Origin of the sequence: Streptomyces sp. NBC_00239 (assembly GCF_036194065.1) — a bacterium.
Classification (GTDB): Bacteria; Actinomycetota; Actinomycetes; order Streptomycetales; family Streptomycetaceae; genus Streptomyces.
This window is the reverse complement of the sequence record NZ_CP108095.1, coordinates 5,613,034-5,669,914: the sequence shown is the minus strand read 5'-3', so window position 1 is coordinate 5,669,914 and position 56,881 is coordinate 5,613,034. Positions and strand designations below refer to the sequence as shown.

Below are 56,881 nucleotides of genomic sequence, written 5' to 3'. Positions count from 1 at the left end.
AGCAGCACGAAGGTCGCGGGCGTGCCGAGGTCCGGCCCCGACCAGCCGGCCGAGGGCGCGGCGACGGGGGCGGCGGGCTGAGGTGCCGTTTCTGCTACGGCGGTACCGGGTGCGGTGGCCCCGGGTACGGCCGTCCCGCTCGCGGGTTCGTCGGCGAACAGGGTGTCCGCTGCGTGCGCTCCGCCCGCGGCGTGCGCCCCGCGGGGTGCGGTGGTGCCGCGGGCCGAGGCCAGGGCGGCGCGCGCGGCGGCCGCGCCCGCGGCGGCGTCGCCCACGGGTCCGGCCGGCGGCGGGGTCGCCAGGCTGCGGGCCGCGCCCGTGTCGAGGGCCGCGGTGGAGGCCGACGGCTCCCACTGCCGGCCGCGCTTGCCCGCGTCCATGGCCTCGTTGGCGAGCCGGTCCGCGTGCTTGTTGCGCTCGCGCGGGATCCACTCGTACGTCACCTGGGAGGCGGGCAGGATCCGTGCCGCCTCCGCCGCGAGCGGCTTCATGTCCGGGTGCTTGATCTTCCAGCGGCCCGACATCTGCTCGACGACGAGCTTGGAGTCCATCCGCACCAGGACGGCGGCCTCCGGCGCGAGCTCGGCGGCGGCCTTCAGGCCCGCGATCAGGCCTTTGTACTCGGCCACGTTGTTCGTCGCGACACCGATGTACTCGGCCCGCTCGGCGAGCGTCTCACCGGTGACGGGGTCGAGGACGACCGCCCCGTAGCCCGCGGGCCCCGGGTTGCCCCGGGACCCCCCGTCGGCCTCGACGACAAACCGCGGCATCAGATGCCCGAGTCGGCCGTACGGACCAGGATGCGGCCGCAGTTCTCGTGCCGGACGACCTTGTTCGCGGCGGCCGACTTGACCTCGTTGACCTCGGCGATGTCCAGCTCGATCTGGCAGCCCAGGCAGCGGCGCTGGTACAGCTTGGCGGCGCCGACGCCGCCCTGCTTGACGCGGATCTTCTCGTACAGGGCGACCAGGTCGGCCGGGATCGACCCGACGACCAGCTCGCGGTCCTTGGAGAGCTTGGCGACCTCGGTGTCGATCTCGGCGGTGGCGGCGTCGCGGCGGGCGGTCGCGTCGTCCGTCTTCCCCTGGATCGCGGAGACCCGGTCGGTGAGCTCCACGACCCGCTCCTGGGCGGACTCGCGGCGCTCCATGACCTCCAGGACCACGTCCTCCAGGTCGCCCTGGCGCTTGGCCAGCGAGGTGATCTCGCGCTGGAGGTTCTCCAGGTCGCGCGGCGAGCCGACCGCGCCGGAGTCCAGGCGCTGCTGGTCGCGGACGGCGCGCTGGCGCACCTGGTCGACGTCCTGCTCCGCCTTGGTCTGCTCGCGCTGGGTGTCGCTCTCCTCGGTCTGCGCGGCGACGAGCAGGTCGCGCTGCTGGCTGAGGTCCTTGGTCAGGGACTCCAGCTCGGCGAGCTCGGGCAGCGTGTTGCGCTTGTGTGCGAGCTGAGACAGCCGGACGTCCAGGGCCTGGACGTCGAGAAGTCGGATCTGGTCGGCGGGCTCGGCGTTCAGTTGGGGGCTCCTGTGGGGTGAGAAGAGGACATCGTGGGTGCTTCGGACGGCGCGTGCGCGGTCCAGGGGTCGGTGACCGTGCGCGAGACGTGGGTCCGCAGACCCCAGCCGTGGCGCTCGGAGACGGCGTCGAGCTGGGCCGCGGCCTGCTCGCACCAGGGCCATTCGGTGGCCCAGTGGGCGGCGTCGACGAGGGCGAGCGGGCTGGTCTCGCGGGCCTCGGACACCGGGTGGTGTCGCAGGTCGGCGGTGAGGAAGGCGTCCACGCCGGCGGCGCGGACCTGCCCGAAGAGGCTGTCGCCGCTGCCGCCGCTGACGGCGACGGTACGGATCAGCGCGTCCGGGTCTCCGGCGACGCGGATGCCCTGGGCGGTACGGGGCAGCCGGGCGGCGGCCCGGGCGGCGAACTCGCGCAGCGTCTCGGGGTGGTCGAGGGCGCAGATCCGGCCGAGGCCGCGGCGGCCCGACGGGTCGGTGGGGTCCGGCACGAGCGGGCCGGTGATCCGCAGGTCGAGGGCGCCGGCCAGGGCGTCGGAGACCCCGGGGTCGGCGGTGTCCGCGTTGGTGTGCGCGACGTGCAGGGCGACGTCGTTCTTGATCAGGGTGTGCACGACCTTGCCCTTGAAGGTCGAGGCCGCGACGGTCGTCGTCCCCCGCAGGTAGAGCGGGTGGTGGGTGACCAGCAGGCCGGCGCCCAGCTTGATCGCCTCGTCGGCGACCTCCTGGACCGGGTCCACGGCGAACAGGACCGTCGACACCTCGGCGTCGGGGTCTCCGCAGACCGTGCCGACGGCGTCCCACTCCTCGGCCCGGGCGGGCGGCCAGAGGGCGTCGAGCGCGGCGATGACTTCAGACAGACGGGGCACGGGGGCAAGGCTACCGTCCGTGGCGCCGTCGGCCCGTCCCGGCTTGATCGGCGGACCTGGAGCGGGGAATCACCGGCGCCCGCGGTTCCGCCCCCGGGCCCGCGCCGATCCGGCCGGTGTCGGCCCGAACGGCTGTGGCAGGAACTGCTGCCCGACCTCCGGTACTCGCCGGGGGCGCGGCTCGAGCTGACCCGGGAGACGCAGAAACGACTCGGCGGCACGGCGGACGGGGACGGGCCGCTCCGCGGCACGGCGGGCTGACCTGGGGCTCCGTACCTGCTGCCCGCCTGGAGCACAGTCGTCTCGCCTTTCACAGGCGAACCGCCGGGCGGCCACCCTTATGTGTGAAGTGGGCGTGCTCGCGTTGTTCGGCAGGAAGTGCGAAAACTAGCTTCCTCCCCGGAGGTGACGCACGATGACCGCCTGTGCCATCGAACCCGCCGCGCCGGCCGCCCCGAATACCGCGCCGAGCACCGCTCCGACCGCCCCCACGGCGGCCGGAACCGCGTTCGCGATCGCGGCGGACGGCTCGTACGCGGCCCGGCTCGCCGGCGACGGGGAGGCCCGGTTCCCCGAGCGCTGGACGCTGGGCGGACCCGAACCGTACGCCGTACCGCTTCCGCTGGGGCAGCCGGAGGAAGCCGACAGCGGGCTCCTCGCGCTGGCCGACGGGCGGGTCCTGATCCACCGCCGGGTGGCCGGCCGGCACGCCTTCGCGCTGCTGTACCCGACGGGGGCGGCCGCCGGGCCGCGCACCGGGGAGCTGCCGCTCGGCGGGATCGAGGCGGCGGACTACACCGGCCTGACCCTGCTGCCGCCGGCGCCGGACGGCCGCGGGACGTTCGCCCTCGCGGCGCGCGCCGACGCCACGGAGGTGTGGCAGATCACCGGCGCCGGCACCGGGCCGCGGCAGGCCGCGGTGGTGCCCGGGCGGTGCTCGGGCGGGGTGTGGCTGGACCGCGCGGGCGGCCTGCTGGCCCTGGACCGGGAGCAGGACGGCCGCACCAAGGCCGTCGCCGTGGACCTCGGCCGGGGCGGCGAGGTGTCGCCGCTGCTCCAGATCGCCGAGGACAGCGACGACCGGCTGCTGCTCGCGGACCCGGACAGCGGGCTGCTGCTGATCCGCTCGGACGCGCCGGGTGAACCGCGGCTGGGCTGGGGGGTGCTGGGCAGCGCCCGGCCGGTGCGCTTCCCGGAGTGCCTGCGGGAGGAGGGCGCGGCGGCGGTGCCGTTCGCGGTGCAGCCGGGGCAGATCCTGATGCCGGAGAACTGCGCGGTGGCGCTGTGCCTGGACGGCGGCCGGTTGGGGCTGTGGCGGCCGGCGGACCGGTACCTGTTCCGGCTGGGGGCGCCGGTGGGGTGGCTGGGCGGGACCGGCATGTGGACCCGGGAGGGCGTGCTGCGGCTGCCGTACGCGACGGCGGACGTGCCGTGCGGGGTGGTGAACCTGACGGTCCCCCAGGCCCCGCCGGAGGTACGGTTCGTCCCGCCGCCCGCCGCCCCGGCGGCCCCCCGGCCGATCCCCCTCCAGCAGGCCCCGCTGACCTGCGGCTGACCGTACGGCGGCGGTGGCTGTCAGTGGGCACCCCGATACTTCTGACGGCCCGTCGTGTGATGAGATTGCGGGCTGGGGGAACGGCCTGGGCATGGGGGTCCAGGCCGGAGTGAGAGAACGATTCGGAGTGACGTCCCACATGTCTGATGTACGAACCGAGACGACCGAGGCGCGGGTGGCGGGGGGTCGCCATCGGGGCGGTGCCGCCCCCACGGAGGACACCGCGCGCCCGTCCCAGGGCCGCCACCGCCGCCAGCCCGACCCGTCCGAGGAACCCCCGGGCTGACTCCACCCCACTGGGGCCAACGCCCGGCCTCGCCCGCGCCCGGCGGCGCAACACCCGGCCCCGCGGACGCGCTGGGGCACCATTCCCGGCCTCGCCGACCCGCTGGGGCTCAACACCCAGCCTCGCCGACCCGCTGGGGCGCCATTCCCAGCCTCGCCGGCGTTTGAGGCGCGGGGTTTGGGGCGGAGCCCCGAGACTGCAACCCGGCTCCGCCGGGTACCGGGCTCTGCCCGGACCCGCGCCTCAAACGCCGGCGAGGCTGGGAGTTGCCGCCGTGGCAGGGGGTTGCCCCTCGGGTACCGGGGAGGCTGGGAGTTGCCGCCGAGGCAGGGGTTGCCCCTCGGGTACCGGGGGGGCTGGGAATTGCCGCCGAGGCAGGGGTTGCCCCTCGGGCAGGATCGAGCCTGGAGGTTGCCGTCCAAGGCGTCGGCGAAGCCGAGGTGCGCCACGGTCAGCCGCAGGGGCAGCCGGCCGGGGCGTGGGGGTCAGGCGTGTTTGAGGGAGAGGACTTCGGAGGCGGCGAAGGTCTCACCCGCCGGCCGCGCCGCGTAGTGCGCGCCCAGCACCTCGTCCAGCTCCTCGAAGGAGAAGACCTCCTTCGCCGTGTCGAACTTGGCCGCGACCTTCGGTCGTTCCATGATCACCACGATCCCGCCGTGCACCACGAACAACTGCCCGTTGGCCCCCGCGGCAGCGGGCGACGCCAGGTAGCCGACCAGCGGCGCGACGTGCTCGGGCGCCAGCGCGTCCAGCTTGCCCTCCTCCGGCACCTCGAAGCCCGCGAAGACGTCCTCCGTCATCCGGGTCCGCGCCCGCGGACAGATCGCGTTGGCCGTCACCCCGTACTTCGCGAGCGCCAGCGCCGTCGACGTGGTGAGGCCGACGATGCCGCCCTTGGCCGCCGCGTAGTTCGGTTGTCCCGCGGACCCGCCGAGGAAGGCCTCCGAGGACGTGTTGACGATCCGCCCGTACACCGGGCCGCCCGCCGCCTTGGACCGCTCGCGCCAGTGCACGGACGCGAAGTGCGTGGTGTTGAAGTGGCCCTTGAGGTGGACCCGGATCACCGAGTCCCATTCCTCCTCCGACATGGAGAAGACCATCCGGTCGCGCAGGATCCCCGCGTTGTTGACGAGGATGTCCAGCTTGCCGAAGGTGGTCACCGCCAGCTCGACCAGCTCGCGCGCCTGCGCGAAGTCGGCCACGTCGCCCAGGTGCGCCACCGCCCGACCGCCGGCCGCCCGGATCTCGGCGGCCACCTCCTCCGCAGGCGCGGCCGACGCCTCGCCGGAGCCGTCGCGGCCGGGCTGGCCGAAGTCGTTGACGACCACGCTCGCGCCGAGCCGCGCCAGCTCGATCGCCTCGGCGCGCCCGAGCCCGCGGCCCGCGCCCGTCACGACGGCGGACAGTCCCTGAAGTGGCAGTGCCATGACGTGTGGTCCTCTCAGAGTTCGATGCAGGTGCGCAGGGCGACGCCGGTACGCATCTGGTCCAGCGCGTCGTTGATCTCGGCGAGCTGCACCCGGTGGGTGATCAGACCGGCGAGGTCGACCCGCCCGGCCCGCCACAGGGCGATGGTCCGCTCGTAGGAGCGCAGTACGTCGCCGCCGCCGTACATGGACGGCAGGATCCGCTTCTCGTCGAAGAACAGCGAGAACATGTCGATCTGGAAGTTGTCGTCGAGGGCGCCCGCGCCGACGATGCACACGGTGCCGCCGCGCCGGGTCATGTCGTAGGCGGTGCGCGCGGTCGCCGACTTGCCGACCACCTCGAAGACGTAGTCGAAGCCCTCGTTGGCGGTGATGCGGGCCTTGGCGTCGGCGAACTCCTCGGGGGAGACGGCCTCGGTGGCGCCGAACCGCAGGGCCGCCTCGCGCCGGGAGGCGACCGGGTCGACGGCGATGATCTGCGCCGCGCCCTGCACCTTGGCGCCCTGGATGGTGGAGATGCCCACGCCGCCGCAGCCGATCACGGCGACCGAGGCGCCGGCGGTGACCTGCGCGGTGTTGATGGCCGCGCCGAGGCCGGTGGTGACGCCGCAGCCGATCAGCGCGGCGATCTCGAAGGGCACGTCGTCGGGGATGGGTACGGCGCAGCCCGCAGCGACGACGACCTCCTCGGCGAAGGTGCCGGTGCCGGCGAAGCCGAAGACCTCGCCGCCGGGGCGCTTGAAGTTGGGCACGCCGGCGTTGACGAGGCCTGCCAGGCAGAGGTGGCCCTGGCCGCGCTTGCAGGAGGCGCACTGGCCGCACGGCGGCAGCCAGCAGACGAGCACCCGGTCGCCGGGCGCGAGTCCGGTGACGCCGTCGCCGACGTCGACGATCTCGCCCGCGCCTTCGTGGCCGGGGACGAAGGGGGCGGGCTGGGGCAGCACGCCGTTCATCGCGGAGAGGTCGGAGTGGCACAGTCCGGTGGCCCGGACGCGGATCTTCACCTTGCCCGGGCCGAAGCCCATCGCCTGGATGTCGTCGACGACTTCCAGCTTGTCCTGTCCGATCTCGCTCTGCAGTGCTGCGCGCACGGTGCGGCTCCTCTCGAACTCGCGAACTCGCGAACTGGTGCGGTGCGGTGCGGTGCGGTCGGTGTTGCTCAGGCGTACGTCACGACGGTGTCGGCGAGGACCGGCGCGTCGTCCCGTTCGGCGGCGGTCACCGCCACCCGGACGCTGCCCTCGGACTCCCACATCCGCATGCGGAGCGTCTCGCCGGGGAAGACGATCCCGGCGAACCGGGTGCTGTACGAGCGGACCCGGGAGACGTCGCCGCCGAGCACGGTGTCCACGACGGCCTTGAGGGTCATGCCGTACGAGCACAGTCCGTGCAGGATCGGCCGGTCGAAGCCGGCGAGCTTGGCGAACTCGGGGTCGGCGTGGAGCGGGTTCCAGTCCCCGGAGAGCCGGTAGAGCAGGGCCTGCTCCTCGCGGATGACGCGTTCCACGGTGCGGTCGGGGTCCCGGTCGGGCTCCTCGGCGCGTGCGGAGGGCCCGCGCTCCCCGCCGAAGCCGCCCTCGCCCCGTACGAAGATCTGGGCGTCGCTCGTCCACAGCGGGCCTTCGGCGTCGGCGACCTCGGAGCGCAGGACGATCACGGCGGCCTTGCCCTTGTCGTAGACGGCGGCGACCTTCGACTGCGAGACGGCTTCCCCCTTGACGGGAATGGGGCGGTGCAGCTCGATGGTGTGGCCGCCGTGCAGCACGGAGGCGAGGTTGACCTCGATGCCGGGCGCGCCGAGCCCGCCGAGCATGGCCATGCCGGCGCCCGCGACGGTGGCGAAGCTCGGCAGTACGTGGAGCTTGGACTCCAGGGTGTAGCGCAGCTCGTCGGGGTCGGTGGCGGGGGTGCCGGCGCCGAGACCGAGGTGGTAGAGCTGGATGTCCTTGTGGTCCCAGCGGATCTCGCTGCGGCGGGGATCGGCGGCGAGCGCCCTGGCGGCATCGATCGGCATGAGGATGCTGCTCCTTGGTCGTGGAAGACCTCGGCGCGACCGTCCGCACCGTCGGCCGCGCCGAGGTCGTATTCGGGCCGGTTCTAGAACGCGTTCTAGGGCCGGTGGGGAATGTATATCGTGCGGTCCGGCCGTTGGGAAGACTCCTGACGTGACGTCAGATCAGGTTTCTCGGGGGTGCGTGGCGCGCGCGGCGGGCGGGTGGGGCCTACGCTCGACGGGTGGACGAAATGCCGGTTTCCCAGCGCTCTGCCCGGTCCCTGCGGGTGCTTTTGGCTCCGCCGAATCCGCCGTTGGCGGTGCAGCTGGGGCTTCAGCCGGACATCGAGGTGGTGGCCTCCGTGATCGCCCGGCCGGCGGTGGCCCTGACGGATTCCGTGGACCGGGTCCCCGCGCTGCTCGGGGAGGACCCCGAGTGCCGGGTCCTGGTCCTCACGGGCTCCGCCCACGAGGGGCTGGCGGCCGCGGTGCTCGCCGTGGGCGGGGCGGGGCTGGTCCTGCGGGACGGTCCGCTGGACGATCTGGCGGACTCCATCCGCCGGGCCTCCCGCGGCGAAACCGTCATCGACCCGGCCCTCGCCCCCTGACCCCCTGGGGCTCCGCCCCAGACCCCGCGCCTCAAACGCCGGCGAGGCTGGAGGTCACGCCCCGGGCGCCGCCGACCCCAGCCCCGCCGGCGATTGAGGCGGACGCGGCCCGGCGCGGGGCCGCGCGCGGGGCAATCCAGCTCCAGCCCGCCGGCGCTTGAGGCGCGAGCGGGGGCGGCGGCCGGCTGCCAGGGGCTATCGGCGGAGCAGGGTCACCACGGCCGCGCCGCCGAGCCCGATGTTGTGGGCGAGGCCCACCCGCGCCCCGCCGACCTGCCGACCCCCCGCCTCACCCCGGAGCTGCCACACCAGCTCGGCCGCCTGCGCCAGCCCCGTCGCCCCCAGCGGATGCCCCTTGGAGATCAGCCCCCCGGACGGGTTCACCACCCACCGCCCGCCGAACGTCGTCGCGCCGCTCTCCACCAGCTTCCCGGAGGCCCCCTCCCCGCACATCCCCAGCGCCTCGTACGTCAGCAGTTCGTTCACCGAGAAGCAGTCGTGGAGTTCGATCACGTCGACGTCCTCGATGCCGAGCCCCGACCGTTCGTAGACCTGCCGCGCCGCCGCCGCGGTCATCGGTTTGCCGACCACGTCGATGCACGACCCGGACGCGAAGGACTCCCCCGTGTCGGTGGTCATCGCCTGCGCCGCGATCTCGACCGCCTTGTCGTGGAGCCCGTGCCGGACCACGAACCGCTCGGACACCACCACCGCCGCCGCCGCGCCGTCGGACGTCGGCGAGCACTGGAGTTTGGTCAGCGGCCGGTGGATCTCCTTCGCGGCGAGGATCTCCTCGACCGTCCACACGTCCTGGAACTGCGCGTTCGGGTTGGCCGCCGAGTGCCGGTGGTTCTTCTCGCCGACCATCGCGAGCTGCGCGGCCGTGGTCCCGTACCGCTCCATGTGCTCGCGGGCCGCGTTCCCGAAGATCTGCGCGGTCGGCGGGCTCATCTCGAAGCCGTGCCCGGCCGCCATGATCCCGTAGTGCCGGGCCACCGGCGACGTCTTGAAGTCGCCCCCGTCGGCCCCGCCCCCCAGCGCGCCCTTCTTCATCTTCTCGAAGCCGAGCGCGAGCACGCAGTCGCTCTGCCCGCCCTCGACGAACTGCCGGGCCATCATCAGCGCCGTGGACCCGGTCGCGCAGTTGTTGTTGACGTTGTAGACGGGCACCCCCGTCAGGCCCAGCTCGTACGCGGCCCGCTGCCCGGCCGTCGACGCCTGGAAGCAGTAGCCCACCGGCACCTGCTCGACCAGCCCGTAGTCGATCCCGGCGTCGGCGAGCGCCGCCGTCCCGGCCTCCTTTGCCATGTCCCAGTACTGCCAGTCCCGCGTCTCCGGCTTCTCGAACTTCGTCATGCCGACACCCACGATGTACGACTTCATCTGTGCTGCCCTTCAGTCCCGGGGGAGGCCGAGGATCCGCTCGGCCACGACGTTCAGCTGGACCTGGGTGGTGCCGCCGGCGATCGTCAGGCAGCGGGACATGAGCATCCCGTGCACCGCCCGCTCCCCCGGCCCTTCGCAGACCGCGCCCGCCGGGCCGAGCAGTTCGAGCGCCAGCTCGGCGGTGCGCTGCTGGTGCGGTGTCTGGACGAGCTTGCGCACGGACGCGCCCGCGCCGGGCTCCAGGCCGGACACCTGTTGCAGGGTGGTCCGCAGCCCGATGCAGGCGAGCGCGTGCGCCTCGGCGACGAGCGCCCCGATCCGGGCCCGGTAGGCGCCGTCGAGGTCGGCGGACCGGGCGATCAGCGCTTCGAGGCCGGTGGAGAAGGACATCTGGTCGGCCATGTGGACGCGCTCGTTGCCGAGGGTGTTGCGGGCGACCTTCCAGCCGCCGGTCTCCTCGCCGACGAGGGCGTCCGCGGGGAGTTCGGCCGCGTCGAAGTACACCTCGTTGAAGAGGGCCTCCCCGGTGATCTCCTTCAGCGGGCGGATGTCGATGCCGGGGGTGTTCTTCATGTCGACGACGAAGTAGCCCAGACCCTTGTGCTTGGGGGCGGCGGGGTCGGTGCGGGCGAGCAGGATGCCGTAGTCGGCGGTGTGCGCCGAACTCGTCCACACCTTCTGCCCGTTGATCACCCAGCGGCCGTCCGCCGTGCGTTCCGCCCTGGTCCGCAGCGAGGCCAGGTCCGAACCCGCCCCCGGCTCGGAGAAGAGCTGGCACCAGGTCGCCTCGCCGCGCAGGGTGGGCATCACGTACCGCTCGCGCTGCTCCTCGGTGCCGTACGCGATCAGCGAGGGCACCACCCAGGTGGCGATGCCGAGTTCGGCGACCCGCACCCCGGCCGCGGCGAACTCCTCCTGGACGGCGAGCTGTTGTACGGGCCCGGCGCCGAGGCCGTACGGGTGCGGCAGGTGGGGCGCCGCGTAGCCGGTGGGCGCGAGGACCCGGCGGGCGGTGGCCGGGTCGAGCCCGCGGGCGTCCTCGACGGCCTGTGCGGCCCGGGCCCGGTACGCGTCCGCCGCCGGGGGCAGGACGAGCCTCAGCTCCCGGCGGGCTCCGGCGGCGGCCAGCCGGACGGCCCGGGTGCGGTGCCCGTCGCCGGCGCCTAGCAGCTGCCGGGCCACGAGGGCGCGGCGCAGGAAGACGTGGGCGTCGTGCTCCCAGGTGAAGCCGATGCCGCCGAGGATCTGGATGGCGTCCTTGGCGCAGGAGTACGCGGCGTCGAGGGCGGTTCCCGCGGCGAGGGCCGCGACCAGCGCCCGCACCTCGGGCGTCACGCCCGGGCCCGCGCCCACGCCATCGGCGTCCGGGGCGGCGGCCCGTACGGCGTCCCAGGTCAGGGCGCGGGCCTGCTCGACGCGTACGAGCATGTCGGCGCACAGGTGCTTGACGCCCTGGAACTGGCCGATGGGCCGCCCGAACTGCTCGCGCACCTTGGCGTATTCGGCGGCGGTACGCAGCGCCCGGGCGGCCGTGCCGCAGGCGTCGGCGGCGAAGAGGGCGCAGGCCAGGTCCCGTACGAGAGCGGCGTCCGCGGCGAGCAGCCGGCCGGGCGGCACGGACACGCCGCGGGCCTGCACCTCGGCGGTGGGCCGCGTCGGGTCGGCGCTGTCGTGCGTACGGATGTCGAGCGCGGCGGCGTCCACCGCGAACCACAGGGTGCCGTGCGCCGCCTCCGCGGCGAGCAGCACGAGGTCGGCCTCGCCCGCGCCGAGGACCGGCGGCGCGGCCCCGTCGAGCAGGTGGCCACCGCCCTCGACGGCGACGGCGGTCATGCCGCCGGGCCCCATGGCCACGGCTCCGATCCGGCTGCCGTCGGCGAGCGCCGCCGCCAGTTCGCCGGCGCCGGCGTGCGCGAGGACGGCGGAGGCGAGCGCACTGGCCAGGTACGGCCCGGGGAGTGCGGCCTGCGCGGCCTCCTCGACGACCACGGCGAGGTCGAGGAGGGTGCCGCCCTCCAGGTGCGGGGCCAGCAGGCCCTGTGCGACGAGCGCGTCCCACCACGGGGGCCGGACGCCCGTCCGGGGCGGCGAGTCGAGCAGCTTGCGGACCTCTTCGGGCGGCACGGTCCGCGCCACCCAGCCGCGTACGGCCTCGGCCAGCTCCCGGTGTTCCGATGTGATTCCGATGCCCATGCGCGGCAGAGTAGAACACGTTCCAATCTGACGGAAGGTCAGAATAGAACGTGTTCCTCTGGCTCGCCGCTCCTCAGGCCGGGCCCGACGCCCCCGCCTCCCCTTGTGCCAAAATCTTCGGCGGAACGCGTGGGCACCCGCCCGTGGGGGATTCAGCGGGGTGGGGAGCACCTGTACGCATGAACAGCATCAAGAAGGCGGCGGCGACGGTCGCGACGGCTGCGGTGATCGCCGTGACGGCGGGATGCGGCGACGGATCCGGCACCGGAGCATCACCGTCGGCGCCGGCGGCGTCCACGAAAGCGCCGACGGCCGGGCAGGACCCGCTGGGCCGGGAGGCCGTGAACCGGGACGTGGACGAGGCCACCGCGGAGGCGGGGCTGATGGGCCTGTCTCCGGGCGTCGACCCCGACGAGACCGACCCGACCGAGATCCGCCTCGGCCGGTGCACGACCCTCTGGGCCGGGAGCCCGGGCGGGCCCCTCGACACGCAGACCGGCGAGCGGCCCTACTCCGACGCGCTGGCCGCGCTGGAGGAGCGCGGTTGGAAGCGCACGGGCCGCGAGCAGCACGGCGACACCGCGCTGACCACGTTCACGAAGAAGGACTGGAACATCCGGGCGACCCTCAAGGAGTCCGACCGGGTCGACCTGATCCAGTTCGCCGCCTTCCACGAGAGCTGCCGCGCCGAGGTCTTCGCCCTCGCGGAGAAGCGGCGTACGACCGGAACGGCGGGCTAGGACGTGCCGGCACTCGACCCGCATTGGCTCCGCACCTGGGCCGCGGACGTCACCGGCCGGCTGAACGCCGTCCTCGCCGCGTTCGAGACCTACTACCCGTACCCGCCGGACGTGAACGAGGTCGTCCTGACGAGCCCCGAACGAGGGCGGGACGGCGTCGACGCACTGCGCGCGGACCCGGCCGTCCACCCCGACCTGGTCACCTTCTACGAGACGGTCGAGGAGGTGACCATGGCCGACATCGGCAACGCGTACTTCATCCACACCGCCGCCCACGCGCACGGCGAGCTCACGGCCGAGCCCATGCCCGGCGGCGCCGGCCGCGGCACGGTCTTCGCGAGCGACGGCGGCGGGACGCTCTTCGCCGTGGGCCAGGACGGCACGGTCCACCGCTCGGTCGCCCCCGCCTCCACGGACGTCGACTTCCTGCCCGTCGCCACCGACCTGCGCGACTTCCTCACCCAGCTCCAGGGCTGCGTCACCCGTTTCGCCCTCACCAGGTCGCCGGGCTGGCTCTGACCTCCTCTCCGGCGGCCGCCGCGTCCGGGGGGTACCGAATCCGGTGGCACCTAATCGGGGGACCGCATCCGGTGCGGGCCCGCCCGGGTGACGGGGATCACGCGGCCTACCCGCCGTTCCGTCCTACCCGGCAGTAGGGCAGCATGAGGGCCCCATCACGCACGCACCGCCCGCCCCGGAGGCACCCATGGCACCCACCGCCGCCCCCAAGCCGGAGATCCTCGCCGCCTTCGAGGCCGCCAAGGGCTTCATGCCGGTACGGGAGGGGCTCGCGCTGTACGGGGCGGCCGTCGAGGCCGGCGCGCTCGGGCTGCCGCTGCTGGAGGTCGGCACGTACTGCGGGCGTTCCGCGATCCTGCTCGCCGATGCGGCGCGGGCGGCCGGGCAGGTCCTGGTCACCGTGGACCACCACCGGGGCAGCGAGGAGCAGCAGCCGGGGTGGGAGTACCACGACCCGACCGTCGTGGACCCCGAGGTCGGACTGATGGACACGCTGCCGACCTTCCGGCGGACGCTGTTCCGGGCCGGGCTGGAGGACCACGTCCTCGCCCTCGTCGGGCGGTCGCCGCAGGCCGCGGCGGTGTGGGGCGGCCCCCTCGGCCTGGTCTTCATCGACGGCGGCCACACGGACGAGCACGCCACGGCGGACTACGAGGGCTGGGTGCCGCACCTGGCGGTGGGCGGGACGCTGGTGATCCACGACGTCTTCCCCGACCCGGCCGATGGGGGTCAGGCGCCGTACCGGATCTACTGCCGGGCCCTCGCCTCCGGCGCCTTCACCGAAGTCTCGGTGACGGACTCCCTCCGCGTCCTCCGCCGCACCACCCCGGGCCTCTGACCCTGCCGGGTCCGAACCCCACGCCCGCCGGGACGCGAGCGCCCCCTCCGGCCCGCCGGCCAACCCTGCGCAACTTCAGCCCCGCCGGCCAACGCTGCGCAAGTTCAGCCAGCCCCGCCGGCGTTTGAGGCGCGGGGTTTGGGGCGGAGCCCCAAGACAACCCGGCTGACGCCGGGCACCGGGCTCCGCCCCGACCCGCTCCTCAAGCGCCGGAGGGGCTGAAGGGGTGCGCAGGGTCACCGGGCTCCGCCCCGACCCGCTCCTCAAACGCCGAAGGGGCTGGTAACGCCCCGGGCGTCGGCGAGGCCGGGGTCGCCGGCACGGCCGACTCGGCCTGGGGCCACGCCTCAAACTCCGGCGCAGGCGGGGGCGGCGGCGCTCCGGGCAGGGGATAACACCCGCAAGCAAAGCGCAGCGGACTAGCATCGCGGACGTGCCGTACGACGACAGCCCCCCGCCCCCGGAGTCCGCCGCCTCGATCGCGCCCGGCCCGCAGCCCTGGTTCCTGCGCCGGTCCACCCTGGCCGTGGCGCTCGCCGCGCTCGCGCCCGTCTGCCTGGCCGGCTGGGTGCTGACCCAGGCGCTCGCGGACGACGGCGAGCCCGCCGCCGGGCAGCCCGTACCGCCGCCCGCCGCGAGCCCCTCCCGGGCGGGTCACTCCGGCGACGCGAAGGCCCGGCCGGTCCCGCACGCGAGCGCGACCCCCACCGCCGCCCCCACCGCCGCCCCCGGCACGGGCCCCGGCGCCGGCACGCCCACCAAGGCCGCCCCGCCCGCCCCGGCGGGCCGCGGCCCGCTCGCCGGCCGCACGGTCGTCGTGGACCCCGGCCACAACCCGGCCAACTTCCAGCACGCCCGCGAGATCAACCAGCAGGTCGACATCGGCACCGGCCGCAAGGAGTGCGACACCACCGGCACCACCACCAACTCCGGCTACAAGGAGGCGGACTTCAGCCTCGACGTGGCCCGGCGGCTGCGCCAGGAGCTGGAACGCCAGGGTGCCCGCGTGGTGTTCACCCACGAGGCGGAGCGCCCGTTCGGCCCGTGCATCGACGAGCGGGCGAGGATCGGCAACGAGGCGGCCGCGGACGCCGTCGTCTCGGTCCACGCTGACGGCTCGTCCGCGGGCAACCGCGGCTTCCACGTGATCCTCCCGGCCAAGGTCAAGGGCGGCGCCTCGGACACTGCGGCGATCGTCGGCCCGTCCCGCGAACTCGGCGAGCGCATCGCCGGGAACTTCGTACGGACCACCGGACTCGCCCCTTCCAACTACGTGGGCGGCGGCACCGGTTTGGTGGTGCGCAGCGATCTGGGCGGACTCAACCTGTCGAAGCGGCCCAAGGTGTTCATCGAATGCGGCAACATGCGTGACGCCAAGGACGCGGCGCTGCTGACGAGTCCGCAGTGGCGGCAGAAAGCCGCCCAGGGCATCGCGGACGGCATCGTCGGGTTCCTGGGCGGGTAGTCCCTGAACGGGCAGGGTCCATGGACGCGGCGCGTCGTCCCTGGACAGGCGGTGCAAGAGCGGGGGCCCGCGCCCCGGCCCGCTCCGCCGCGGAGACCATCCGTACCATGGTCCCCGCCCCGCTCCGCCACTCACAGCGACCGCGGCACCACGACACGACCGAGACCGAGAAGGACACACAAGTGAACATCCGCTCCCTCACTCGAGGCGACGGCGTGGTGATCGGAGCAGCGGTGTTGCTGTTCATCGCCTCGTTCCTCGATTTCTACTCCGTCGACGGGCTCGACATGCCGAGCGCATGGGACACCGACACCTTCGGCCTCGTCCTCCCGTCGCTCTTCCTGCTGGGCTTCATCGGCACCGGGCTGCTGCTCGCCTCCCGTTTCCAGCCCGAGTCCCGCCGGCTGGCGGGCGTGCCGATGTCCGCGTGGGGCACGGTGCTGCTCGTCGCGGCGGCGTGGACCTCGCTGTGGACGCTGATCCTCAGCCCCGACCGTGCCGACCTGGGCGCGGGCGCCATCCTGGCCTTCCTCGCCACGATCGTGCTGGCCGGCTCGACCCTGTTCGGCGACAAGGTGCCCGCGCTCAAGGGCCCGCTGCTGCCCGCCCCCGGCCCGGCGCCGGTGGCCCCGTACGGCGGCCAGCCCGGCCAGCAGCAGCCCGGCGGTTACGGGTACCCCGGCCAGCAGCAGCCCTTCGGCGGGCAGCCGGCGGCCCCGTACGGCGGACAGCCGGACCCGGCGCAGCACCACGGGCAGCAGCACGGTCAGGCGCACGGGCAGCCCGAGCCGCTTGGCCCGCAGGACCAGCCGGCCGCGGCGCAGCCCGCGGCCCCGGCGTCGGACTTCGCGGCGTTCTGGTTCGCCGTCCCGGCCGCCCGGCCGCTGTTCGCGGAGGACGGCTCGGGTGCGCAGATCGCCGAGCTGGCGCCCGGCACCTGGTACCTCGCGGTGGACCAGCGCGGCCCGGCCGCCCTGGTCGCGCAGACCCAGGACGGCCGCCGCGGCGTCCTCCAGGACACCTCGGGCATCCAGCGCGGCTGAGCCGCCCCGGCGCCCATGTGACGGCCCCCCGCCCTTCCGGGCTGGGGGCCGTTGCCCTACAGTCCCCTGACCGGCAACCTGACTGACGGACCGTCAGATAGTGGCGGCCGTCGGACACCGGCCGCCGCACACGCCACGCCTGGCCGCGCCCGGCCACGCCACGGAGGGGACCTCATGCGCCTCGGACTCGCGCTCGGCTACTGGGGCCGCGGCCCCGCCACCGCCCACCTCGACCTCGCCACCGAGGCCGAGAACCTCGGCTACGACTCCGTGTGGACGGCCGAGGCCTGGGGTTCGGACGCCTTCACCACCCTGACCTGGATCGCCGCGCACACCTCGCGGATCCGGCTCGGCACCGCCATCGCGCAGATGGCCGCCCGCACCCCGACCGCCACCGCGATGCAGGCCCTGACCCTGGACCACCTGTCCGGGGGCCGCATGATGCTGGGCCTGGGCCTGTCCGGCCCGCAGGTGGTGGAGGGCTGGTACGGGCGGCCCTTCCCGGCCAGCCCGCTGACCGCGACCCGCGAGTACGTCGAGGTCATCCGCCAGGTGCTGCGCCGCGAGGGGCCGGTGGCGCTCGACGGCCGCTTCCACTCCCACCCGTACCGCGGCGCCGACGGCACCGGGCTCGGCAAACCGCTCAAGCCGATCACGCACCCGCTGCGGGCCGACCTGCCGGTGCTCCTGGGCGCCGAGGGTCCGAAGAACATCGCGCAGACCGTCCGGATCGCGGACGGCTGGCTGCCGCTGTACTGGTCGCCGGTCCGCCCCGACGTGTACGGGCCCGCCCTGGCCGACGTGCCCAAGGGGTTCATGATCGCGCCGATGGCCCGGGCGAAGGTGTGCGACGACGTCGCCGAGGGCCTGCTGCCGGTGAAGGCCATGCTCGGCTTCTACATCGGCGGGATGGGGCACGCGGCCCGGAACTTCCACGCCGACCTGATGGGACGGATGGGGTACGAGGCGGAGGCCCGGCGGATCCAGGAGCTGTTCCTCGCGGGGCGCAAGGAGGAGGCGGTGCTGGCCGTCCCGGACGCCTTCGCCGACGAGATCTCGCTGGTCGGGCCGCGCGAACGGATCGCCGAACGCCTGGACCTGTGGCGCGCCGGCCCGGTGACCGACCTCCTCGTCACCGCCCCCGACCCCCACACCCTCCGCGTCCTGGCCGACCTGAACTCCTGACCCCCGGCCCCCCGACCCCCGGGGGCCCCCCGCACCCTCCAGCCCCTCCGGCGCTCGAAGAGCGGGCCCGGGCAGAGCCCGCCAACCCCCCGCACCCTCCAGCCCCTCCGGCGCTTGAGGAGCGGGTCCGGGCGGAGCCCGGTGCCCGGCGGAGCCGGGTTGCTCTTGGGGCTCCGCCCCAAACCCCGCGCCTCGAACGCCGGCGAGGCTGGAAGTTGCCCGCCCGCAAAGGCAGGGGGGGCGGGGTCGGGGCGGAGCCCCAGGGGGTCAGCCGCCTGCGAGTTGGCCCGCGCTGGGGACTTGGTCGGTGACCTCCGCGCCGGCACTCTTGCCCGCGTCCTTCACACCGTTGATGACGTTCTCGAAGGACGAGATGTCCGCATCCCCCGCGTCACCCTTCCGCAGCTTCGACCCCAGCCCCTTCAGCGACTCGATGCCCGCGGTCAGCGGGGCCACCGCCTTGGACAGCAGCGGGTCTCCCTTGGCGTTGTTCACGGCCGCCTTCAGCCGGTTGTACGCGAAGGCACCCGCTAGACCCGCCTTGATGAGCGCGAAGGTCCGGCCCTTGGTGCCCTTCTTGAACTTGCCCGCCTTGTACGGCTTGATGATCCACTGATAGGTGGCACCGGCCGCGAGCCCGGCGTTGGCGACGAAGCGCGTCTTGGCGAACTTCTGCCGCTCGGCGGAGGTACTCGGCGAGGGCTCGGCCTCCACGGCGGCCACGACCTCGGCCTCGGCCGCGACCTCGGCCTGCCACTGGACCTGCGCGGCCTGCACCTGCAAGGCCTCGAACTGCTGCGCGTAGGCCGCCGCGGTGAGGGACAGGGGCTCGGCCCCGCCCAGTCCACTGGACCCGGCGCCGCCGGCGCCGGCGCCGCCGGAGCCCCCGCACCCGGTGGCCCCGACGACCAGCGCGGTGGACAGCGCCAGAGCCGTCAGGGCGCGGCGGATTCGGATGGTTCTGGGTATGGACACGGTTTCCTCCGGGGGAGTGAGGTGTCCTCCGCAGGTTCACCCGTATGCGCGGCCCCCGCCACTCGGGTGCACCCGTTCGGGTCGCCCGTCAGCCTCGCCGGCGTGGCTGGAGTGGCCCGCTACGGCTGACCTCGCTCCCGGCGCGCCGGACCCCGGTCAGGCCGGGCAGCAGTCGGGGGCCAGGCCCGACGGAAGGGCCGCGGCGCCGAAGACGGCGGTGGTGGGTTCGTCGCCGCCGAGGGCGGCCACCGCCAGGAGCAGCGAGCCCGCCGTCCACGTCGTCTGCTCGACCGGCCACACCGCCCGGTCCTCGTACACGTAACCGGTCCAGTACATGCCGCCGTCGGCCCGCAGGTGCCCGATCGACCGCAGGATCTCCAGCGCCCGGTCCGACTCCCCCATCGCCCACAGCGTGAGCGCGAGCTCGCAGCTCTCGCCGCCCGTCACCCACGGGTTCGGGAGCACGCACCGCACCCCCAGGCCGGGGACGACGAACTCGTCCCACCGCGCCTCGATGCGCGCCTTCGCCTCGGCGCCGGTCACGGCGCCGCCGAGGACGGGGTAGTACCAGTCCATGGAGTAGCGGTCCTTGTCGAGGAACCGCTCCGGGTGCCGTCGTATCGCGTGACCGAGCGCGCCGGCCGCGAGTTCCCAGTCGGGCTGCGGCTCCTCCCGGTGCTCGGCGATCGCCAGGGCGCAGCGCAGCGCCTGGTGCACGGACGAGGATCCGGTGAGCAGCGCGTCGGTGACGGCGGCGCCGTCCGCCTCGCGCTTCCAGCCGATCTGGCCGCCCGGCTGCTGGAGCCCGAGGACGAATTCGACGGCCGCGTAGACCACCGGCCACATCCGGTCGAGGAACGTGTCGTCGCCGGTCGCCAGGTAGTGGTGCCAGACGCCGACCGCGATGTAGGCGGTGAAGTTGCTTTCCTTGCCGGCGTCCTGCGGGGCGGTCGTGTCCACGCCCTCGGGCCGGTCGGCGTAGGCCGCGTACCAGGAGCCGTCGGCGTTCTGGTGCCGCGCCAGCCACTCGTACGCGCGTTCCGCGGCCGCGTGTTCCCCGGCGGCGTCCAGGGCCATGGCGGCCTCGGTGTGGTCCCACGGGTCGAGGTGGTGCCCGCGGAACCACGGTATGGCGCCGTCCGCGCGCTGCGCCGCGAGGATGCCCGCGACCGTCTCGGCCGCCTGCTCCGCGGTCAGCACCCCGGGCAGGACCAGGTGTTCGGTGCGTTCCGGCGAGCTCACTTGGCGGCGCCGGCGGCGTCGACGGGAAGGTGCGGCTTGGTCGCGTACGCCACGAAGCTCTTGCCGATGACCGGGTTGAGGGCCTGCTCGGCGAGGCGGGTCGCGAGGGGCTTCTTCATGATGTCCCAGACCAGGAGCTTGTGGTACGCCTTGACCGGCAGCGCCTTGTCGTTGTCCACGCCGAAGGCGCACTTGAGCCACCAGTACGGGGAGTGCAGTCCGTGCGCGTGGTGGGTGCCGTACGGCTTGAGGCCGGCCTGCTCCATCTTGGCGAGCAGTTCGTCCGCCTTGTAGATGCGGATGTGGCCGCCCTCGACCTCGTGGTAGGCGTCGGAGAGCGCCCAGCAGATCTTCTCGGGGCCGTAGCGGGGCACGGTGATGGCGATGCGGCCGCCCGGCTTGAGCACGCGCACCATCTCGGCGAGCACGCCCTTGTCGTCGGGGATGTGCTCCATGACCTCGGAGATGATCACGACGTCGAAGGACTCGTCGGGGAAGGGCAGCGCGAGCGCGTCGCCCTCCATGGCGGTGGCGGTGGCGCCGGCGGGGGCCTCGCCGGCCTCCTTCATCGCCGCGAACCACTTGGCGACCTCGCGGATCTCCTCGCCGTTGCGGTCGACGGCGACGACCTGGGCGCCGCGCCGGTAGCACTCGAAGGCGTGCCGGCCGGCGCCACAGCCCAGATCGAGTACGCGATCGCCTGCGGCGAGCGGGAACCGGGAGAAATCGACGGTCAGCACGAGGTCCTGCCTTCGCGGTCGAGGGGGTGAGAGTGGTGCGGGGGGTACGGCGGGTGCGTCGTCGCGCGGGGGAAGTGCGTCATCGCGTGGGGTGGGTCCGGTGGCCGCGGATCAGCGCGCGCCGTCGGCACTGCCGGTACGGGTGGTACGGGCGGTGCTGCCGGTGAGGGCGGCACTGCCGGTACGGGCCGGGCCGGCGGCGCGGGCGATGGCGGCGCGGTAGTGCGCGACGGTGCCCTCGGCGGCCTTGGCCCAGGTGAACCGTTCCAGGACGCGCTCGCGTCCGGCCGCGCCGAGGCGGGCACGCAGCTCGGCGTCGTCGAGCAGCCGGCCGAGGGCCGCGGCGAGCGCCCCGGCGTCGCCCGGCGGCACGGCGAGGCAGGTGACGCCGTCGGCTCCGGCGACCTCGGGGATCGCGCCGCCGGTGGTGGCGACGAGCGGGGTGCCGGTGGCCATGGCCTCGGCGGCGGGCAGCGAGAAGCCCTCGTAGAGGGAGGGCACGCAGGCGATCTGGGCGCTGCGCACGAGGTCGACGAGCTCGCTGTCGCTGATGCCCTTGACGAACCGGACGGCGTCCTGGAGCCCGTACGTCTCGATGGCGCGGGCGACCGGGCCCTGCTCGGCGCGCTTGCCGACGACGACGAGGTGGGCGCCGGGCTGCTCGGTGCGCAGCTTGGCGAGGGCCTCGACGAGGTGGACGAGGCCCTTGAGCGGTACGTCGGCGCTGGAGGTGGTGACGATCCGGCCCGGCACCTCGGCGACGGCCGGGTCCGGGGACCACAGCTCGGTGTCGGCGCCGATGTGCACGACGTGGATGCGGTCGCCGCGGACGCCGAGGTCGTCGGAGATCTCCTGCTGCGAGGAGCCGGAGACGGTCAGGACGGACGGCAGCCGGCGGGCGACGCGGCCCTGCATGCGCGTGAAGCCGTACCAGCGGCGGACGGAGGCCCGCTTCTTGCGGTCCTTCGCGGCGGCGAGGTCGAGCTTGCGGTCCACGGTGATCGGGTGGTGGATCGTGGTCACCAGGGGTGCGCCGAGGTCCGCGAGGAGGCCGTAGCCGAGGGTCTGGTTGTCGTGGATGACGTCGAACTCGCCGCGGCGGGCCGCGAGGTGGCGGCGGGCGCGCAGCGAGAAGGTCAGCGGCTCGGGGAAGCCGCCGGTCCACATGGTGGCGACCTCCAGCGCGTCGATCCAGTCCCGGTACTCGCCGCGCTTCGGCGTCCGGAACGGGTCGGGCTGGCGGTACAGGTCGAGGCTGGGGAGTTCGGTGAGCGAGAGCCCGCCGCCGGGGACGCCGTCGGTGACCTCGTCGAGGACCGCGTACGGCTGTGCGCCGATCACTTCGACGGTGTGGCCCAGGCGCGCGAGTTCGCGGGAGAGGTGCCGGACGTACACGCCCTGGCCGCCACAGAACGGGTTCCCTTTGTACGTGAGGAGTGCGATGCGCAACGGGCGGTCGCCGTCAGTGGCGGAACCCGTGAAAGGGCTCTCCACCATGGCCTCAGCGGTCACTCCCGGCCCCCTTCTCACTGCACTTTCGGCGGAGCGTAACCGCTCGGATAATCTAGAACAAGTTTCAGACTTGATCCGTCGAAGACCATTGAATCTACCGGCCGGAAACCACACCGTAAGAGGCGGAGCAGGTGATTCGCGCCACGACCGCAGCTCCTGCCATGCTGTGCCACCGGACCGGCCCCCGGACCCCTTCGGGGACGCCTCCGGACGGCCCGGGGAAGCCCACGGAACACGCGACGAGATGGGACACATGACAGCGGAAGCCAAGCCCGTCACCCCCGCCTCCGGGGCCCTGACCGAGCGCCAGGAGGCGCGTCGGCGGCGGATCCTGCACGCGAGTGCGCAGCTGGCGAGCCGGGGCGGCTTCGACGCCGTGCAGATGCGGGAGGTCGCGGAGGCGGCGGGCGTCGCCCTGGGCACCCTGTACCGCTACTTCCCGTCCAAGGTGCACCTGCTGGTGGCCACCATGCAGGACCAGCTCCAGCACATGCACACGACGCTGCGCAAGCGCCCGCCGGCCGGCGAGGACCCCTCGGAGCGGGTCGCGGAGACGCTGATGCGGGCCTTCCGCGCGCTCCAGCGGGAACCGCACCTCGCGGACGCCATGGTCCGCGCGCTGACCTTCGCGGACCGCAGCGTGAGCCCGGAGGTCGACACCGTCTCGCGGCTGACGACGGCGATCATCCTCGACGCGATGGGCCTGGACGCCCCGCCGACCGCCGAGCAGCTGTCGGCGGTCCGGGTCATCGAGCACACGTGGCACTCGGCGCTGATCACCTGGCTGTCGGGGCGGGCGTCGATCGCCCAGGTGAAGATCGACATCGAGACGGTCTGCCGCCTCATCGAACTGACGGCCCCGGAAAAGCCCTGACCGAAAAGGCCTGAACCCGCCGCCGGGGCCGCCCGCGGCGGCGGGGTCGCGCCGGGGCCGCCTGCCCGGCGCGGGGTCGACGGCAGGGAAGGAGTCGACGGCAGGGAAGCCCTACCGCGCCCCCGCCCCCTCCCCTTCCCCGGTGAGCAGATCCATCTCCTTCTGCGTGAACTTCCCCATGCAGGCGTTCTCGGTGGCGTTCAAGAACACCGCGGCCATCGGCTTCAGGGCGTGGTGGGTCGCGTACAGCGTCCAGCCCCGCTTGGTGAGCACGGTCCGCACCGAGCGGCCCTTTCCGCCCGCGCCGGGCTGCTCGCTGCGGGCCTCTTCCGCCCAGCCCGTCTTCGCCAGGGCGGTGACCACGGCCTGGTACTTCTTCCCGGGCTCGGATACGAACTCCCCGGCGCCGGTCCCCATCCACTGCCAGCCGGCCGTGCAGGCCGCGGCCCTGGCCTCCAGCTTCTGCTGCTGCGTGGCCCCGGGCGGGGCCGAGGCGGCGCCCGACGGCAGGGACTTGGGCATCCCCTTGCCGGGCAGCGCGGCCGTACGCGCCGCCGCGTCGATCTCGGCCTGGACGGCGTCGCGCCCCAACGCGCCGGTGCCGGCCGGGGCCGGCTCCTGTACGGCGCCCTTGGACGCGCCCGTGGCGCCGTCGGACCCGCCGTCGCCCTCCGCCGAACAACCCGCGAGAACCAGCACCGTCCCGGCTGCCGCAACCGCCCACTTCTTGCCGTACATCCGCCGTCCCACCCTTGCCGCGCCGCCGGACCCGTTCCGTCCACCGGTCGCCGCAGGAGTGTGCCACACCGCGGCACCCGTCCCCGCCGGCGTGCGAGGCGGGCACTGGGGCAACCTCCAGCCTCGCCGGCGTTTGAGGCGCGGGGTCTGGGGCGGAGCCCCAGGACTGCAACCCGGCTGGCGCCGGGCACCGGGCTCCCCCCGGACCCGCGCCTCAAACGCCGGCGAGGCTGAGGATCGCCGCCGAGGCAGCGGGTCCCCGGGCACCGGCAAAGCGGGTGTTGCAGCCCCGGGCACGGCAAGGCGGATGTCCCAGCGCCGGGCACCGGCAAAGCGGATGTGGCAGCCCCGGGCACCGGCAAGGCGGATGTTGCAGCCCCGGGCACCGGCAGGGCTGGAGGGCGGGCTACTCCTCCGGTGGGAACACCGGTTCGCCGGATTCGGCGAGGGTGATCATGATCGCCTCGACCGGACACCCCTCCGCCGCCATCAGCACCGGCTCATTCGCGTCCGTGTCCGCCACCACCGCATGCGCCTGCCTCGCAGAGTCGAGCGCGAAGCCGGCCGGCGCGTGGTTGACGCACATGCCCGAGCCGATGCACACGCCCCGGTCGACCTCGACGTGCCAGCGGTCCCCCATCAGGCGCCGGCCCCGGGCACGTAGCCGGCGGGCAGGTGGATCATCTTGTGCTCCAGGTACTCGCTCAGCCCCTCCGGCCCGAACTCCCGCCCCAGGCCGCTGTTCTTGTATCCGCCGAAGGGCCCCATCATGTCGAGGCTGAACGTGTTGACGTTGTACGTTCCGGTCCGCACGCGGCGCGCGAAGTCGATGCCGTGTTCCACGTCCGCCGTCCAGACGCTGCCGCTGAGCCCGAACTCCGAGTCGTTGGCGATCTTCGCCGCCTCGTCCTCGGTCCCGTACGGCAGCAGGCAGACGACCGGTCCGAAGATCTCCTCGCGGGCGATCCGCATGGAGTTGTCCACGTCGCCGAACAGGGTCGGCTCCACGTACCAGCCGCGCTCCTGCGCCGCCGGGGCCCCACCGCCGGTGAGGACCTTGGCGCCCTCCTCCTGGCCGAGCCTGATGTAGTCGAGGGAGCGCTGCTGCTGCCGCCGGGCGACCAGCGGGCCGATCTGGGTCGCCGGGTCCAGCGGGTCGCCGACCACCAGCGCGCCGGCGGCGGCCGCGAGGGCCTCGGCGAACTCGTCGTAGCGGCTGCGCGGGGCGAGGATGCGGGTCTGGGCCACGCAGGCCTGCCCGTTGTTCATCCACGCCGACTGGATCAGGCCGGGGACGGTGGTGGCGAGGTCCGCGTCCGGCAGGATCACGGCGGCCGACTTGCCGCCGAGCTCCAGGGTGACCCGGGTCAGGTTGCGGGCGGCGACCTCCATGACGCGCCGGCCGGCCGCGACGGACCCGGTGAAGGCCACCTTGTCGACGCCCGGGTGTCCGACCAGGTACTCGCTGACCTCGCGGTCGGCGGGCAGCACGGACAGCACCCCCTCGGGCACTCCGGCCTCGGCCGCGATCTCGGCCAGCAGGTACGAGTCGAGCGGGGACTCGGGCGACGGCTTGAGGATCACCGCGCAGCCGGCCAGCAGGGCGGGGCCGAGCTTGGCGGCGGCGACGAACTGCGGGACGTTCCAGGGCACGACGGCCGCGACCACGCCGACCGGCTCCCGGCGCACCAGGATCGGCCCGAGCGCGCCCTGCCGGTGCTCCTCGTACGCGAACTCCCGTGCCACGTTGATCGCCGCGTCGTAGACCATCATCGGTCCGAGCGCCTGCGCGAGCACGCTCCACGAGTACGGCGAACCGTTCTGCGAGCTGATCGAACGGGCGATCTCCTCGTGCCGTACGGCTATCGCGTCCTTGATCGCGGCGACCACGGCGATCCGCTCGTCGAGGCTCATCCGGGGCCACGGCCCGTGGTCGAAGGCCTGGCGCGCGGCGGCGACGGCCCGGTCCACGTCCTCCCGGGAGGCGTGCGGGACGCGGCCGATGACCTGCTCGGTATGGGGCGAGACGACATCGATGGTGGCGCTGCCCAGCGGGTCCACCCACTCCCCGCCGATGAACAGCTTTCCGTGTTCCACGAGCTCGGTCATGGCTGATGCCTCCTGCGGCCCCGGCGCTTCCTGACGCTGTTTCAGAACTGATACCAGTTCTAGTTCCAGGAGTCCACGGCCGGGACGGAAGACCCCCGGAAGACCCGTCGGAGGGTCGGCGGCGGGATCCGGCGGTCACTCAAGAACCGTGACAGGTAGTCGACTTGGGCTACCAATGGAACGAGTTCTCGTTAAAGTGAACGGAAGACAGGGGGCTGCCATGCCAGAGGTGCCGCAGGCGTCACAGGATGCGTACGGGTCGTCCGGGCCGCGGGGGTCGTCCGGGTCGCCGGGTCCGGACGGGTCGCCGGGCCCGGACGGGTCGCCGGGCCCGGACGGGTCGCCGGGCGCGGGCGGTTCGCCGACACCGGCGCCGGCGCACGGCTCCGCCCACGACTCCGTCGGCGTGACGGATCACGGTGGGGGTGTCTGGGGGATCCGGGTGCCGATTCCCGACAATCCGCTCGGGCACACGCTCGTCCACGTCCTCGACACCGACCGCGGCCCGGTGCTCGTCGACACCGGCTGGGACGATCCCGCCTCGTGGGACACCCTGGTCGCGGGACTCGCCGCACTCGGCATCGACGTCGCGGACGTCCACGGCGTGGTCATCACCCACCACCACCCCGACCACCACGGCCTGTCCGGCCGCGTCCGGGAGGCCTCCGGCGCGTGGATCGCCATGCACGCCGCCGACACCGAGGTCGTCCGGCGGACCCGCGAGGTCGACCCGGGCGTCTGGCTCGACTACCTCGGCGACAAGCTCGCCGCCGCCGGCGCCCCCGAGGAACACCTGGCCCCGCTGCGCGCCGCGCGGGACTCCGGCCGGACACGCACCCTGCCCGGACTGAACGCGGCCCTGCCCGACCGTGAGATCGAGCCCGGCGAGCTGCTGCCGCTGGCCGGGCGCCGGCTGCGGGCGATCTGGACCCCCGGGCACACGCCCGGGCACGTCTGCCTGCACCTGGACGAGGCGCACCCGGCGAACCTCCCCGGCAACGGCCGCCTCTTCTCCGGCGACCACCTGCTGCCCGGCATCTCTCCGCACATCGGCCTGTACGAGGCCCCCGACGAGCACGGCGTCACCCGGGCCACCGACCCGCTCGGCGACTACCTCGACTCCCTGGAACGGATCGGCCGCCTGCGACCCGCCGAGGTGCTCCCGGCCCACCAGTACGCGTTCACCGACGCGCCGGGCCGGGTGCGGGAGCTGCTCGCGCACCACGAGGAACGGCTGGCGGGGCTGCGGGAACTGCTGCGCGAGCCGTTGACTCCGTGGGAGTTGGCGGAGCGGATGGAGTGGAACCGGCCGTGGGAGCAGATCCCGTACGGCTCGCGGAACATCGCCGTCTCCGAAGCGGAAGCGCACCTGCGCCGTCTCGTCAAACAAGGCCGCGCAGAACCCGTCCCCACCACCACCCCCACCCGCTACCGAGCCCTCTGACCCCACCCCCAGCCCCTCTGGCGCACCCCCAGCCCCTCCGGCGCTTGAGGAGCGGGCCCGGGCAGAGCCCGACAACCCCGCGCACCCCCAGCCCCTCCGGCGCTTGAGGAGCGGGCCCGGGCAGAGCCCGGCAACCCCGCCCACCCCCAGCCCCTCCGGCGCTTGAGGAGCGGGCCCGGGCAGAGCCCGACAACCCCGCGCACCCCCAGCCCTCCGGCGCTTGAGGAGCGGGCCCGGGCAGAGCCCGGTGCCCGGCGGAGCCGGGTTGCCTTGGGGCTCCGCCCCAAACCCCGCGCCTCAAACGCCGGCGAGGCTGGAAGTTGCCCCCAGGGCACCCGCCAGGCCGGGGGTGGGAGCCCCAGGGCACCGGCGAGGCTGGGGATTGCCGCACGCAGCGCCGACAAGGGCTGGAAGTTGCCCCCAGGGCACCCGCCAGGCCGGGGGCGGGAGCCCCAGGGCACCGGCGAGGCCGGGGGTTAAGCCCCAGGGCACCGGCGAGGCGGGAGGTGGCACATCAGGGCATTGACCAGGCCGGGCGGGGCCGCCGGGCGCAGGCGGGTCGGCCCGGGCAGGTCGGGGCCGGGCGGGGTCATCGGGCCCGGGCGGCGGGGCGGGCGGGTCGGGGGAGGCGGCCGGTAGAGTGGGGCGGTCGTTATCACTCCGCTTGGGGGAAGACCGGTGAGAACCCGGCGCTGACCCGCAACCGTAAGCCGCCAAGCCGCGGCGAGCCGGACCACCCGACCGGACGTGCACGGCTCGCGCCACCGACCCCGGTGGCCGGCACCGTCGAGGTATACGGAGCCGGAGCCCGGTACCCCCGCGTGCCGTGTCTGCTCCGCTCCCCAGCAGGAGAGGCACCCGCCCGCCATGAACGTCCGCCGCAGCGCAGCCGCGCTCGCCGCCTCCGCCGTACTCTGCGTGGTCGCCGCCCCCGCCGCGTTCGCCGCGCCTTCGCCCTCTCCCGCCCCGGTGATCCCCTCGGGCCTCTACGGCAAGAACGACCCGACGTACGACGGCGTGTGGCGCCAGTCCCTGGCGTTCCTCGCCCAGCACACGGCCGGTCTCAGGCCCGCCGGCCAGGCCGTGGACTGGCTGGCCGGCCAGCAGTGCGCGGACGGCTCGTTCGCCGCCTTCCGCGCCGACGCGTCGAAGGCCTGCGACGCCAAGACGATGGCCGACTCCAACGCCACGGCCGCCGCCGTGCAGGCGCTGGCCGCGGTCGGCGGCCGCGAGGCCACCGTCAAGAAGGCCGTCGGCTGGCTGAAGTCCGTACAGAACGAGGACGGCGGCTGGGCGTACAGCCCCGGCCCCGGTGCGCCCAGCGACGCGAACTCGACGGCCATCGTCGCGGGCGCCCTGGCCGCCGCCGGCGAGAAGCCGGACGCGGTGAAGTCGAAGGGCGGCAAGACCTCCTACGACGCGCTGACCGTGCTGCAGCTGGCCTGCGAGCAGAAGGGCGTCTCCACCGCCGCCGACATGGGCGCGTTCGCCTACCAGCCGGACAAGGCGGGCAAGCTGCCCGCCAACGCGGACGCGACGGCCGCCGCCGCGCTCGGCGTGCTCGGCAAGGGTCTGGTCGTCGAGGCTCCGAAGGCCGACGTGCCGATCGCCTCGAAGCCGGTCGCCTGCAAGCGCGGCCCGCAGGACGCGGCGCAGTCCGCGATGGGCGCGGCCGACTACCTGGCGACGACGATGGCGAAGACCGGCGACCACCTGATGTCCGCCATGCCGGGCGCCACCGACCAGCCCGACTACGGCAACACCGCGGACGCGGTCGTCGCCCTCGCGGCCGGCGGCCACAAGGCGGCCGCCGCGAAGCCGCTGGCCTGGCTGGAGAAGAACCACGGGGCGTGGGCGAAGACGGCCGGCCCCGCCGGGTACGCGCAGCTGATCCTGGCCGCGCACGCGGCCGGCGCCGACCCGAAGGCGTTCGGCGGCACCGACCTGGTGGCACAGCTGAACGCGCAGGGCCCGGAGGCCTCCCCGGTGACCGGCACGTCCGGCGACGCGAACGACGCCCGGGAAGAGAAGAAGGACGACTCTTCCGGCAACCAGAACATCGTGTGGATCGTCGGCGCGGGCGCGGTGGCCGGCATCGGCATCGGCATCCTGCTGAGCGGCCGCCGGAAGAAGCAGCAGCCGTGATCCGCCGGCGCCTCGCGGTCCTGCCCCTGGCGGTGGGGATCCTCCTCACCCTGCTGGGGGCGGGCCCCGCGCTGGCCGCCGGCTACCGGTACTGGTCGTTCTGGGACGGCGTCGGCGGGCGGTGGACGTACGCGTCCCAGGGGCCGTCCCTGGTCCGGCCCGCCGACGGCGACACGGTCGGCTTCCGCTTCTCGGTGAGCGAGGACTCCGCCGATTCGTCGAAGCCGCGGTCGGCCCCCGACTTCGCGAAGATCTGCGCGGCCACCCCGGCCGAGGACGACCGCAAGCGGGTGGCCCTGGTCATCGACTTCGGCGAGGCGGCGGACGCCCCGCCCGGCGAGACCCCGCCGACGGCCGCCCCGCGCACCGCGTGCGCGTCGGTTCCGCCTGCCGCCTCGGCCGCCGAGGCCCTGGCCTCGGTCGCCAAGCCCCTCCGCTACAACAGCGCCGCCCTCCTCTGCGCCATCTCCGGCTACCCCCGCCAGGGCTGCGGCGACCAGGTGGCGGCCCGCGAACCGGCCTCGACCCCGGGGACGTCTCCGGGCACGGCCCCGGGAACGGCTCCGACCGCCGAGTCCGACGACGGCGGCGGCCCCTCCCTCGGCCTGCTCGCCGGCATCGCCGCCGTCCTGGCCCTCGCCGCAGCCGCCGTCCTCCAGTCCCGCCGCCGCAACCGATGACCCCCGAGGACCCGAAACCCGAGGACCGATCCCCGGCCACCACCCACGTCCCTGCACCGGCCGACCCCGGCCCCGCAGCCACCAGCCACGGCCCTGTACCCGCAGCCGACGAGCCCACGGCCGCCACCGGCAACGGCCCCGCAACCGCCGGTCACGAGCCTGTGGCCACCGACCACGGGTCCGCGGGAACCGACCACGGCCCCGCAGCCGCCGACGGTGGGCGGCCTGCCGCCGCGGGGGCCACCCGCACCCGTCCCGCCTCCCGCACGGGTGGTGCGGGTGGGTGCACCGGACCGGCCGGAGGCCGGGCGCGCCCCCGCCGGGCCGCACCCGGGCACGAGACCGCCGCCACCGGGCCCGCGCCGCACACCCCGCACACCCCGACCCGCCGGGCCACCCGTACCAGCCGGCACGCAGCGGCAACGGCAGCGGCAGCCGCGACCGGCTGGTCCGCGCCCGTCGCCGCCCGGGGCAACGCGCTGCACGCCGGCGCGTGGTGGCTGTGGGCGCTCGGCCTGGCCACGGCCGCCTCCCGCACCACCAACCCCCTCCTCCTCGGCCTGATCGTCGGCGTCGCCGGCTACGTCGTCGCGGCCCGCAAGACCGACGCCCCCTGGGCCCGCTCGTACGGCGCCTTCGTCCGGCTCGGCCTGTTCGTCATCGCCCTGCGCCTCGTCTTCTCCGTGGCGCTCGGCTCGCCGATCCCCGGCTCGCACACCCTCCTCGCCCTGCCGGAGGTCCCGCTGCCCGTCTGGGCCGAGGGCATCCGCCTGGGCGGGACGGTCACCGCCGAGCAGCTCGTGTTCGCGTTCTACGACGGCGCGAAGCTCGCCGCGCTGCTCATCTGCGTCGGCGCCGCGAACGCCCTCGCCAACCCGGCCCGGCTGCTGAAGTCCCTTCCGGCCGCCCTGTACGAGGCCGGGGTCGCGGTCGTCGTCGCGATGACCTTCGCGCCGAACATGGTCGCGGACATCGCCCGCCTCCGCACCGCCCGCCGGCTGCGCGGCCGCCCCACCGGCGGGATCAAGGCGATCCTCCAGATCGGCCTGCCCGTACTCGAAGGCGCGCTGGAACGGTCCGTCGCCATGGCCGCCTCCATGGACGCCCGCGGCTACGGCCGCACCGCCCACGTCCCGCCCGCGGTCCGGCACACCACCAACGTCCTCACCCTCGGCGGCCTGCTCGGCATGTGCGCCGGTACGTACGGCCTGCTCGCCGCCGAGGGCGCCCGCTACGGCCTGCCGGTGCTCCTGGGCGGGCTGGTGTGCGCGCTGGCCGGGCTCCGGCTCGGCGGGCGCCGCAGTGTCCGTACCCGCTACCGCCCCGACCGGTGGGGCGCGCGGTCCTGGCTGGTGGCCGGGTCGGGGGCGGCCGTCGCCGCACTGCTGATCCGGGCGGCGTCCGTCGACCCCGAGGCCCTGCACCCCGGCGTGGTCCCCCTGGTCGCCCCGGTGCTGCCGCTGTGGCCGGCCGCGGCCGTCCTGATCGGCCTGCTCCCCGCCTTCGTGGCCCCCGTACCGCCGTCCGCAACACCTCCGCAGGAGAGCAAGTGATCCGCTTCGAGCAGGTGTCGGTGACGTACGACGGCGCCGCCGCGCCCAGCCTGCGGGACGCGGACTTCACGCTCCCCGAGGGCGAACTGGTGCTGCTCGTCGGCCCGTCCGGGGTCGGCAAGTCGACCCTCCTGGGCGCGGTATCGGGGCTGGTCCCGCACTTCACGGGCGGCACGCTGACCGGCCGGGTCACGGTCGCGGGCCGGGACACCCGTACCCACATGCCGCGCGAGCTGTCCGACGTGGTCGGCACGGTGGGCCAGGACCCACTGGCCCACTTCGTGACCGACACCGTCGAGGACGAGCTCGCGTACGGCATGGAGTCGCTCGGGCTGGCCCCCGCGGTGATGCGCCGCCGGGTCGAGGAGACCCTCGACCTGCTGGGGCTCGGCGAACTCCGCGACCGGTCGATCGCGAGCCTGTCCGGGGGGCAGCAGCAGCGCGTCGCGATCGGTTCCGTCCTGACGCCGCACCCGCGGGTCCTGGTGCTGGACGAGCCCACCTCGGCGCTGGACCCGGCCGCCGCCGAGGAGGTCCTCGCGGTCCTCCAGCGCCTGGTCCACGACCTGGGCACGACCGTCCTCATGGCCGAACACCGTCTCGAACGCGTCGTCCAGTACGCGGACCAGGTCCTCCTGCTCCCCTCCCCCGGAACCGCCCCGATCCTCGGCACCCCCGCCGACATCATGGCCGTCTCCCCCGTCCACCCCCCGATCGTCTCCCTGGGCCGCCTCGCCGACTGGACCCCCCTCCCCCTCACCATCCGAGACGCCCGCCGCCAATCCCCGCCCCTACGAGCCCGCCTGGCCACAACCACCTCCAATCCAGCCCCGCCGGCCCTTGAGGCGATTCCAGCCCCGCCGGCGTTCGAGGCGATTCCAGCCTCGCCGGCGTTCGAGGCGCGGGGGTCCGGGGGCGGAGCCCCCGCAGCCCCGGCGCGCCGCCGCCTGCTCGCCCGCCTCCGCAAAACGCCCCCGCCCACACCCCACCCCGCACCCGCGCCGCCGGCCAAGGCCACAAACCTCGGCGTACGCCGAGCCCGCACAGAGGTACTCCGCGGCATAGACCTGGCGGTAGCGCCCGGCGAAACCATCGCCCTCATGGGGCGAAACGGCGCCGGCAAGTCCACCCTCCTCAACACCCTCGTCGGCACCCTGGAGCCCACCACCGGCTCGGTGCGGGTCACCGGCCTGACCCCCCACCGCACCCCGCCCGCGGACATGGTCCGCCGAGTCGGCCTCGTACCGCAGGAACCCCGCGACCTCCTCTACGCGGACACGGTCGCCGCCGAGTGCACGGCGGCGGACGCCGACGCCGGCGCCACCCCCGGCACCTGCCGGGACCTGGTCTCCGCCCTGCTCCCGGACGTCCCCGACGACACGCACCCCCGCGACCTCTCCGAGGGCCAGCGCCTCGCGCTCGCCCTGGCCCTGGTCCTCACCGGCCGCCCCGGCCTGCTGCTCCTGGACGAGCCGACCCGCGGTCTGGACTACGCGGCCAAGGCCCGGCTCGTCGAGATCCTGCGCGCCCTGGCCGCCGAGGGCCACGCCATCGTGCTGGCCACGCACGACGTGGAGCTCGCGGCCGAACTGGCGCACCGGGTCGTGATCCTCGCCGGCGGCGAGATCGTCGCGGACGGCCCCACGGCCGAGGTGGTGGTGTCCTCCCCGGCCTTCGCCCCGCAGGTCGCCAAGATCCTCGCGCCCGGCCACTGGCTCACGGTCGCGCAGGTCGCCGCAGCCCTCGGAGAGACCCCGTGACCACCCGAAGCCGATCCGGCACCCACGACCGGCCGGGCACCCGCACCCCTGCCAGCGCCCGCACCCCTGCCCGCACACGCACACGCACCCGCACTCGCACTCGCACTCGCCCCATCCGCATCGGCCCCCGCGCCGCCGCCGCCCTGGCCCTCGTCACCTTCATCGGCATCGCCGCCTTCGGCTGGCCGCTGCTCGCCGACGGCCAGTCCGGGCTCGCGCACTCGAAGGACGCCCCCTGGCTGTTCGCCGCGCTGCTCCCGCTACTGGTGGCCGTCGTGGTGGCGACCATCGCGGACAGCGGCATGGACGCGAAGGCCGTCGCCATGCTGGGGGTGCTGGCCGCCGTGGGGGCGGCGCTGCGCCCGCTGGGCGCGGGCACCGCCGGCCTGGAGCCCATGTTCTTCCTGATGGTGCTCAGCGGCCGGGTGCTGGGGCCCGGCTTCGGTTTCGTACTCGGCGCGGTCACGATGTTCGCGTCCGCGCTGCTCACGGGCGGGGTCGGACCGTGGATGCCGTTCCAGATGCTGTCGATGGGCTGGTTCGCGCTGGGCGCGGGCCTGCTGCCGGGGCCGGAGCGGATCCGGGGCCGGGCCGAGCTGGTGATGCTGTCGGCGTACGGCTTCGCGGCGGCGTTCGCGTACGGCACGGTCATGAACCTGCAAGGCTGGCCGCTGATCGCGGGGCTGGGCAGCGGGGTGTCCTTCCAGGCCAGCGATCCGCTCCACGAGAACCTGGTCCGCTTCCTCGCGTACTGCCTGGCGACCTCGATGGGCTGGGACCTGGGCCGGGCCGTGCTCACGGTCGTCCTGACGATGCTGTTGGGCGGGACGGTGCTGCGGGCACTGCGGCGGGCGACTAGGAAAGCGGCGTTCGATGCGCCGGTTTCCTTCGATTCTGGGGGCGGAAGTGGGCCGGGACACACCCCTGAAAGGGGTACGGGCGGTCACTCGGGGTGAGATCGGGGGCCTGTGGCGGTGAGGCGGCCCACAGGACCCACGTCACATACGAGCCGCGGTAGTAGCCCCCCGGCCCGCCGCCGGACCCCCCTTCACGCCGGTGCCGACCTGCGCGGATGCGGCCCCGGCCCGCGGGGGGCCGTTGGGCGGCGGCTGCGATCGGGGCTAGTACCGGGCGTCGTTGCCAGGCCGCCGGCGGCCTGGCTAACTGGTTGATGTCGCCAGCCGGCCCGGGTGCAACACCCGCCGCGGACGAACCCCTCTCCTTTGCGTGAGTGGCTCACGCATGTCTTCGGCATGCGGCGACCGCCCTTGTTCCCGATGGAAGGCTTTCCGTGTCCCACGCCGTCATCCGCCGTATCGCCGCTTCCAAGAAGGCCCTCGCGGGCACCGTCGTCGCTCTCGGCGCCGCCGGTTCCCTGCTTGCCGCCGTTCCGGCGCAGGCGGCCCCCATGGACGCCAAGGCGATCGCGCACCGGATGATCCCGGACGCGGCCCAGTTCCAGGCCTTCAGCAACATCGTGTCCCACGAGAGCGGCTGGAACCACACCGCCACCAACTCCGCCTCCGGCGCGTACGGCCTGGTCCAGGCCCTCCCGGCCTCCAAGATGGCCTCCGCCGGCTCGGACTGGAAGACCAACCCCGCCACCCAGATCAAGTGGGGCCTGGACTACATGAACGACCGCTACGGCAGCCCCGTCGGCGCCTGGAACTTCTGGCAGCAGAACCACTGGTACTAAACCACCGGCGGCAGCGGTCCCAGAGCCGGCAGGCACCGGACAGCAGACGCAGCAGACATACGAAGGCCCCGGTGGCCGGCCTCCCCTGGCCGGCCACCGGGGCCTTCCCCCATCCCCAGGGACCGCGGGGGCCTAGAGGCGCTGGATGATCGTGCCGGTGGCGAGCGCGCCACCCGCACACATCGTGATCAGCGCGAATTCCTTGTCCCGCCGCTCCAGCTCGTGGAGCGCGGTGGTGATCAGCCGGGCGCCGGTGGCGCCGACCGGGTGGCCCAGCGCGATGGCCCCGCCGTTGACGTTGACCTTCTCCAGGTCCTGGCCGAAGACCTGTGCCCAGCTGAGCACCACCGAGGCGAAGGCCTCGTTGATCTCGACCAGGTCGATGTCCTTGAGCGACATCCCGGCCTTGCCGAGGACCGCGCGGGTCGCGTCGACCGGCCCGTCCAGGTGGTAGTGCGGGTCGGCGCCGACCAGCGTCTGGGCGACGATCCGGGCGCGCGGCCGGAGCTTGAGGGCGCGGGCCATCTTGCGCGAGGCCCACATCACGGCGGCGGCGCCGTCGGAGATCTGCGAGGAGTTCCCGGCGGTGTGCACGGCGGTCGGCATGACCGGCTTGAGGCGGGCGAGCGCCTCCATGGACGTGTCGCGCAGGCCTTCGTCCCGGTCGACCAGCCGCCACATGCCCTGGCCGGCGGCCTGCTCCTCCTCGGTGGTCGGCACCTGGACGGCGAACGTCTCGCGCTTGAAGCGCTCCTCGGACCGGGCCACCGCCGCGCGCTCCTGCGAGAGCACGCCGAGCCGGTCCACGTCTTCCCTGGTCAGCCCGCGCTTGCGGGCGATCCGCTCGGCGGCCTCGAACTGGTTGGGGAGGTCCACGTTCCACTCGTCCGGGAAGGGCTTGCCCGGGCCGTGCTTGGATCCGGAGCCGAGCGGGACCCGGCTCATCGCCTCGACCCCGCAGGCGATGCCGATGTCCATGACCCCGCCGGAGATCATGTTGGCGACCATGTGGTTGGCCTGCTGCGAGGAGCCGCACTGGCAGTCCACGGTGGTCGCGGCGGTCTCGTACGGCAGGCCCATGGCGAGCCAGGCGTTGCGCGCGGGGTTCATCGACTGCTCGCCCGCGTGCGTGACGGTGCCGCCGACGATCTGTTCGACGCAGTCGGGCTGGATGCCCGTACGGGCCAGCAGTTCGCGGTAGGTCTCGCCCAGCAGGTAGGCGGGGTGCAGGTTGGCGAGCGAGCCTCCGCGCTTGCCGATGGGGGTGCGTACGGCTTCGACGATGACGGGTTCCGCGGCCATGAGCTCGTCCTCTCCTCCACAGCGGCGGTCCGTCCCGGCGGACCGCGGCAGGGTGTGTCCATGTCCGGGGACGCCCGGCCCCCCGAACTAGTACGCGTTCTAGTTCTCCCCGCAGTCTTATGACCGGAGCCCCCGCTACGCAAGGGTCGTGCACGGCACTTACACGATTCCCGCACGCAAGACGTGCCGCCGCGACCCTTGTCACTTCTAGAACTCGTTACTACCTTTCAGGACAGCTTCTGATGGGCCGTCAGACTTTGGAGTTGCCGATGCCCTGCCCAGCGCTTCCCGAGGGGTTCGACGCCACCGACCCCGATCTCCTCCAAGCCCGCGTCCCCTTCCCGGAGTTCGCACAGCTGAGGCAGACCGCACCGGTCTGGTGGTGCCCGCAGCCGCGCGGCATCACCGGCTTCGACGACGAGGGCTACTGGGCCGTGACCCGGCACGCGGACGTCAAGTACGTCTCCACGCACCCGGAGCTGTTCTCCTCCACCACCAACACCGCGATCATCCGCTTCAACGAGCACATCCAGCGCGATGCCATAGATGCCCAGCGCCTGATCATGCTGAACATGGATCCGCCGGAACACACGCGCGTCCGCCAGATCGTGCAGCGCGGCTTCACCCCGCGCGCCATCCGCGGCCTGGAGGAGGCCCTGCGCGACCGGGCCGGGCGGATCGTCGAGTCAGCGAAGTCCGGTGCGGGCAACGGGAGTTTCGACTTCGTCACCCAGGTCGCCTGCGAGCTGCCCCTCCAGGCCATAGCCGAACTCATCGGGGTGCCGCAGGAGGACCGGACCAGGATCTTCGACTGGTCGAACAAGATGATCGCGTACGACGATCCCGAGTACGCCATCACCGAAGAGGTCGGCGCCAACGCGGCGATGGAACTCATCGGGTACGCGATGAACCTGTCCGCCGCCCGCAAGGAATGCCCGGCCAAGGACATCGTGACGCAGCTCGTCGCCGCCGAGGGCCAGGGCAACCTGGGCTCCGACGAGTTCGGGTTCTTCGTCCTCCTCCTGGCGGTCGCGGGTAACGAGACCACCCGCAACGCGATCAGCCACGGCATGCACGCCTTCCTGACGCACCCCGAACAGTGGGAGCTGTACAAGGAGAAGCGCCCGGCCACGGCCGCCGAGGAGATCGTCCGCTGGGCCACCCCCGTGGTGTCCTTCCAGCGCACCGCCACCCAGGACACCGAACTGGGCGGCCAGAAGATCAAGGCGGGCGACCGGGTGGGGCTGTTCTACTCCTCCGCCAACCACGACCCCGAGGTCTTCACCGGCCCCGACCGCTTCGACATCACCCGCGACCCGAACCCGCACCTCGGTTTCGGCGGCGGCGGCCCGCACTTCTGCCTCGGCAAGTCCCTGGCGATCCTGGAGATCGACCTGATCTTCAACGCGCTCGCCGACGCGCTTCCCGACTTGCGGCTGACCGGGGCGGGGCCGCGGCGGCTCCGCGCGTCCTGGCTCAACGGCATCAAAGAACTCCAGGTGACCCACCCCTGACCCCCGAACCCGGCGGCAGGCGGCCCCCCACCCACGCCCCGCCCCCTGCCGCCGCCCAACCCCGCCGGGGCCGCAGCCCCCAGCCTCGCCGGCGTTTGAGGCGGACCCGAGCACAGCCCGCCCCAGCCTCACCGGATGCCCGAGGGGCAACATCCAGCCTCTCCGGATGCCCGAGGGGCAACATCCAGCCTCGCCGGATGGCCGAGGGGCAACATCCAGCCTCGCCGGCGTTTGAGGCGCGGGTCCGGGCGGAGCCCGGTGCCCGGCGGAGCCGGGTTGTTCTTGGGGCTCCGCCCCAAACCCCGCGCCTCAAACGCCGGCGAGGCTGGATATCGCCGCCCCGGGCGTCACGCCGGGCAGCCGGCAAGGCTGGAGGTCGCGCCCCAGGGGGCACGCCAGGCAGCCGGCAAGGCTGGAGGTTGCACCCCGGGGGTCACGCCGGGCAGCGGGCAAGGCTGGAGGTGACGCGGGGTATCGGGCTCCGCCCGGGCCCGCGCGTCAGCCGCCGGCACGGCTGAAGGTGGTGCGGGGTTGACGGGCTTCGCCCGGCTCCGCCGTCCGCGGCCCGGAAAGCACGCGCACCAGCCCGAACCCGGCCCCCACCACCACCGCACCACCCACCGCATCAAGCACCCAATGATTCGCGGTGGCGACGATGACACACCCCGTGACCACCGGATGCACCGCACCCACCACCTTCTGCCACAGCCGCGGAGCCAGCACCCCGACCACCACCCCGCACCACAGCGACCAGCCGAAATGCAGCGACGGCATCGCCGCGTACTGGTTGGAGATCGCGGTCATCGGCCCGTACTGCGGGTGCGCGAGGTCCTGCACCCCGTGCACCGTGTCGACGAAACCAAGCCCCGGCATCAGCCGTGGCGGCGCGAGCGGGAACAGCCAGAAGCCCGCCAGCGCCAGCACCGTCGCGAGCCCCAGCGCCGCCCGCGCCCAGCGGTAGTCCGCTGGCCGCCGCCAGTACAGGACCCCCAGCACCGCCAGCGGGACCACGAAGTGGAACGACGTGTAGTAGAAGTTGCAGAAGCCCTCCAGCCAACGCACCCCGGCCACCGCCCGGTTGACCGCGTACTCGATGTCGATCCCGAGCACCCGCTCGGCGGACAGGACGCTCCCGGCGTGCCGCTCCGCGTCGGCCCGGCCGGCCGGCGCCGCGGCCCGGATGTGCGCGTACAGCGAGTACCCGACCCGGATCAGCAGCAGTTCCAGCAGCAGGTTCGGACGGCTCGCCACCCGCCGCCAGAACGGCAGAAGCGGTATTCGCGACCACCGCGCCCGCCCGGGCAACGCCCCCGTCACCGACCCCGACCCCGACCCCGAGGCCGAAGCCGCGCGAGCGACCGGCACCGACACCGACACCGCCACCGCCACCGCCCCGACGCCCGTCACGCCCGACCCCCCGTCGCCCCCTGACCCCCGCGCGAGGAACGGCACGACGCACGCCGCCGCGAGCGCCGTCAGCAGCAGCACGTTGTCCCGTACGGGCGCCAGCGCGGCCAGGTTCGGCAGCAGCACATCGCTCGACAGGGTCGTCACGAGGAGGACGGTCACCGGCCACACGGGCCGGTCGGCGGCCCGCACCCCGGCCTTGCCGGCCAGCGCGAGCAGCACCCACAGCAGCTGGTGCCGCCATCCGGCGGGCGATACGGCGACCGCCGCGCAGCCCGTGACCGCGGCGGCGAGCAGCAGTTGCCCGTCCCGCGCGTACCGGACCGCCCGCCGCAGTGCGAGGCGGCCGACGGCGACGGCGAGCAGCAGGTAGAGGGCGATCTCGGCGGGGCCGGTCAGGCCGAGTCGGAGCAGCGCCCCGTGCAGGGACTGGTTGGCGGTCCCGTCGGGTGGCCCGCCGAGCCCGGCGCCGGCCAGGTGGTGGATCCAGTACGTCCAGGAGTCGCCCGGCATCGCCGCCCAGGCCAGCAGGGAGCAGCCGGCGAAGGCGGCACCGGTGGCGCGGGCGGCGGCGCGGCGGCCGGTCGCCCACAGCAGCACCGCGAAGAGCAGCAGCGCCGGCTGGAGCGCCGCACCGACCCCGACGAGCACCCCGGCCCCGGCACCGGCACCCGCACCCGCACCGGGCCCCGCCCCCGCTCCGGCCCGGCCTTCGGACATGGTTTCGGAGGTGGCCACGGGCGCGCACGTGACGACGCCGACGAGGACCAGCAGCACGGGGACGATGCCCGCCTCGCCGAGCGAGAAGGTGTCCCGCACCGGCAGCGACACCAGCATGAGGCTGATCGCGGCGGGCGTGGCGACCCCCGCGGCGCGCCCCGGCCGCTGCCCCGAGCCCGCCCCCGCCCCCGTCCCCATCCCCGGCAGGGCCCGTGCGGCGATGACGGCGACGCCCGCGACCAGCAGCAGCGTGCCCAGGGTCCACGCGACCGCGAGGGCCTGCTGGGCGGAGCCGGCGAGTGGGCCGAGGACGAGCCCGGCGAAGGGCGTACCGGTGAAGCGGGCGCCGGCCCCTTCGTAGAGGCCGCCGGTGACGTGCAGGACACCGTCCGGACCGGTCCACGACCCGAGCCCCGCGAACCGGTCGCCGGGCGGGAGCCGCAGCACGTCGGCGGCCTGCCGGACGGCCAGCACGCCGGCCACCAACCACAGGATCACGCGGGTCACGCGGGCCCCGCGGGTCGGGCGCGCGGCCGCCCGGGCCGATCCGGCGGCCGTCCGGGCCCGGCCGGCAGTCGCCCCGTCGGCCACCCCGCTCGCGCCGCGTATGCCGCCGCGGTCTGTCACTCCGGCATGTCCGTTCGCCCCGGTGTGCTCCGCCGCTTCCGCCACGCCCCGCCGGCCTCCCGCCGTGTTCGCCTCGTCTGCGCTGCGGCAGATCCGGTGTTGCCCGGACGACGATAGTGCGGCGGCCGATGCGCGATGCGCGGTCCCAACTCGCGCCGCACCGCGCCTTTGACAGGATGGCGCCATGAGCATCGTGAAGATCAACGCATTGACCGTGCCGGCCGAGCAGCGCGAGGAGCTGGAGAAGCGGTTCTCCGCGCGCGCGGGATCCGTCGAGAACTCCGACGGCTTCGAGTGGTTCGAGCTGCTGCGCCCGATCGAGGGCACCGACACCTACCTCGTGTACACCCGTTGGCGTGACGAGGCCGCGTTCCAGGCGTGGATGGAGGGCCCGATGAAGGCGGCGCACCAGGGCGGCGGCGCGGCCGGCGGCGAGCGGCCGAAGCCGGCGGCTTCCGGCTCGACGCTGTGGTCGTTCGAGGTCGTCCAGCAGGCGGCGCCGAAGCAGGCCTGACGGGGAACGGACGGCGCCCACCGGTTGTCCGGCGGGCGTCGGCCGTTGCGGCGGGCGTCAACTCCAGAACGCGTCTTCTTCGTCGATGTCCGCCGTGCACTCGTCGATGTCGCTGATCTTCCCGCCGACGATCGTGAAGAACAGGCCGCCCTGGATCTCGATGCCGCGGTTTCCGCGGTCGGCCCGGAAGGTGTGGACGGTCATGACGTGCCCGCGGCCGTCGACCAGCACCGTTCCCAGATCGGCCTTCATCGTGCCGTTCGTCTCCTCGCCGAGGCGACGGTAGAGGTCGAGGACGTTCTCACGCCCCTTGTGGTGGCCGGAGAACGGATTGTTGCCCGGCACGTGGTGGATGACGTCAGCAGTCATGAGGGAGGACATGGTGTCCATGTCCCCCTTGCCGAAGGCCTCGTAGCCACGGCGCACGAGAGCAGCGTCCGGATGCTCCGACATGGCGCTTCACACCCTTCAGTCGTGCGTTTTACACCTTTTCCCATCATCCGCCCGGCCCTGTGGATATTCCACGCGGGGCGGGGCGCCGGGCCCGCACAATGACGCCATGAACGTGATCGAAAGCAGTTGGGTGGTGGCCCCGGAGCACTTCGGCACCCCCGCGGCCACCGGCCTGCGCCGGGCGTACTACGCGGAGGTCGCCGGCCGGTACTGGGGGCGGACGGCCACCGAGGCCGAGGTGGACGAGGGGCTCGCGGACGACCCCGCGGACGGGCTGACGGCGCCGACCGGCGCGTTCGTCGTCGGGCGGTACGCGGGCGAGCCGGCGGCCTGCGCCGGCCTGCGACTGCTCGACCCCGACACGGCGGAGCTGACCCGCGTGTACGTACGGCCCGCCCTGCGCGGCACGGGCGGCGGCAGCGCGCTCCTGGCAGCCCTGGAAGACGCCGCCCGCGCCCTGGGTGCCCGCCGCATACGCCTGGACACCAGAACCGACCTGGTGGAAGCCCGCGCCCTCTACGCAAAACACGGCTACGAGGAAATCCCGGCCTACAACTCGGGCCCCTACGCCCAACACTGGTTCGAAAAACCCCTCCCCTGAGCCGACACGAAACCCCGCCCCGCCGGCGCTCGGGCGATTCCAGCCCCGCCGGCGTTTGAGGCGAATCCAGCCCCGCCGGCGCTTGAGGCGCGGGTGAGGGCAGCGCCCACTCCAGCCCCGCCGGCGTTTGAGGCGCGGGGTCTGGGGCGGAGCCCCAGGGGGTCTCAGCGCGCCGCGTGATCCCGACGCGGCAGCGCGTCGTACGGCTCCTCCGCGTCCGACCCGCACAGCTCCCGGTTGAGCTCCCCGACCAGCGCGACCAGATCGGTCGGCCGATCCGGCCCCCACCAGTCCCCCAACAGCTCCGCCAACGACTCCTGCCGCGCCGCGGCGAGCCGCCCCGCCGCCTCCCGCCCCCGGTCCGTAAGGACCAACGGCAACCCGTCCCGCACCGCGAGCCCCCGCTCCTCCACCTGCCGAGCCGCATCCGTGATCGCCCGCAGCGGCACCGCCGTGCGCTCGGCGAGCACCGCCGGCTCGGCGGACCCGTACTTGTTGATCCGCAGCAGCAGCCAGCTGGACGCGGGCAGCAGGTCGTAGCCCGCCTTGGCGGTGATCTTCTCGTAGATGTGCCGCCGCCCCTCGCGCGTGCCGAGGACCGACAGCGCCCGGGCGACCTCGTCGTGCGAGCTCCGCTGCACGGGGTTGGAGGCCAGCGTCTCGGTGACGTCGGGCGCGGTCACCGATGTCCGCAGCTTGTCCTCCTTGAGGAACCAGGCCACGACGAAGGCGATCAGCACCACGGGCACGGCGTAGAGGAACACGTCGGTGATGGACGTGGCGTAGGCGTCGAGGACGCGCGGCTGGAGTTCGGGCGGGAGGAGCCCGATGGCCCGCGGGTCGGCCTCCAGCTGCGCCACCGACGCGCCGGCCGGCAGCGTGGCCCCGGCGAGGCTCTCGGCGAGCTTGTCGTCGAGCCGGTTCGTGAAGACGGTGCCGAAGATGGCGACGCCGAAGGACGCGCCGATGGAGCGGAAGAAGGTGGCGCCGGAGGTGGCGACGCCGAGGTCGGCGTAGCTGACCGAGTTCTGCACGACCAGCACCAGCACCTGCATGACCAGGCCCAGCCCGAAGCCGAAGACGAAGAAGTAGGCGCTCATCTCCCAGGTGGAGCTGGTGCGGTGGAGCTGGTGCAGGAGCAGCAGTCCGACGGCGGTGACGGCGGTGCCGGCGATCGGGAAGACCTTCCAGCGTCCGGTGCGGCTGACGATCTGGCCGGAGGCGGTGGAGGAGATGAGCAGGCCGAGCACCATCGGCAGCATGTGGACGCCGGACATGGTGGGCGAGACGCCCTGGACGACCTGGAGGAAGGTGGGCAGGTAGACCATCGCGCCGAACATCGCGAAGCCGACGATGAAGCTGATCACCGAGCAGAGCGTGAACGTGCGGATCCGGAAGAGGCCCAGCGGCAGCACCGGCTCGGCGGCGCGCCTCTCGACGGCGATGAAGGCGGCCAGCAGGACCGCGCCCAGCACGGCCAGTCCGATGATCTGGGCCGAGCCCCAGGCCCAGGTGGAGCCGCCGAGGGAGGCGACGAGGACCAGGCAGGTGGCGACGGAGGCGATGAGGAAGGTGCCGAGGTAATCGATGGTGTGCTTCGAGGACTTGACCGGGATGTGCAGCACCGCGGCGATGACCAGGAGGGCGACGATGCCGATGGGGATGTTGATGTAGAAGACCCAGCGCCAGCTGAGGTGGTCGACGAACAGACCGCCGAGCAGCGGTCCCAGGACGCTGGTCGCGCCGAACACGGCGCCGAACAGCCCCTGGTACTTGCCGCGCTCGCGGGGCGGGACGATGTCGCCGACGATCGCCATCGACAGCACCATCAGGCCGCCGCCGCCCAGGCCTTGGAGGGCGCGGAAGCCGATGAGCTGCGGCATGTCCTGGGCGACGCCGCAGAGGGCCGAGCCGATGAGGAAGATGACGATGGCGGTCTGGAAGAGCTTCTTGCGGCCGTACTGGTCACCGAGCTTGCCCCACAGCGGGGTGGCCGCGGTGGAGGCCAGCATGTAGGCGGTCACGACCCAGGAGAGGTGCTCCATGCCGCCGAGGTCGCTGACGATGGTCGGCAGCGCGGTGGACACGATCGTCTGGTCGAGGGCGGCGATGAGCAGACCGAGCAGGAGCGCGCCGATGGCGACGAGCACACTGCGTTCGGTGTGTTCCGGGCCGGAGCCCGGAGCCGGGTCCACGGCCTCTGAGGCCACTTCCTGAGCCATGAACTCCTCCTCAGGACGATTCACGTTCCATCCTGAGCGGTGTGTCCGGATATGGCCTGTCGGGCGGGTTGGGCGGACCCCCTGGGGTCTGCATAATCGCAGGCACATGTCTGGGAGGGGATCCATCAGTGAGCGCTGAGCGCTGTCCGGAATGCGATGCTGCCGCGGGCCGGTGCGCCTGCGCCTCCCCCGCAGCGGGCTTCGACCACCTGCGCGTCCGCCCGTACATGAGCCGTCCCGACGCGGCGGGCGACGCGGGCCCGGAGGCCGCACCGCCGCGCCTCCTGGGCGTCGTCCAGAGCCCGGACACCCACCCGACCCCGGCCGAAATGTGGGGCCCGCCGAGCGCGTCCCCGCGCCCGTCCGACGGCGTCACCGAGGTCCTCCCTCCCGTCCCCCCGAACGGCCCGTACGCCCAGCCCGGCTCGTACGCCCAGCCCGGCCCGTACGCCCACCCGTCCGCCCCCGCGCAGCCCGCCGCGCCCGCGCCCACCGAGTCGTACGCACCTCCCAGCCCGTACGCCCGCCCCGCCGACCACCCGCAGCCCGGCGGGTACGGGCAGCCCGACGCGTACGCCGCGGGCGGCGGGTACCCGCAGGGGCAGGGGCAGGGGCAGGGGCAGGGGCAGCCGGACGCCTACGCCCCCGACGGCGGGTACGGGGACGGACGGGCCGATCCGTACGCCCCGGCCGGCGCGTACGCCGGTCCCGGTGGCGCGGCCGGCCCCGACGGTCAGGTGCCCGCCCCGGCCGACGGGTACGGGCCGGGGGCGCTGATCGTCGACGAGACCGTGCAGTTGCAGGCGACACCCGGGGCGCCGGCGGGTCGCGGCCCCCGCGGCCGCGACGGCTCGGGCCGGGGGCGGCGCAGGGCGCTGCCGCTCGCGATCGGCGCGGCCGTCGTGGTGCTCGGGGCCGGTGCGCTGGCCGCCGGGCTGTTCTCGGGCGATGGCGGTGAGAGCGACCGGGTCGCCCTGCCCGACCCCAAGCTCTCCGCGCCCGACCTGAGCCTCGCCCCCGACACGGCCCCGCCGACGGCCACCGAGGGCGCGGCCACGGAGAACGACGAGCCGACCGCTGCCGCCACGGCGACGGCCGACGCGTCCGCGGACGCCACGACCTCGGCCTCGGCCGACGCCTCCCCCACCGCCACCGCCACCGCGCCGCGCACGGGATCCGCCTCGCCCTCACCGTCCCGGAGCGCCACCCGCTCCCCCAGCCCGACGAACTCCCCGCCGCAGGGCCAGGTCCTCCGGCGCGGCGACACCGGCCCGGACGTCGAGGAGCTCCAGCTCCGGCTGAGCGAGATGGGCTGGTACTGGGGTCCGGCGAACGGCAAGTACGGCCGTTTCGTGGAGAGTGCCGTCGCCGACTACCAGCAGTGGGCGAACGTCATCGGCGACCCCGAGGGCGTCTACGGCCCGGCGACCCGCCGATCCCTGGAAGCCCAGTCCCACGAGCCGTAACCCGCCCCACAGCCGCCACACCCCCTCACCGGTGCCGGGGAGGCCCTCCGAGCCTCACCGACACCCCTGGGGCGCAACTTCCAGCCCGCCGACGCCCTGGGCGGGGCCGGGGCGCAGCCCGCCTCAGCCTCGCCGGTGCCCCGGGGCACAACATCCAGCCTCGCCGGCGTTTGAGGCGCGGGGTTTGGGGCGGAGCCCCAAGAACAACCCGGCTCCGCCGGGCACCGGGCTCCGCCCGGACCCGCTCCTCAAACGCCGGCGAGGCTGGGATTGCCCCACGAGCCCGTGATGTCCGCCACTCCGCGCAAGCCCCTACTCACCGGCGAAGCCGGAATCGGCGGGGCGCGGCCCACACTCCGCACCGATCCCGCATTCTCCGGCGACACGCCGGCACTGGCGTAGACCAGCCTGTATTTTGTATCGTGTAGAAACAAAGTGGCCCCGCCTTCACTCCCTGACCGGTGGGCGGGGCTGCTTGTTCTCTTTCCGCGCCCGTCTGGAGCCCCGCCGATGCCGGCCAGCACCACCGCCACCGCCCCTGTCGTCCTGACCGCCCGCGCCCTCCTCCTGGACATGGACGGCACCCTGGTCAACTCGGACGCGGTGGTAGAACGGTGCTGGCGCGCCTGGGCGCTGGAGCACGGACTGGACGCCGACGAGGCCCTGAAGGTCGTCCACGGCCGCCAGGGCTACGCGACCATGGCCGTCCTGCTCCCGGACCGCCCGATGGAACTCAATTACGCCGACAACGCCGTGATGCTCGCCCGCGAGACCGCGGACATGGACGGCGTGGTCCCGGTCGGCGGCGCGGCCGCCTTCATGGCCGCCATCGCCGACCTCCCGCACGCGCTCGTCACCTCGGCCGACCGGCCCCTGTCCACGGCCCGCATGGCGGCCGCCGCGCTCCCGATGCCCGACGTCCGGGTCACCGCCGAGTCGGTCTCCGCCAGCAAGCCGGACCCGGAGGGCTTCCTCAAGGGCGCCGCCGAACTGGGCTTCGCCCCCGCCGACTGCATCGTCTTCGAGGACTCCGGCGCGGGCATCGAGGCCGGTCTGGCGGCCGGTATGCGCGTGATCGGCATCGGCCCGCGCGCCGCCGAGCACGGTCCGACCGTGCACGTGAACGACCTGACGGCGGTCCGCGTGGAGCGCGCGGCGGACGGTTCGATCACCCTGACCGTGACGCCCGCGGCCGCCTGACCCCGCCGCACCTTCAGGCGCCCCACCCGCGGGCGACGACGACCGCCACGCAGACGATCCACGCGACCGCCCCCGCCGTGACGGCCACGGCATGCGGCGGCTGTACGTACGTTCCGGCCGCGGCGCCGGGTGTTCGTGACGGGTCACCGCGAGCCGTCCGCGCGTACGCAACGGGTGTGCCAGTACGCGACCACGGGCGGCCCGTCCGGCCGACAGTTCATCCCCCGCCGTACGAGCGTCCCGACCGGAATCGGCATGTCACACGCCGGGCACGTCTGGGGGTCCGGGCTGTACGTCGCGTACTCGAACGAATCCACGTCCGTGTCCGCGTTCTCCCGGCTCTCCTGGTACGCCTCCATGGGCGACCGCTCCTCTGTGTAGTCATTCCGCTACCGAGCGGTCCCAGCCTGACCTACAGTCGACGTGTCCTCAACTTGCGTTGTTTGCTCGGAGAGTTGGGCGGTGACTGTTGAACCGGAAGAAGTTGGATCCCACAGATTCACCAGGCGCGGCGTTCGGTCGGCGTTTGCGCATGCTGCGGGATGAACGCGGCTGGACTCAGGACGACCTGGCAGAGCGGATGGGGTACTCGGGGACGCACATTTCAGCTGTCGAAACTGGTCGACGCTCTCCAACTCCTCACTTTTCAGCAAGTGCTGACAAAGCGTTCGGGACAGGCGACCAATTCGAAGAGCAGGGCAGAGCAGTCCGCCAAACAGCCTTGCTGGAGGGGTTCCCGGAGTACGTAACGCACGAGGCGGTTGCGGCAGAGGTCCGACTCTTCGAAGTGGGCATCATCCCGGGACTTCTCCAGACCCCGGAGTACGCTGCCGCGATCGCATCAGGCGCCGTGCAGCGAGGAGCGATCACCACCCGGCAGGCAGACGAGCGGCTCACACTCCTGGCGCGACGCCAGGCATCCATGGAGCGAACTCCCCCACCGCAGATCTACGCGGTTCTGGACGAGAGCTGCATCCGAAGGCTCGTCGGAGGCACCAAAGGCATGGCCGCCCAGTTGGCGCACTTGATCGCCTTTGCCCAACTGCCGCACACCGTCGTCCAGATCGCACCCTACGACCTCGGCGAGCGCCGCTCGTTCGACCTGCCGGTAACGCTGCTGACCTTGGCGGACAACAGGTCTCACATCGCATACTCCGAATCTGCACACCAGGGGCGGCTGGAGCGCGATATGAGGTTCGTACACCCGATGTTGACGGCCTACCATCAACTACAGGTCGAAGCGATGTCGCAGGCGACATCCGCGGCCATGATCCACGAGGTACGAAAGGGCATCCTGTGACGACCGAGCCCCACTGGTACAAGTCCTCTTACAGCAGCAACGGCGGCCAGTGCGTCGAGGTCGCCGCCAACCTCGCCGGTTCGCACGGCATCGTCCCCGTCCGCGACTCCAAGAACACCAGCGGCCCCGTGCTGGACATCGCCACCGGCGCGTTCGCCGCGTTCGTGGCCGGCGTCAAGACCGGGCAGCTCTGACCCGCCACCCCGTACGAAAGGGCACCCCGTGACGTCCGAACTCCACTGGTACAAGTCCTCGTACAGCAACAACGGCGGCCAGTGCGTCGAGGTCGCCGCCAACCTCGCCGGTTCGCTCGGCGTGGTCCCCGTCCGCGACTCCAAGAACGCGCGCGGTCCGGTGCTGGACGTCACCGCCGCCGCGTTCGCCGCGTTCATCGCAGGCGTCAAGGGCGACCGGCTCGGCGGCGTCGGCGTCTGACCGGCACGGACAGGGCCCCGCCACTCCACCGAGGTGGGAAGTGGCGGGGCCCCTCCGTGACCGGTCCTGCCGGACGGGTCAGGCGATCGCCTCGTACAGGCTGAAGGCCGCCATCGCGACCATCGCGGCGGCGGCGATCTTCGTGATCAGGCGGAGCGGCACGTACTTCATCAGCGTGCGGCCGCCGACGATGCCCAGGCCAGCGACCGCCCACAGGGCCAGCACCGCGCCGAGGCCGACGGAGAGCGGGTCGTCGTAGCGGGCGGCCAGGTTCGCGGTCATGATCTGGGTCAGGTCGCCGAACTCGGCGACCAGGATCAGCATGAAGCCCGCCCCGGAGACCTTCCAGAAGGACTGGTCGGCGGGCGCCTTGACCTCCTCGTCCCCGTCGTCCTTCTTCAGCAGCAGCATCGCCGCGCCGGCCAGGAACAGGACACCGACGACCGCCTGCACCAGCCGGTGCGGCAGCAGCGTCAGCACGCTGCCGGCCGCGATGGCGAGCGCCACGTGCACGGCGAAGGCGGCGGCGACACCGGCGAAGACGTACGACGCGCGGTAGCGGGTGCCGAGCATGAGTCCGGCGAGGGCCGTCTTGTCGGGCAGCTCGGCGACGAAGACGAGGCCGAAGACGATCGCCATGATGGTGAAGCTGATCACGGAGGGGTTTCCTCAATCGGTCGGGCAGAACGCTGCCGTACCGAGAGACCTGGGGTTCTTCAGGGGTCGCTTCGGCTCGACAACGCCCTGTGGGTACACAAGGACATTGCGGCCGAAGGTCTCGCTGGCCCGCCGCCGGTCGGAACGACCACGGCCTGCCTCCGGGCGCCGGCTGGGATGACCCAGCAGTATGTCGACGGTCCGGCGAAGAGCTACTCCCCTTCTGCGCCTCCAGGATACGGGACGCCCCGCGCGGCCTGTAAGGGACCTTCGGCCCATATCCGACCGGAGCACCGCCCGCAATCGCCTGGAATCTCAACTTCCGCTTGAATCTCGCCGGTTGGGCACCTTGATCTGACGTGCCCATGTCGCCACGCTGTCACCTGGCGCCCGCCTGGGCGAAACCCGGCGCCGCCACGATGGCCGGGCCCCGCCGGGGTCCTTACGCCGCCAGCCCCCCGCACCGAGGAGTCCCTCATGTCCGGTATCTACGCGCGTCGATTTGGCATGCTCGCAGCAATCGGAACGCTCGCCACCGCCGCCCTCGTGAACGCTCCCGCCGCCCAGGCCGCGATGCCCGCCCCGATCAGCGCCGCCGCCGCGCGCGCCTACCTGGCCACGGTGACCCCGCAGCCGGCGGGTTCCACCAGCGGTTACAGCCGGACCCTGTTCCCGCACTGGAGCACCGTCTCGGGCACCTGTAACACCCGCGAGACCGTCCTCAAGCGCGACGGCGTGAACGTGGTCACCGACTCCGCCTGCGCCTCCGTGAGCGGCAGCTGGTACTCCGAGTACGACGGCGCCACCTGGACCGTCGCCTCCGACCTGGACATCGACCACATGGTGCCCCTCGCCGAGGCCTGGCGCTCGGGCGCGAACTCCTGGACCACCACCAAGCGCCAGCAGTTCGCCAACGACCTCACCCGGCCGCAGCTGATCGCCGTGACCGACAACGTCAACCAGGCCAAGAGCGACCAGGACCCGGGCACCTGGCTGCCGTCCCGCACCGCCTACCGCTGCACCTACGCCCGCGCCTGGGTCGACGTGAAGCAGTACTACGGCCTGAGCATGGACTCCGCCGAGAAGACCGCCCTCACGAACGTCCTCAACGGCTGCTGACCGGTCCCACCTGGCGGAATACCGGATCTCCCGGAGCGATCCGGAACCATCGTCCCCCTCCCCGTCGTACCTTGATTCAAGGGGCTACGGAGGAGGGGGAGTTGGATGGGCGGACTGCGCCTTGGACCACTGCTGCGGTACGTGGACTGGGAGAACGGCGACACGGCGACCGTGTGGGTCGAGGCCGACCGGCCGTGCACGGCCGAAGTCCGCTGCGCCGACGGAGCGGGCGGTTCCGTGCGTACGTTCCAGGTCGCGGGGCACCACTACGCCCTGATCCCCGTCACCGGCCTGACCCCCGGGACGACCACGGCGTACGAGGTGCTGATCGACGGGCGCACGGTCTGGCCGTTGCCCGACAGCCGCTTCCCGGCGAGCACCATCAGCACCCCCGTACCGCGCGCCCCGGGCCGGCCCGCACCCCCGCTCCGGCTCACCTTCGGCTCGTGCCGGCAGGCCGCACCGCCCGCCGAGGGCCGCGGACCGCACGGCCCGGACGCCCTCGACACGCTCGCCGCCCGGCTCGCGAGCGGGGCGGAAGGGGCGGCCGTACGGCCCGACGTGCTGCTCCTCCTGGGCGACCAGGTGTACGCCGACCAGCTGTCCCGCGCGACCCGCGACCGGCTGGCCGCCCGCCGGGGCCTGCGGGACGCGCCCGGCGCGCAGGTCGCGGACTACGAGGAGTTCACGTTCCTCTACGACGAGTCCTGGCTCGACCCGGAGATCCGCTGGCTGCTGTCCACCGTGCCCAGCTGCATGATCTTCGACGACCACGACCTGTCCGACGACTGGAACACCAGCGCCGCCTGGGTCGCCGAGCGGCGCGCGCTGCCCTGGTGGCGGGAACGGGTCCTCGGCGGCCTCATGACGTACTGGGTCTACCAGCACCTGGGCAACCTCTCGCCGGCCGAACTCGCCACCGATCCCGTCTACTCGGCCGTACGGGAGACCCCCGACGGGACGGACGTGCTGCGGCGGTTCGCGGCCGATGCGGACGCGGACCCGGCCTCCGTACGGTGGAGCTACCGCCGCGACTTCGGCGGGACCCGGCTGCTGGTCGTCGACACCCGGTGCGCGCGCGTCCTCGACGAGGAGCGGCGGGCCATGCTCGACCCCGTCGAAGAACAGTGGCTGCGCGACAACGCGCTCGACGGGCACGGCACGTACGACCACCTCCTGATCGGCGCCTCGCTGCCGTGGCTGCTGCCGCCGCTGATACACGACGCGGAGGCCTGGGACGCGGCACTGTGCCGCGGCGAGCGCGGCGAACGCTGGGCCCGCATCGGCGAGGACCTGCGCCGGCGCAGCGACCTGGAGCACTGGGCGGCCTTCCCGCCGTCCTTCGCCGCGCTCACCGACCTGATCGAACAGGTGGGCACGGGCCCCCGGGCCCCCGCGACGGTCTCGGTGCTCTCCGGAGACGTCCACCACGCGTACGTGGCCGAGCCGCGCACCGCCACCACCTCGAGGATCTTCCAGCTGACCTGCTCCCCGGTGCACAACTCGATCCACTGGGCGGTCCGCCTCGGCTTCCGCTTCGGCTGGAGCCGGGCCGGCCGCTGGGTCGGCCGCATGCTCAGCAGCCACGGCCGCACGGGCCGCCCGCCGCTGGCCTGGCGGCGCACGTCCGGCCCGTGGTTCGCCAACCAGCTCATGACCCTCACCCTGACCGCCCGCACCGCCCACCTCCGCCTCGACCAGGCCCACTCCCCCACCGGCCGAGGCCCCGACCGCCGCCCGGCCCACCTGCTCCCGGCCCTGGACCGGGACCTGACGGCGGCGGCGGACGAGGGGTGAGGGGGCGGGGGCGACGGGGCCTGAAGCGGGTCGACGTCGGGGCCGGGGCGGGGCCGGGGCCGGGCCGGGAGCGGGTCGAAGTCGGGGCGGACTCGGGCCGGAGTCGACTCCGGCCCCCACTCCGACTCGGGCCGGCGTGGGGGCCGGGTCGAGGACCTGACACATGGGCGGACCCGGCCGTACGGACAGCGAACACCAGGCGTACGCTGTATGGCTGTGTAGCCGCCCCTGCCGCTCCCCGCGACGTCGCGGCGCGTTTCGCCGACGTACGTCAACCGGACTGGGGAGTCCCGTTTTGCTTGAGACAGTGGGGCCGCTGACCACGAGCCCCTGGATCTACGCCGTGGTGGCGATCTCCGTCATCCTCGATGTCTTCCTGCCCGTGCTGCCCAGCGGGGTCCTGGTGATCACCGCCGCGGCCGCCGCGGCGGCCGCCGCCGGGGCTGCCGGACCGGTGCCCGAGCAGGTGCCCGACATCCTGGCCCTGCTGGTGTGCGCGACCACCGCCTCCGTACTGGGCGACCTCGCCGCGTACCGCCTCGCCTGGCGGGGCGGCGAACGCATCGACCGGGCCATCGCCAATTCGCGACGCCTCACCCGCGCCCAGGAACGGCTCGGGCTCGCCCTGAGCCGGGGCGGCGGGGCGCTGGTCGTCATCGCGCGCTTCGCCCCGGCGGGGCGTTCCATCGTGTCGCTGGGCGCGGGTGCGGCGCACCGCCGCATCAAGGAGTTCCTGCCGTGGTCGGCCCTGGCCGGCATGGCCTGGGCGGGCTACAGCGTCTCGCTCGGCTACTTCGGTGCGCAGTGGCTCGGCGCGACCTGGCTCGGCACGGCCGTATCCGTTCTGGCCCTCTTCGCCGCCGGCTCCCTGGCCGCCTACCTCATGCGCCCCCCACCCACCCCCGCCACGTAACAGCTCCCCGGGGCGCAACCCCCAGCCCCGCCGATGCCCTGGGGCGTAACTCCCGGGCTTGTCGGCGCTGCGTGCGGCAAATCCAGCCTCGCCGGCGTTTGAGGCGCGGGGTTTGGGGCGGAGCCCCAAGACTGCAACCCGGCTGACGCCGGGCACCGGGCTCCGCCCGGACCCGCGCCTCAAACGCCGGCGAGGCTGGGAATTGCCCTGCGGGCAGCCGCCAATGCTGGAGGTTGCCGCCCAGGCAGGAGGTTGCCGTCCAGACGGGAGGTTGCCCTCGGGCAAGAGGTTGCCCCTCGGGCAGCCGGCGAGGCAGAAGAGGGCGCCCCCACCCAGCAAGGCTGACGGTGGCGCAGGATAAGAGCCGGCCAGGCTGAAGGTGGCGCAGGATAAGAGCCGGCCAGGCTGAAGGTGGGGCGGGGTGCGGCGGCACAGCGTAGGGGCGCGGGGTAGCCCGGGCGGCCCAGCCGTCTCACCCGTTCACCCGGCCCCGATCGCCCCCACCGCCCCCAACTCCTAGCGTCCAAGACAACGCGCGCATCCGAACCCACGTCACATCCGTGCCCTGGCCGCGCCGTTTCCGAGGAGCCGAGGAGTCCCGTCCATGCACCTGACGACCGTCCGCCACCTCGCGGCCGCCGCCGTACTGACCGCAACCGCAGCCCTGCCCACGGCCCTCGCCACCACCACGGCAGCGGCAGCGCCAACCGCGGCCATCAACCCCAGCCCCCGCGCCAGCGTCTCGCCCAGCACGGTCGCCCCCGGCGGCCGCGTCTCCCTGAACATCGAGGGCTGCGGCACCCGCACCGGCCGCGCCTCCTCGGACGCCTTCGGCGACGTCCGCCTGACCTCGGGCAACCTGGAGTCGTCCAACCTCTTCGGCAGCGCCCAGGTCCTGCGCAACACCACACCCGGCCGCCACCGCGTCACGTTCGAATGCGGCGGCGCGGGCGGCACCCAGGTCACCGTCTTCCTCCAGGTCACCCCGGGCGCGGCCCGCGGCGGCCTCGGCGGCAGCGTCGACAGGACCGACCTGTCCGACATCGCCATCGGCGGCGCCCTGGTCGCCACCGCCCTGGCCACCGGCATCTGGGCCCTGCGCCGCCGCGCCGCCCACCGCCCCTGACCCCCCGTACGGCCTACGGCCTACGACCCGACCTACGAGCCGTGGGCCACCGCATCGGCATGGGCATGAACGCGCTCATGCCGATGCTCGTGCCCATGCCCGTCGACATGATCGGCACGGGAAGCACTCCGCCCTCCACTCCCCCGCACCTCGATCCCGTCGAGCAGCGCCCGAGTCGCCTCCGCCACCGCCTCCACGGCCGCGTCGAACACTTCCCGGTTGTGCGCAGCCGGTGCCCGGAACCCCGACACCTTCCGCACGTACTGCAAGGCCGCAGCCCGCATCTCCGCCTCGGAGGCCTTCTCGGGGATGGCCGGCGGCCGCAAAGTCTTGATACTCCGACACATACCCCGAGTATGCGCCGCACCCTCCGCCCCCGACCCGCGCTTCGTAGGTTTGTCCAGACCCGCCGCCCCGCCTGCGGGACGGAGCCTCCGACGGCTCGCGGCCTTCGGTCGGCGGTTGAGGAGTCAATTTCACCCCCTAGCCCATAAGTGGACATACCATCCCGGGATCGATACGGTCGAGTGGTAGTAGCCGCGGCCGCACGAGTCGTATCCGACAGGCCTCTTGACGTAAGTCGGAGGCGATACGCACCGGCCGAACCGGCACTCCGCGCCACCCCCGTGCACAGCACCACCGGCCCGAAGCAGACCAACCGATCGGCCGGGACGCAGCCGTGGCGGCGAGCGCATCGACCCAAGCGACGGCACACCGCATGCGGCGCATTCCCACGCCGCGGCCGGCCCGGGAACCAGGCAGTTCGAAGTCACTCTCAACGCGGGCCGGAGCAGATGAGTGGAGACGGAAATGCGGGTTTTCAGCAGCAAGGCGAGAAGGATCGGCTCCGCCCTGGCCGTGGCCTCGCTGGCAGCCACCGTTCCCGTGGCATTGACCAGCACGGCAGACGCCAATCCAGCCTCAGGCAGGGTCAAAGTCGAGGGGACGGCAAGCTGCGAGCGATTCGAGGACGCGTCCGTGACGGAGGTGTCGATCACACCCAGGGGCAGGGCGGCTAAGGCGGTCCAGCTCTCGGGCGAGGACGTGTCGGAGACGTACACGCTGACCTTCACCAACATTCCGAAGGGCAAGGGCCTGACGGCCAACGCCACGGTCAACTGCCAGGACAGTGAAGGAGAGCCGCTCACGTTCAGCAAGAGCTTCACCATCGTGAGGCCGCCGGGCACCACCGAATCCCAGACCCTCAACCTCAAGTAGGCGACACGCGACCCGCCGCCTTCCAGGAATGATCCACACGGGAGGCTCTGCCCGTGCACGCCAAAGGCCCCCGACCGTGACCGGTCGGGGGCCTTCATGCTGTGTGGGCGCGGACGGTTTCGAACCGCCGACATCTGCTTTGTAAGAGCAGCGCTCTACCCCTGAGCTACGCACCCGTGGATGAGTGAACAGCCTACATGCCGGGGCAGGGCCGGACGCAAACCCGTTCCCGTGAGGGAGAATGGACCGGGCATGGCGGACGCGACGCGGCACGGGAGAGGAATTGTGACGGCGACTTCCCGGCGGTGGTTCGGTGGGCGGGACGAGAGCCGGCGGGCCGACGCGCAGGCGGCGAAGGACTCCGCCGCCGAGGCCTTCTACGAGTTGGACACCGCGCAGCGCGACCTGCGGATCTCCATCGAGACCATCGCCGCGGCGGACGGTTCCCCGGCCGCGCGGCAGGCCGCGGAGGGGTTCGTGGCGCTCGGGCAGCGGATCGACCAGGTCAGTCATACGTACATCCAGGCCGTGGACGCGTACGACCTGGACCGCCCCGAGCTGGAGGCTTCGGTCGCCACGCGCGCGCGGACCGATCTGACGCGGGCCCGCGACGAGCTGCTCCAGGTCAAGGGCGAGCTGGACCGCTTCGCGCAGGGCCTGCAGCCGCTGCTGGACAAGGCGGAGACGCAGCTCGCGCGGGTGGCGCCGGCCCGGGAGCGGGCGAAGGCGGCACTGCTCGCGGCGAGCGACGCGCTGGATGCCGTACGGGCGTCCGGGATGCGGGCCGACGACCTGGCGGCGCGGCTGGCGGCGCTCGCCCCCGAGCTGACCAAGCTCAACCAGGGCGCCGGGCAGCACGGCGTACCGGAGACGATCCAGCGGGCGGACGGCATCCTGCGGGAGGCCGAGGCGGTACGGGCCGAGGCCGAGCGGCTGCCGGAACGGGCCGCCGAGATGGACCGACGCCTGGTGAGCCTGCGGACCCGGGCGCAGGCCCTGCAGACGCGGGCCGGGCAGGTGGATCCGGTCCTCAGCGAGCTGCGGCGCCGGTTCAGCGCGGCCTGCTGGCAGGACCTCCAGCGGGTCCCGGACCAGGCGGGCGGTTCGGTGCAGCAGGCCGAGGAGCGGCTGCGGGAGGCCGCCGCGGCCCGCCAGGAGCAGCGGTGGGCCGACGCGACCGCCCTGCTGGCGACCGTACGGGCGCT

52 protein-coding genes and 1 tRNA gene (2 of these 53 running past the window's edge) are annotated in these 56,881 nt (G+C 73.6%); 31 read left to right on the top strand and 22 right to left on the bottom strand.

The window, feature by feature from the left end:
* The 3 genes in view from OG764_RS24940 to OG764_RS24930 are tightly spaced (each overlapping or abutting the next) and all read right to left on the bottom strand, a layout consistent with a single transcriptional unit that may run on beyond the window.
* Positions 1–770, bottom strand: partial view of a bifunctional RNase H/acid phosphatase gene (locus OG764_RS24940; RefSeq protein ID WP_328970653.1) — the 5' portion only. Its footprint begins 598 nt before the window's first position; 770 of the gene's 1,368 nt are visible here — the first part of the coding sequence; its start codon is at positions 768–770; its stop codon lies off the left edge, out of view.
* Positions 770–1,513, bottom strand: a complete 744-nt coding sequence (locus OG764_RS24935) for a zinc ribbon domain-containing protein (RefSeq protein ID WP_328973154.1) — start codon at positions 1,511–1,513, stop codon at positions 770–772. Before OG764_RS24935 ends, OG764_RS24940 begins: the two co-directional genes overlap by 1 nt.
* Positions 1,510–2,379 (bottom strand): Nif3-like dinuclear metal center hexameric protein, encoded by an 870-nt coding sequence (locus tag OG764_RS24930; protein ID WP_328970652.1) that lies wholly within the window; start codon positions 2,377–2,379, stop codon positions 1,510–1,512. The genes OG764_RS24935 and OG764_RS24930 overlap by 4 nt, the downstream gene beginning before the upstream one ends.
* A gap of 415 nt (positions 2,380–2,794) precedes the next feature.
* Here OG764_RS24930 and OG764_RS24925 point away from each other — a divergent pair, with 415 nt between their 5' ends.
* Positions 2,795–3,934, top strand: coding sequence for a hypothetical protein (locus tag OG764_RS24925; RefSeq protein ID WP_328970651.1), 1,140 nt, complete (start codon positions 2,795–2,797; stop codon positions 3,932–3,934).
* 771 nt (positions 3,935–4,705) lie between these two features.
* On the opposite strand, the gene OG764_RS24920 is transcribed toward OG764_RS24925, so the two are convergent.
* From OG764_RS24920 to OG764_RS24910, 3 genes are all read right to left on the bottom strand, one after another.
* Entirely contained in the window at positions 4,706–5,647 is a 942-nt protein-coding gene (locus OG764_RS24920) for a 3-oxoacyl-ACP reductase (RefSeq protein WP_328970650.1), read from the bottom strand.
* Positions 5,648–5,661: 14 nt separating this feature from the next.
* Positions 5,662–6,738, bottom strand: coding sequence for a Zn-dependent alcohol dehydrogenase (locus OG764_RS24915; RefSeq protein WP_328970649.1), 1,077 nt, complete (start codon positions 6,736–6,738; stop codon positions 5,662–5,664).
* A 68-nt stretch (positions 6,739–6,806) separates the two neighbouring features.
* Positions 6,807–7,661 carry a MaoC/PaaZ C-terminal domain-containing protein gene (locus tag OG764_RS24910; protein ID WP_328970648.1) on the bottom strand — a complete coding sequence of 285 codons (855 nt, stop codon included), beginning with the start codon at positions 7,659–7,661 and terminating at the stop codon, positions 6,807–6,809.
* Between the two features lie 293 nt (positions 7,662–7,954).
* On the opposite strand from OG764_RS24910, the gene OG764_RS24905 reads away from it, so the two are divergent.
* Complete coding sequence (locus OG764_RS24905; RefSeq protein ID WP_328970647.1) at positions 7,955–8,248, top strand: hypothetical protein; 294 nt, start codon at positions 7,955–7,957, stop codon at positions 8,246–8,248.
* A gap of 195 nt (positions 8,249–8,443) precedes the next feature.
* On the opposite strand, the gene OG764_RS24900 is transcribed toward OG764_RS24905, so the two are convergent.
* Positions 8,444–9,631 (bottom strand): lipid-transfer protein, encoded by a 1,188-nt coding sequence (locus OG764_RS24900; protein WP_328970646.1) that lies wholly within the window; start codon positions 9,629–9,631, stop codon positions 8,444–8,446.
* Positions 9,632–9,643: 12 nt separating this feature from the next.
* A complete protein-coding gene (locus OG764_RS24895; RefSeq protein ID WP_328970645.1) occupies positions 9,644–11,827 on the bottom strand; it encodes an acyl-CoA dehydrogenase in 2,184 nt (727 codons plus the stop codon).
* Positions 11,828–12,006: 179 nt separating this feature from the next.
* Between OG764_RS24895 and OG764_RS24890 the strand changes: the two genes are divergently transcribed.
* The 6 genes from OG764_RS24890 to OG764_RS24865 all read left to right on the top strand — a co-directional run bounded on the left by OG764_RS24890 (position 12,007) and on the right by OG764_RS24865 (position 17,617).
* Positions 12,007–12,567, top strand: a complete 561-nt coding sequence (locus tag OG764_RS24890) for a hypothetical protein (protein ID WP_328970644.1) — start codon at positions 12,007–12,009, stop codon at positions 12,565–12,567.
* Positions 12,568–12,570: 3 nt separating this feature from the next.
* Positions 12,571–13,086, top strand: coding sequence for a hypothetical protein (locus OG764_RS24885; RefSeq protein WP_328970643.1), 516 nt, complete (start codon positions 12,571–12,573; stop codon positions 13,084–13,086).
* Between the two features lie 187 nt (positions 13,087–13,273).
* On the top strand, positions 13,274–13,924 hold the full coding sequence (locus tag OG764_RS24880) for a class I SAM-dependent methyltransferase (RefSeq protein WP_328970642.1): 651 nt from the start codon (positions 13,274–13,276) through the stop codon (positions 13,922–13,924).
* Positions 13,925–14,357: 433 nt separating this feature from the next.
* Positions 14,358–15,389: an N-acetylmuramoyl-L-alanine amidase gene (locus OG764_RS24875; RefSeq protein ID WP_328970641.1), complete on the top strand. Its 1,032-nt coding sequence runs from the start codon at positions 14,358–14,360 to the stop codon at positions 15,387–15,389.
* A gap of 182 nt (positions 15,390–15,571) precedes the next feature.
* Positions 15,572–16,432 carry a hypothetical protein gene (locus tag OG764_RS24870; RefSeq protein ID WP_328970640.1) on the top strand — a complete coding sequence of 287 codons (861 nt, stop codon included), beginning with the start codon at positions 15,572–15,574 and terminating at the stop codon, positions 16,430–16,432.
* Between the two features lie 174 nt (positions 16,433–16,606).
* A complete protein-coding gene (locus OG764_RS24865; RefSeq protein WP_328970639.1) occupies positions 16,607–17,617 on the top strand; it encodes an LLM class F420-dependent oxidoreductase in 1,011 nt (336 codons plus the stop codon).
* A gap of 267 nt (positions 17,618–17,884) precedes the next feature.
* Here the strand turns inward: OG764_RS24865 and OG764_RS24860 are convergent, their stop codons facing one another.
* From OG764_RS24860 to OG764_RS24845, 4 genes are all read right to left on the bottom strand, one after another.
* Positions 17,885–18,586 (bottom strand): hypothetical protein, encoded by a 702-nt coding sequence (locus OG764_RS24860; RefSeq protein ID WP_443056240.1) that lies wholly within the window; start codon positions 18,584–18,586, stop codon positions 17,885–17,887.
* Positions 18,587–18,748: 162 nt separating this feature from the next.
* Positions 18,749–19,834: a prenyltransferase gene (locus tag OG764_RS24855; RefSeq protein ID WP_328970638.1), complete on the bottom strand. Its 1,086-nt coding sequence runs from the start codon at positions 19,832–19,834 to the stop codon at positions 18,749–18,751.
* The gene (locus tag OG764_RS24850; RefSeq protein WP_328970637.1) at positions 19,831–20,574 is read right to left on the bottom strand and encodes a class I SAM-dependent methyltransferase; all 744 of its coding nucleotides are present in this window, start codon (positions 20,572–20,574) and stop codon (positions 19,831–19,833) included. The genes OG764_RS24855 and OG764_RS24850 overlap by 4 nt, the downstream gene beginning before the upstream one ends.
* Before the next feature lie 111 nt (positions 20,575–20,685).
* A complete protein-coding gene (locus OG764_RS24845) occupies positions 20,686–22,086 on the bottom strand; it encodes a glycosyltransferase family 4 protein (RefSeq protein ID WP_443056036.1) in 1,401 nt (466 codons plus the stop codon).
* A 253-nt stretch (positions 22,087–22,339) separates the two neighbouring features.
* Between OG764_RS24845 and OG764_RS24840 the strand changes: the two genes are divergently transcribed.
* Positions 22,340–22,960: a TetR family transcriptional regulator gene (locus OG764_RS24840; RefSeq protein ID WP_328970636.1), complete on the top strand. Its 621-nt coding sequence runs from the start codon at positions 22,340–22,342 to the stop codon at positions 22,958–22,960.
* A gap of 111 nt (positions 22,961–23,071) precedes the next feature.
* On the opposite strand, the gene OG764_RS24835 is transcribed toward OG764_RS24840, so the two are convergent.
* The 3 genes from OG764_RS24835 to OG764_RS24825 all read right to left on the bottom strand — a co-directional run bounded on the left by OG764_RS24835 (position 23,072) and on the right by OG764_RS24825 (position 25,807).
* Positions 23,072–23,698: a hypothetical protein gene (locus OG764_RS24835; protein ID WP_328970635.1), complete on the bottom strand. Its 627-nt coding sequence runs from the start codon at positions 23,696–23,698 to the stop codon at positions 23,072–23,074.
* 406 nt (positions 23,699–24,104) lie between these two features.
* Positions 24,105–24,338: a ferredoxin gene (locus tag OG764_RS24830; RefSeq protein ID WP_328970634.1), complete on the bottom strand. Its 234-nt coding sequence runs from the start codon at positions 24,336–24,338 to the stop codon at positions 24,105–24,107.
* Positions 24,338–25,807: an aldehyde dehydrogenase gene (locus tag OG764_RS24825; protein ID WP_328970633.1), complete on the bottom strand. Its 1,470-nt coding sequence runs from the start codon at positions 25,805–25,807 to the stop codon at positions 24,338–24,340. The genes OG764_RS24830 and OG764_RS24825 overlap by 1 nt, the downstream gene beginning before the upstream one ends.
* Positions 25,808–26,249: 442 nt before the next feature.
* Here OG764_RS24825 and OG764_RS24820 point away from each other — a divergent pair, with 442 nt between their 5' ends.
* From OG764_RS24820 to OG764_RS24790, 7 genes are all read left to right on the top strand, one after another.
* Positions 26,250–27,251, top strand: coding sequence for an MBL fold metallo-hydrolase (locus OG764_RS24820; protein WP_443056033.1), 1,002 nt, complete (start codon positions 26,250–26,252; stop codon positions 27,249–27,251).
* An 867-nt stretch (positions 27,252–28,118) separates the two neighbouring features.
* The gene (locus OG764_RS24815) at positions 28,119–29,396 is read left to right on the top strand and encodes a prenyltransferase/squalene oxidase repeat-containing protein (RefSeq protein ID WP_328970631.1); all 1,278 of its coding nucleotides are present in this window, start codon (positions 28,119–28,121) and stop codon (positions 29,394–29,396) included.
* The gene (locus OG764_RS24810) at positions 29,393–30,076 is read left to right on the top strand and encodes an SCO2322 family protein (protein ID WP_328970630.1); all 684 of its coding nucleotides are present in this window, start codon (positions 29,393–29,395) and stop codon (positions 30,074–30,076) included. The genes OG764_RS24815 and OG764_RS24810 overlap by 4 nt, the downstream gene beginning before the upstream one ends.
* A gap of 161 nt (positions 30,077–30,237) precedes the next feature.
* Positions 30,238–31,629, top strand: coding sequence for an energy-coupling factor transporter transmembrane protein EcfT (locus OG764_RS24805; RefSeq protein ID WP_443056239.1), 1,392 nt, complete (start codon positions 30,238–30,240; stop codon positions 31,627–31,629).
* Positions 31,626–33,389: an ABC transporter ATP-binding protein gene (locus tag OG764_RS24800; protein ID WP_328970628.1), complete on the top strand. Its 1,764-nt coding sequence runs from the start codon at positions 31,626–31,628 to the stop codon at positions 33,387–33,389. The genes OG764_RS24805 and OG764_RS24800 overlap by 4 nt, the downstream gene beginning before the upstream one ends.
* Before the next feature lie 113 nt (positions 33,390–33,502).
* On the top strand, positions 33,503–34,345 hold the full coding sequence (locus tag OG764_RS24795) for an ECF transporter S component (RefSeq protein WP_328973151.1): 843 nt from the start codon (positions 33,503–33,505) through the stop codon (positions 34,343–34,345).
* A gap of 335 nt (positions 34,346–34,680) precedes the next feature.
* Positions 34,681–35,085, top strand: a complete 405-nt coding sequence (locus OG764_RS24790) for a transglycosylase SLT domain-containing protein (protein WP_328966664.1) — start codon at positions 34,681–34,683, stop codon at positions 35,083–35,085.
* Positions 35,086–35,217: 132 nt separating this feature from the next.
* On the opposite strand, the gene OG764_RS24785 is transcribed toward OG764_RS24790, so the two are convergent.
* Positions 35,218–36,387, bottom strand: a complete 1,170-nt coding sequence (locus OG764_RS24785; RefSeq protein ID WP_328970627.1) for a steroid 3-ketoacyl-CoA thiolase — start codon at positions 36,385–36,387, stop codon at positions 35,218–35,220.
* 269 nt (positions 36,388–36,656) lie between these two features.
* Between OG764_RS24785 and OG764_RS24780 the strand changes: the two genes are divergently transcribed.
* On the top strand, positions 36,657–37,901 hold the full coding sequence (locus OG764_RS24780) for a cytochrome P450 (RefSeq protein WP_328970626.1): 1,245 nt from the start codon (positions 36,657–36,659) through the stop codon (positions 37,899–37,901).
* A 498-nt stretch (positions 37,902–38,399) separates the two neighbouring features.
* Here the strand turns inward: OG764_RS24780 and OG764_RS24775 are convergent, their stop codons facing one another.
* Entirely contained in the window at positions 38,400–40,535 is a 2,136-nt protein-coding gene (locus tag OG764_RS24775) for a bifunctional glycosyltransferase 87/phosphatase PAP2 family protein (protein WP_328970625.1), read from the bottom strand.
* A gap of 304 nt (positions 40,536–40,839) precedes the next feature.
* On the opposite strand from OG764_RS24775, the gene OG764_RS24770 reads away from it, so the two are divergent.
* Positions 40,840–41,169, top strand: coding sequence for an antibiotic biosynthesis monooxygenase family protein (locus tag OG764_RS24770; protein ID WP_328970624.1), 330 nt, complete (start codon positions 40,840–40,842; stop codon positions 41,167–41,169).
* Between the two features lie 57 nt (positions 41,170–41,226).
* On the opposite strand, the gene OG764_RS24765 is transcribed toward OG764_RS24770, so the two are convergent.
* Positions 41,227–41,622 (bottom strand): nuclear transport factor 2 family protein, encoded by a 396-nt coding sequence (locus OG764_RS24765; protein ID WP_328970623.1) that lies wholly within the window; start codon positions 41,620–41,622, stop codon positions 41,227–41,229.
* A gap of 106 nt (positions 41,623–41,728) precedes the next feature.
* On the opposite strand from OG764_RS24765, the gene OG764_RS24760 reads away from it, so the two are divergent.
* Positions 41,729–42,223, top strand: coding sequence for a GNAT family N-acetyltransferase (locus OG764_RS24760; protein ID WP_328970622.1), 495 nt, complete (start codon positions 41,729–41,731; stop codon positions 42,221–42,223).
* A gap of 164 nt (positions 42,224–42,387) precedes the next feature.
* Here the strand turns inward: OG764_RS24760 and OG764_RS24755 are convergent, their stop codons facing one another.
* Positions 42,388–44,553: an MDR family MFS transporter gene (locus OG764_RS24755; RefSeq protein WP_328970621.1), complete on the bottom strand. Its 2,166-nt coding sequence runs from the start codon at positions 44,551–44,553 to the stop codon at positions 42,388–42,390.
* Positions 44,554–44,573: 20 nt separating this feature from the next.
* Between OG764_RS24755 and OG764_RS24750 the strand changes: the two genes are divergently transcribed.
* The 6 genes from OG764_RS24750 (at position 44,574) to OG764_RS24725 (ending at position 48,846) form a co-directional block, all read left to right on the top strand.
* Entirely contained in the window at positions 44,574–45,911 is a 1,338-nt protein-coding gene (locus OG764_RS24750; protein WP_328970620.1) for a peptidoglycan-binding protein, read from the top strand.
* Positions 45,912–46,421: 510 nt separating this feature from the next.
* Positions 46,422–47,111, top strand: a complete 690-nt coding sequence (locus OG764_RS24745; protein WP_328970619.1) for an HAD-IA family hydrolase — start codon at positions 46,422–46,424, stop codon at positions 47,109–47,111.
* A 255-nt stretch (positions 47,112–47,366) separates the two neighbouring features.
* Complete coding sequence (locus tag OG764_RS24740; protein WP_328970618.1) at positions 47,367–47,492, top strand: hypothetical protein; 126 nt, start codon at positions 47,367–47,369, stop codon at positions 47,490–47,492.
* A gap of 85 nt (positions 47,493–47,577) precedes the next feature.
* Positions 47,578–48,411 carry a helix-turn-helix domain-containing protein gene (locus OG764_RS24735; protein ID WP_328973150.1) on the top strand — a complete coding sequence of 278 codons (834 nt, stop codon included), beginning with the start codon at positions 47,578–47,580 and terminating at the stop codon, positions 48,409–48,411.
* Positions 48,408–48,605 (top strand): DUF397 domain-containing protein, encoded by a 198-nt coding sequence (locus OG764_RS24730; RefSeq protein ID WP_328970617.1) that lies wholly within the window; start codon positions 48,408–48,410, stop codon positions 48,603–48,605. Before OG764_RS24735 ends, OG764_RS24730 begins: the two co-directional genes overlap by 4 nt.
* Positions 48,606–48,633: 28 nt before the next feature.
* Positions 48,634–48,846 carry a DUF397 domain-containing protein gene (locus OG764_RS24725; protein ID WP_328970616.1) on the top strand — a complete coding sequence of 71 codons (213 nt, stop codon included), beginning with the start codon at positions 48,634–48,636 and terminating at the stop codon, positions 48,844–48,846.
* A gap of 78 nt (positions 48,847–48,924) precedes the next feature.
* Here the strand turns inward: OG764_RS24725 and OG764_RS24720 are convergent, their stop codons facing one another.
* The gene (locus OG764_RS24720) at positions 48,925–49,503 is read right to left on the bottom strand and encodes a TMEM165/GDT1 family protein (protein ID WP_328970615.1); all 579 of its coding nucleotides are present in this window, start codon (positions 49,501–49,503) and stop codon (positions 48,925–48,927) included.
* 477 nt (positions 49,504–49,980) lie between these two features.
* Between OG764_RS24720 and OG764_RS24715 the strand changes: the two genes are divergently transcribed.
* From OG764_RS24715 to OG764_RS24700, 4 genes are all read left to right on the top strand, one after another.
* Complete coding sequence (locus OG764_RS24715; protein ID WP_328970614.1) at positions 49,981–50,622, top strand: HNH endonuclease family protein; 642 nt, start codon at positions 49,981–49,983, stop codon at positions 50,620–50,622.
* A 105-nt stretch (positions 50,623–50,727) separates the two neighbouring features.
* Entirely contained in the window at positions 50,728–52,419 is a 1,692-nt protein-coding gene (locus tag OG764_RS24710) for an alkaline phosphatase D family protein (protein ID WP_328970613.1), read from the top strand.
* Between the two features lie 295 nt (positions 52,420–52,714).
* On the top strand, positions 52,715–53,332 hold the full coding sequence (locus OG764_RS24705; RefSeq protein WP_328970612.1) for a DedA family protein: 618 nt from the start codon (positions 52,715–52,717) through the stop codon (positions 53,330–53,332).
* A gap of 604 nt (positions 53,333–53,936) precedes the next feature.
* Positions 53,937–54,458, top strand: coding sequence for a hypothetical protein (locus OG764_RS24700; protein ID WP_328970611.1), 522 nt, complete (start codon positions 53,937–53,939; stop codon positions 54,456–54,458).
* 32 nt (positions 54,459–54,490) lie between these two features.
* On the opposite strand, the gene OG764_RS24695 is transcribed toward OG764_RS24700, so the two are convergent.
* Positions 54,491–54,805: a DUF2277 domain-containing protein gene (locus tag OG764_RS24695; protein ID WP_328970610.1), complete on the bottom strand. Its 315-nt coding sequence runs from the start codon at positions 54,803–54,805 to the stop codon at positions 54,491–54,493.
* Between the two features lie 631 nt (positions 54,806–55,436).
* On the opposite strand from OG764_RS24695, the gene OG764_RS24690 reads away from it, so the two are divergent.
* Positions 55,437–55,676: a hypothetical protein gene (locus tag OG764_RS24690; protein WP_328970609.1), complete on the top strand. Its 240-nt coding sequence runs from the start codon at positions 55,437–55,439 to the stop codon at positions 55,674–55,676.
* A 104-nt stretch (positions 55,677–55,780) separates the two neighbouring features.
* Here the strand turns inward: OG764_RS24690 and OG764_RS24685 are convergent.
* Positions 55,781–55,852 (bottom strand) — tRNA-Val (locus tag OG764_RS24685).
* Positions 55,853–55,928: 76 nt separating this feature from the next.
* Between OG764_RS24685 and OG764_RS24680 the strand changes: the two genes are divergently transcribed.
* Positions 55,929–56,881 carry the 5' portion of a hypothetical protein gene (locus OG764_RS24680; RefSeq protein WP_328970608.1) on the top strand. The gene runs 325 nt beyond the window's last position, so only the first 953 of its 1,278 coding nucleotides appear in the window; the start codon lies at positions 55,929–55,931; the stop codon falls past the right edge of the window.

What these genes read in the sequence shown, in the direction of transcription:
- OG764_RS24925 (WP_328970651.1), top strand. Translation starts at nt 2,795, where the DNA reads ATGACCGCCTGTGCCATCGAACCCGCCGCGCCGGCCGCCCCGAATACC.
- OG764_RS24920 (WP_328970650.1), bottom strand. Translation starts at nt 5,647, where the DNA reads ATGGCACTGCCACTTCAGGGACTGTCCGCCGTCGTGACGGGCGCGGGC.
- OG764_RS24910 (WP_328970648.1), bottom strand. Translation starts at nt 7,661, where the DNA reads ATGCCGATCGATGCCGCCAGGGCGCTCGCCGCCGATCCCCGCCGCAGC.
- OG764_RS24900 (WP_328970646.1), bottom strand. Translation starts at nt 9,631, where the DNA reads ATGAAGTCGTACATCGTGGGTGTCGGCATGACGAAGTTCGAGAAGCCG.
- OG764_RS24895 (WP_328970645.1), bottom strand. Translation starts at nt 11,827, where the DNA reads ATGGGCATCGGAATCACATCGGAACACCGGGAGCTGGCCGAGGCCGTA.
- OG764_RS24890 (WP_328970644.1), top strand. Translation starts at nt 12,007, where the DNA reads ATGAACAGCATCAAGAAGGCGGCGGCGACGGTCGCGACGGCTGCGGTG.
- OG764_RS24880 (WP_328970642.1), top strand. Translation starts at nt 13,274, where the DNA reads ATGGCACCCACCGCCGCCCCCAAGCCGGAGATCCTCGCCGCCTTCGAG.
- OG764_RS24865 (WP_328970639.1), top strand. Translation starts at nt 16,607, where the DNA reads ATGCGCCTCGGACTCGCGCTCGGCTACTGGGGCCGCGGCCCCGCCACC.
- OG764_RS24840 (WP_328970636.1), top strand. Translation starts at nt 22,340, where the DNA reads ATGACAGCGGAAGCCAAGCCCGTCACCCCCGCCTCCGGGGCCCTGACC.
- OG764_RS24835 (WP_328970635.1), bottom strand. Translation starts at nt 23,698, where the DNA reads ATGTACGGCAAGAAGTGGGCGGTTGCGGCAGCCGGGACGGTGCTGGTT.
- OG764_RS24830 (WP_328970634.1), bottom strand. Translation starts at nt 24,338, where the DNA reads ATGGGGGACCGCTGGCACGTCGAGGTCGACCGGGGCGTGTGCATCGGC.
- OG764_RS24825 (WP_328970633.1), bottom strand. Translation starts at nt 25,807, where the DNA reads ATGACCGAGCTCGTGGAACACGGAAAGCTGTTCATCGGCGGGGAGTGG.
- OG764_RS24815 (WP_328970631.1), top strand. Translation starts at nt 28,119, where the DNA reads ATGAACGTCCGCCGCAGCGCAGCCGCGCTCGCCGCCTCCGCCGTACTC.
- OG764_RS24785 (WP_328970627.1), bottom strand. Translation starts at nt 36,387, where the DNA reads ATGGCCGCGGAACCCGTCATCGTCGAAGCCGTACGCACCCCCATCGGC.
- OG764_RS24780 (WP_328970626.1), top strand. Translation starts at nt 36,657, where the DNA reads ATGCCCTGCCCAGCGCTTCCCGAGGGGTTCGACGCCACCGACCCCGAT.
- OG764_RS24770 (WP_328970624.1), top strand. Translation starts at nt 40,840, where the DNA reads ATGAGCATCGTGAAGATCAACGCATTGACCGTGCCGGCCGAGCAGCGC.
- OG764_RS24765 (WP_328970623.1), bottom strand. Translation starts at nt 41,622, where the DNA reads ATGTCGGAGCATCCGGACGCTGCTCTCGTGCGCCGTGGCTACGAGGCC.
- OG764_RS24760 (WP_328970622.1), top strand. Translation starts at nt 41,729, where the DNA reads ATGAACGTGATCGAAAGCAGTTGGGTGGTGGCCCCGGAGCACTTCGGC.
- OG764_RS24755 (WP_328970621.1), bottom strand. Translation starts at nt 44,553, where the DNA reads ATGTGCCTGCGATTATGCAGACCCCAGGGGGTCCGCCCAACCCGCCCG.
- OG764_RS24745 (WP_328970619.1), top strand. Translation starts at nt 46,422, where the DNA reads ATGCCGGCCAGCACCACCGCCACCGCCCCTGTCGTCCTGACCGCCCGC.
- OG764_RS24740 (WP_328970618.1), top strand. Translation starts at nt 47,367, where the DNA reads ATGTCACACGCCGGGCACGTCTGGGGGTCCGGGCTGTACGTCGCGTAC.
- OG764_RS24715 (WP_328970614.1), top strand. Translation starts at nt 49,981, where the DNA reads ATGTCCGGTATCTACGCGCGTCGATTTGGCATGCTCGCAGCAATCGGA.
- OG764_RS24710 (WP_328970613.1), top strand. Translation starts at nt 50,728, where the DNA reads ATGGGCGGACTGCGCCTTGGACCACTGCTGCGGTACGTGGACTGGGAG.
- OG764_RS24700 (WP_328970611.1), top strand. Translation starts at nt 53,937, where the DNA reads ATGCACCTGACGACCGTCCGCCACCTCGCGGCCGCCGCCGTACTGACC.
- OG764_RS24695 (WP_328970610.1), bottom strand. Translation starts at nt 54,805, where the DNA reads ATGTGTCGGAGTATCAAGACTTTGCGGCCGCCGGCCATCCCCGAGAAG.